Raw genomic sequence first — 57,671 nt, forward strand, 5'->3', positions numbered from 1 at the left:
AAGATGAGATTTCCCATGATGTTAAATCAGTAAGACCCCTTATAGATGATGAGGTTGATAGGTCTGAGGTGGAAGCGTGGTAACACGTGAAGCTGACAGATACTAATCGGTCGAGGACTTAACCAAATTACAACATGTCTTATATTCGCTACTGGTTTTGAAGGTTCAATCTTCAACTAAATAAAGGTTTGTCGTTAATAACAAACCAATAGTCTGGTAGCAATGGCGAAGAGGTCACACCCGTTCCCATCCCGAACACGGTCGTTAAGCTCTTCAGCGCCGATGGTAATTGGGGGCTTCCCCCTGTGAGAGTAGGACGTTGCCAGGCACATTTTTTAAAGAGACAGGTATTGATGCCTGTCTTTTTTTTTTGTGTTTAAAAATATTAAATACACCCTTTAAATAATATTTAAACAGCCAATATAAAGTTTAAACAAAAAAGACTTTAGTGATATTGCACAAATAATTGTTCAACTTAATCAAAAATTTGTTGAATTTTGAATTAATTGATGATATGCTTTTGGTGTTATGACTGTTTGGAGGTGTTGTATAATAATGAAAAAAGGACTTAGTGATGCTGTTTTTATCCCGGAATGGGGTACTCAAAAGTTCCTTTCTGAAGCAAAGAATGCAGGATTTAATGGTGTTGAGCTCAATATTCGGGAATCAGAAGGGGATCTTACGCTTAATACCATACCGTCTGAAGCAAGACAGGTGGCTCAGATGGCTGAAGAATTTGGTTTGAAAGTCTATTCTCTTACAACAGGATTGCTTAATCATTATGCGCTCTCCTCGGAAGACAGCAAGCTTCGTGAACAGGGGGAAGAGATAGCCTTACATATGATTGAAGTGGCGGCTGAGATGGGAACTGAAGTCATACAGCTTGTTCCCGGTACAGTCACTCCGGAGACAAGTTATGAGAAGTCATACAGCTTGGCTCAGGAATCCTTAAGCCGTTTGGCTCAAAAAGCATCGTCGTATAATGTTATAATAGCTATTGAAAATGTTTGCAATAAGTTTTTGCCAAGTGCTTTTGAGTTTACCCGGTTTATTGATGAAATTGGCCATCCTTCCCTTAAGGCATATTTTGATAATGGCAATGCTTTGGTAACGGGATATTCTGAACAATTTATTTCTTTGTTGGGAGACCGTATTGTCGCAATGCATTTAAAGGATTACCGGATAAAGGCAGGCGATTTTGTTCCTATTCTTGAAGGAGATACGAATTGGCCGGTTTTGATAAAGGCCATTAACGATATTCCTTATACAGGCCATATCATAGCAACTCCTCAATATCCGTATGCATGCCAAGGTTATTTGGAGCACTTAGCCAAAAACACATCAGCAAGTTTAACAGCGGTTTTTGAATTAACAGAAAACGAAATTTACAGATAACCAGGAAAGGAGATTTTTAAAAGTGTCCGCAGAAAAATTTGAATCATCGAACGATATAGAAATAAAAGCTCATATGACGTCTGAATATGCAGAAATTTTAACGCCAGAGGCTCTTAATTTTATAAAAAAACTTCATAGGAATTTCAATGACAGGCGCAAAGAACTTTTACAAAGAAGACAATTGCGCCAAAAAGAAATTGATAATGGCAAGCTTCCTGATTTTCTGCCTGAAACGGAAGACATTCGTAACGGTTCTTGGACAATAGCGCCGCTTCCTGAAGATTTACAAGACCGTCGTGTTGAAATCACAGGACCGGTGGATAGAAAAATGGTTATTAATGCCTTGAACTCAGGGGCGAAGTTGTTTATGGCAGATTTTGAGGATGCGACATCGCCGACTTGGGATAATATCATTGGCGGGCAAGTTAACTTACGTGATGCTATTAATAAAAATATTTCATTTACTGATTCTAAAAGCGGCAAAAAATATCAGTTAAATGATAAAACGGCAACATTAATTCCCCGCCCGCGCGGATGGCATATGGAAGAAAAGCATATTCTTATTGATGGTGAGCCGGTATCAGGATCGTTGCTTGACTTTGGATTGTATTTCTTTCACAATGCAAAAACACTGATTAATAAGGGATCGGGACCATACTTTTACTTTCCAAAAATGGAAAGCCATCTTGAAGCAAGATTGTTGAATGATGTATTTGTATTTGCACAAGATGAATTAGGCATTCCTCAAGGTACAATTAAAGTAACGGTTCTCATTGAAACGCTGCCGGCTGCGTTTGAGATGGATGAAATTTTGTACGAGTTACGGGAACATTCCGCTGGTTTAAATTGCGGACGATGGGATTATATTTTCAACTATCTTAAACGTCTTCGCAATGTGCCTGACTTGATTTTGCCTGACCGCGGGCAAGTAACAATGACTGTCCCTTTTATGAATGCTTATGCGTTATTGACGGTTAAAACGTGTCATCGCCGCAATGCGCCGGCGATGGGCGGTATGGCAGCACAAATTCCAGTTAAAAATAACCCGGAGCTCAATGAAGAAGCGTTTAACAAAGTGATTGAAGATAAAACACGGGAAGCCAAGAATGGCCACGATGGTTCATGGGTTGCACATCCGGGCCTTGTCCCTGTTGTTATGGAAGTATTTAATAAAATCATGCCGCAGCCTAACCAGATTGGTAAAAAACGTGAAGATGTCCGTGTCACCGCGAAAGACCTTCTTCAAAAACCGGAGGGAACGATCACAGAGGAAGGTATCCGTACAAACGTCAGCGTAGGTATTCAATATATTGCTTCTTGGTTCCGCGGAAATGGCGCCGCTCCGATCAACCATCTGATGGAGGATGCGGCGACTGCCGAGATATCCCGTGCCCAAATATGGCAATGGATTCGTCATCCAAAAGGTGTACTTAATGATGGAAGAAAGATCACTTTTAATTTGTATGAACAAATTCGGGATGAAGAATTACAAAAAATTAAAGATGCGCTCGGAGAGGATACGTTTAACAGCGGTAAGTTTAAAGAGGCGAGTGAGTTGTTCACTAGATTAACGAAGGATGACGAATTTGCTGAATTCCTTACAACGCCCGGTTATGATTATCTTGATTAATCATTGACAGGAAATAAATCCTTGGTAAAGTGCAAGAAAGTAAATATTTAAGGAGCCCCGTAAAATAGGGCTCCTTTTCTATGTACTATCAGAAAGTATATCTTGGAAACATGGATGCAGATCCGGCGTAGCCGCCAAGATAAGGTTGATAGTATAAGTGCAATTGTCTGCGCCTTAAGGCTTGTCACCAGCCAAGTTTTCTTTAAAACTAACACCATTCATAAAAGCGACATAATCAAAAGGGCTACCCGGATGCGTAAAGTATCTTCAGGATCCTGGAGCGAACAGTCCATCATTGATTCACATTTATTAATCCGGTATTTAACCGTATTACGGTGAATAAACATTTTTCTTGCTGTCTCAGATATTTCTCCCTGAACATTAAGAAAAATTTCCAGCGTCTTTAATAGTTCAAAATCCTCTTTTGATTTTGGAAAGGCAAGCTCACGAAGCGTATTTTCGCAAAACTCCTTTAAATGTTTATTAGGGATCATCAGCAAGAGCTCTTTCATTTCTTTTATTTTATAATGTTGAATAAACAGACCTTTATTTATCTCATAGCCATGTTTAATGGTATCAATAGCTTCGGTGTAGGCTGTCGGTATATTATTAACCGATTGGACATGGCTGCTGACACCAAATGACAGCGGATTGTCCAATGAGTTTTCCTGCACACGTTTTAAGAAGGCTGATATTCTGTTTTTTGCTTCTGAATGATTTTTTGGAAATTGAAGAAGCATGACATAATATTTTTCCTTTGTAAATAAAATGCCATTTATCTCAGTTTGAGCAAGTTCATCTTCAAGAAAATCATAAACAGCATTATGAAGCTTGCTTCTTTCATCTTCTTGTATGGCATAGCCGTTTATATCATTTTCTGCATCTAATTGGCAGGCAACGCAAAAATAATGCCTGTCTTTTTCCAGCCCGTAATAACCTCCGACACTCGAAATCTCCTCTTCTGAAGTTATTCTTCCATCAATCAAATCAGCAAAAAAGTTATTTTTAAATTGTTTGGCATTTTCCTGGATCGCCTGTTCTTTAATTAATGTAAAAGAAATAACATTTGAAGCTTGCTCAATAGCCAATTTTGAGGCCGGATAAGGCAGTTTAGCAGCATCAACAATGACCAAAATGCTGGCAGTTTGGTGTTTGGTAACTACAGGAAAAGTTGTAATCGATCGTTCGGGCTGATTTTTTACAATAAAGGGTTCAAATGAGGTACCGCTGCGTGCTTCTTCTAAATGATCACCGACTTTATTTAAAATCATTTCCTTAAGTTCCTTCATTGAATCCCTTCTGAAGTCTTGAGAGAGAGCTAAAGGCTCGCCGCGATGATTCAACAGCATAGACGGCCTGTCCAAAAAATAACCAAGCTGTTCTACGAGTGAACTGACACTATATTCCTTCATCATCATTTCTGAGAATTTTTGATGAACATGAATCGCGTAAAACAGCTCTTCGGCTTTATCATTATTTAAGTAATTTAATATTTGCTGAGAAACCTCACCTAAGGTAAAATCCAACGGTAATTCAATGATCGGCAAGGATAAATCATCCGCAAGCAATTTGACGTCCTCAGGCAATTCATTATGGAAACGCTTCAGTTTGATAATAATGCCTGCACACGATTTATTGTTCATTTCTTCAATTAATTGGCAAAATCGTTTGCTGTTATCTTTAAATCCGTAACCAGTCGTTAAAAGCAAATGATGCTTTTCTAAAAAAAGGTTAACATCCGGTGTGTCAGAAATATTAACAAATGTAACTGTTCTATCTAAACCCTGATGGCCGGCAAGGATTTTACAAGCCTTCAACGTGTCTAATATAAACAAATCATTAACGGTTTTCATGTAAAAACTCCTCAAATCATCCTTTTCTGCTTTTCTATCCTTATTTTATGTCTATCATGCATAAAAGGCAAAATTAATTTTATCTATATTAAACAATGACTTTAAGATCATGAACAATTAGACTTATAGTTAATAATCAATTGTACAGAAAAGTGTAAATAAGGGAAACCCTTTGATCAGTAATTAACCTTACATTTTAAGAGATGAGAATCTCTATTATATATACAAGAAGTAAATGATGCCGGATGACTGAGAACTTTTTCGGTGATATAAGGTCCATAATATCGCAGATGGTATAAGGGGAAGTGCATGCCGTCTGAAAAGCTGAACATAAAAGCTGAATTTCAAACAATTTACTATAAATTTCGCTATTAAACATCTAATAAGAAGTGAGAGGAGCAGCTGAATGAATACTGAAGTTTACACCAACTTGGAAGAAGAAACTGTAAAAACACTTAAATGGCTTGGCGGATTCGGCAGTGATCCCGATGGCGGAGTATCAAGGCTTTTATATAGTCAGGAATGGGTCGATGCCCAAGAATCACTTGCACAATTGTTTAAGGACGAGGGATTAATCGTTCAGAAGGACGAAGTCGGGAATTTATTCGGAAGACTTGAAGGATCGACTTTTAAAGATGAAACAATTCTTACCGGTTCTCATGTCGATACAGTTAAGAACGGCGGTTTGTACGATGGACAATATGGTATCGTCGCCGGTTTTATTGCCATTAAATATTTGAAAGCAAAGTATGGTCAGCCCCTCCGCAATATTGAGGTCGTTTCAATGGCTGAAGAGGAAGGCAGCCGATTTCCTTATACTTTCTGGGGTTCAAATAATATTGTCGGAAAAGTGGAAAAGGATGATGTCAAAGACCTGAGAGATTTTGACGGCATTCTTTTTGAAGAAGCCATGCACCAGGCCGGGTGTGATTATAAGAAAAACCCGGGGAAAATTCGTGATGATTTAAAAGCCTTTATTGAGCTGCATGTTGAACAGGGCAATGTCTTGGAAACAGAAGGAATTCCAATTGGCATAGTCCAGCATATCGCCGGTCAAAAGCGTTTTACCATTGAAATAAACGGTCAAGCGAATCATGCCGGTACAACGCCAATGGGCTACCGTAAAGATGCCATGAATGCAGCATGCCGGATGATACATGAAATGAATGATTTGGCGTTATCATACGGCGATCCATTAGTGGCAACTGTCGGCAAGATGATTCTTGAACCCAATACAGTTAATGTTGTCCCGGGAAAGGCTGTTTTTACAGTGGATATTAGACACACGAGAAGGTCGGTCCTAACGAAATTTTCCGAAGAAATGACCGCAAAAATGCGGGATATTGCAAGTTCTCTTGGTGTCGGCATTGATATTGACATGTGGATGGACGCCGATCCTGTACCGATGGATCAAAAGGTCGTTAATATCATTAAAGAACAGTGTATTGAAAACAAATTGAATTACAAATTAATGCACAGCGGTGCAGGCCACGATGCGCAAAATTTTGCTCAAGTGGTACCGACAGCGATGATTTTCGTACCAAGCCATAACGGTATAAGTCATAATCCGGATGAATATACAGAACCTCGGGATCTGGCTGAGGGAGTTAAGGCACTGATTGGCGCATTATACAAATTAGGTTATTCCAAGGAGGGGATATAAGTGGGTTATACTGATTTGAATGCACCTTTGAGAACAATTATGACACCTGGACCGGTTGAAGTAGACCCGCGTGTTCTAAGAGCAATGACGACACCGATTCTTGGACAATTCGATCCCAGATTCTTAGAACTTATGAATGAAACAATGGATTTACTAAAATATGTTTTTCAAACGGAGAATAAATGGGCCTTTCCAGTTGACGGTACATCCAGGGCCGGTTTGGAAGCTGTATTATGCAGTGTCATTGAACCGGGTGATAAAGTGCTTATTCCCATCTTTGGCCGTTTTGGCTACTTGCTTCAGGAAATCGCAAGCCGCTGCGGTGCCGAAGTCTGCACAGTGGAAAAAGAGTGGGGGCAGATTTTTGAACCGGAAGAAGTCATTAACGAAATCAAAAAGGTTAATCCAAAGCTGGTTGTTATTGTCCATGGCGAAACATCCACAGGCCGTTTGCAGCCTCTTGAAGAAATAGGCCGCTTTTGCCGCGAAAATGATGTGCTGATTGCCGTTGATGCCGTAGCGACACTGGCGGGTGTGGACGTCAGAACCGATGAGTGGTGGCTGGATGCCGTCATTGCCGGAACGCAAAAAAGTATAGGCGTTCCATCGGGTATGGCGCCGCTAACCTACAATGACCGGATTGAAAAAATTTTGTTGGCGCGGAAAAAAGTTGAACGGGGTCTTTCTGGAGGATCTTCAAATAACAGCAGAAGAATTCAGAGCAACTACCTTGATTTAAGTCAAATTCAAGATTATTGGGGACCGGATCATCTCAATCATCATACTGAAGCAACAACAATGCTTTATGGGCTTCGTGAAGGTCTGCGGATCATCAAAGAGGAAGGGCTGGAAGCACGTCTTAAGCGGCATCAATTACACGAAAAGGCCCTCGTTGACGGTTTAGAAGCAATGGGCGTTGAGTTATACGGTGATAAAGCGCATAAGATGACCAACGTTACGTGTATCAAAGTTCCTGAGGGCATTAAGGATGAGGCGATACGCGGCACTTTAATCAACGATTTCGGTGTTGAAATCGCGACGACTTTTGGACCGCTAAAAGGGCAAATTTTGAGAATTGGTTCAATGGGTTACAGCTGCCGCAAAGAAAATATCCTTAAAGTTCTTGGGGCGCTGGAGGCAGCATTAATTAAATACGGCGCTAAGGTTAACCGGGGAGAAGCTTTACAAACAGCATTAAGAGTCTATGAAAATAGCAGTGAACCAGTCTTAATCTAGTGACAAAGTACTCTGCCGGCAAGACTTTCTTTCCGGCAGGGTTTGAAATAACTTAGCAGTGTTGCCGAAAAACAAAGTATTAAAAGAATTTAAGGACGCCTAAAAATAGATTTGGGAGTGAAAAAATGTGCTTTATACAGTGGTCAAAAAAAACATGTACCAGGACTCCGTTAACCTGATGCTATTAACGAATCACTTGTCACAAGCAGAGGGTGTCAATCAAGTATCAGTTATGATGGGCACGCCTGCCAATAAGGATATTTTTAAAAATTCAGGGCTTTATACCAGCGAATTAGAAGATGCCAGTCCTAATGATCTTTGCATTGTTGTTGATACCGGCGACGAAAGTGTTGTCGAAAATGTTGTGAAAGGTGTTGACGAGTTCATCAATAACCAATCGACGCAATCACAACAAAGTGCCATCCCGGTCACCCGTACGTGGGAAATGTCTCAAAACAAAATGCCGAATGCTAATTTAGCGGTTATTTCAATTGCCGGAGAACATGCGGCTTCTGAAACGAACAAAGCGCTTGACCGCGATCTTAATGTCTTTTTGTTCAGCGACAACGTCAGTCTGGAAGACGAAGTGCAATTAAAACTAAAAGCCCAGGCGAAGGGGCTTATCGTCATGGGTCCTGACTGCGGTACAGGCATTCTTCATGAAGTACCAATTGCCTTTGCCAACGTGATTGAGAAAGGCAATATTGGGATTGTCGGCGCTTCGGGGACAGGTATTCAAGAAATTACATCGATCATTTCAAGACGGGGCGGGGGTATCTCGCATGCAATCGGCACCGGCGGCCGCGACCTGTCAGCTGATGTTGGAGCGATAACGGCCATTCGCGGTTTGGAGGCGCTTGCCTCAGACCCCGAAACAGATGTCATAGCGTTTGTTTCTAAGCCGCCAGCGCCTGAAGTTCGCGATAAAGTTGTCGGAGTATTTAAAAATCTGGGGAAGCCGGTGGTTGCGGTTTTTATGGGAGAAAAGCCGCATGAAGATCATGATAACGTCCATTATGCCTGGACACTCGAAGATACAGCTTTAAAAGCCCTTGAATTAGCCGAAAACAGCGGCCTTAATCGGATCATTCATCATGATGATGTCAAGAAAATAAAATTCAACCCTGAGCAGCGTTATATTAAAGGGTATTACTGCGGAGGGACGCTGGCTCTAGAAGCAGCGATGATTGTTGAAGAAGCCTTTCATATTGATCCGGCTGCCGATCATCCGGAAGGCATCATGTTAAAACATGAAGGCACCGAAATTATCGATTTAGGCGATGATGCTTATACACAAGGACGCGCTCACCCGATGATAGATCCGTCATTGCGTGTCGATATTGTTAAAGAAGCCGCGGCCAACCCGGAAACAGCTGTCATTCTGCTTGATAATGTTGTCGGCTACGGCGGTCACGAAGATATGGCGGGGGTTTTTGCACCGGTTATAAAGGAAGCTAAAGAACGAGCTGAAGCCAATAATAAAGCACTCATCTTCATCGCTTCTGTTACAGGTACACAAGGCGACCCTCAAGTCTATGAGAACCAGGTTAAAACGCTTGAAGAAGCAGGTGCGATTGTTGCTAAAAGCAACGCTCAAGCGACACGTCTTGCGGTTGATATTATAAAATATCTGAATGCTTCCGACAGTACAGCAAAAGCATACACTGAAATCGCTGCAACGTCTGAATCTGATGCTGTTAAGGAACTTATTTCAGGTAAACCGCGTGTCATTAATGTCGGCTTAAAAGGCTTCGCTGAAACAATTCAGGAAAACGGCGGGCAGGTCGTTCAATATCAATGGGCGCCAATTGCCGGCGGTAATAAACGATTAGCTAGAATTCTTGAGAAGTTAAAATAACGCAAGAGGGAATAAGGAGGCGTATTTTATGAATTACCAATCCATAGATGAAGCAAATAAAGCAGTGGTACAAAAGGTTATTGAAGCACAGCCCTTTTTGTTGGATGTTGTTCCGGCAAAAGATGTGATACCTGAGCTCGACGGAAAAGTTTTATTACATGCGGGACCGCCTTTAAAATGGGAAAATATGACCGATCCAATGCAAGGTTCATGTATCGGTGCGGCGCTGTTTGAAGGTTGGGCAGCCGGCGAGGATGAGGCAAAAAGAATGCTTGAAAGCGGAGAAGTAAAATTTATGCCTTGCCACTCGGTCAATGCTGTCGGTCCTATGGGCGGTATCACCTCAGCCAGCATGCCCGTTCTTATTGTCGAAAACAAAGTTGATGGGAAACGCGCCTATTGCAATCTGAATGAAGGTATTGGAAAGGTTCTGCGATTTGGCGCATACGGAGAGGAAGTCATTCATCGTCTCAAATGGATGAGAGATGTTTTGGGGCCGGCTCTCTCGAAAGCGCTTAAGCAAATTGACGGCGGGCTTAATATTAATGTTATCGTTGCCAAAGCAATCACAATGGGCGATGAATTTCATCAACGGAACATTGCAGCATCAGCGCTTTTTTTAAAGGATATCGTGCCTTATCTGCTTACGGCAAATCTCCCGGAGCAACAATTGCAGGAAGTAACGAAGTTTTTGGCTGACACGGATCAATTTTTCTTAAACATTATGATGGCCACCGCTAAAGTGACAATGGATTCCGCGAGAACCATTGAGGAAGGAAGCATTGTTACAGCCCTTTCTAGAAACGGATATGAGTTTGGCATTAAAGTCAGCGGCTTGGGCGACCAATGGTTTACAGCGCCTGTTAATACACCGGACGGCCTATACTTCAGCGGCTACAGCGCAAATGAGGCTAACCCTGACATGGGCGACAGCGCGATTACGGAAACATACGGCGTCGGCGGTATGGCAATGATTGCGGCCCCAGGTGTCACGCGTTTTGTCGGCACAGGCGGATTTGGCGATGCGCTTAGTATCAGTGACGAAATGCGGGAAATCTGCATTGATAATAACCCGAACCTTTCAATACCGACCTGGGATTTCCAAGGCGCTTGCCTCGGAATTGATATTCGAAAAGTTGTTGAAACAGGTATTACACCAGTGATTAATACCGGTATTGCCCATAAAACAGCAGGTATTGGCCAAATTGGCGCTGGTACGGTTCGTGTCCCTCTTGCTTGTTTTGAAAAAGCATTGGAGGCCCTTGCTGAAAAATACGGTGTCACCGCAGAGTAAAAATGAATAAAAAAGCCCTTTTTTCAAGCCGAGACGTCTCTTGTGTATTAAGCGAACATCCTGACGGAACGGTGCACAGCGTTTTCGATCATAGTTTTAATGTCCGGTTTAACAATCGTTTGGTTCATATCGGCAGCGCCTCTAATGGACGAGTGCCCTATGGCATCGGGCTGAGCAAATATGATCTCATGTCATTGCTTGAAACGATTAGAGTAACGAATGAAGTTCATTGGCAAAGAGATCAAATGCAGCTTATTTTTCCAGGAACGGGTGAATCCGTTTCACTTTATGAATCTAAAAAATTTGATCCTTTTCTTCCAGCTTGTGTTTTTGATAAAGCCATTTTAAAAAGAAACATAAGCACAGCTGTTGCCATAATGCTGGAGGAAGAATGGGAAGCGGGTTTCGAAGAGGATACTGACGCGTTAGTTGAAGCTGTTTTTTCCTTTTCCCCATGGATGGCGGCCAGTCCTGTCCTGAAAACTTTAAATGATTTAAAGGCTTTTTTATCCGGATATTCAGATGTTAAGGGCGAAACGCTTATAACGTTTTGGCTGGGCAGGGGAAAGGGACTGACACCAAGCGGAGATGATTTGCTTGTCGGTGCACTGGCTATGTTAACCGCTTCAGGGAGATGTCCTGAAGCGTTCAAGAATACATTATATGATTATTTAAAATTGTACGGGTTAGAGAGAACAACACAAATCAGTTTTGAATATTTGTGGTATGCCGTACAGCAAAAATTTGCTTCACATGTGACAAATGTCTGCCAGTCTCTTTTAAGAGATGATCAAGATGACATCTATCAATCAGTCAGAGAATTAAAGAAAGTGGGGCATACCTCAAGTACGGATACGATGATTGGGATTTTAATAGGATGTCAATGTATCATAGGGGGTAACAAATGAGTAAAACAGTTGTCGTCGCCTTAGGCGGAAATGCGATTCTGCAATCAAAGCAAGAAGGCACATATGAAAATCAATTAAATAATGTTAAAACGAGCTGTAAGTTTCTTGCTAAGCTGGTGACAGAAGGGTACAAACTTGTCATTACTCACGGCAATGGGCCGCAAGTCGGCAATATCCTTCGCCAAAATGAAGAGGCCGAGGAAGTTGTACCGCCGATGCCAATGGATGTTTTAAATGGCGAGTCACAAGGTTTTATTGGTTATATGATGGTCCAATCACTGTTAAATGAACTCAAACGGCTGGGTCATGAAACATCTGTCGTTAATCTATTAACAAGAGTACAAGTTTCAAAAGATGACGAGGATTTTAAAGATCCTTCTAAACCGATCGGCGCCTTCTATTCTGAGGAGGAAGCAAAAGCGCTTGCCGACGAAAGAAACTGGAATATGAAAGAAGACGCAAACCGCGGCTGGCGCAGGGTGGTACCATCGCCAAAACCGATTAAAATTCTCGAGGCGCAGGCTATCAAAGATCTTACTGAAGCGGGTCATATTGTCGTTTGCTGCGGCGGGGGCGGAATACCTGTCATCAGGAAAGAAGACGGCACTTATGAAGGCATCGAAGCTGTTATTGACAAAGACCGGAGCGGCTATAAATTGGCTGAGGAAGTTAACGCAGATATTTTTATGATCTTAACCGACGTTGACAATGTCTTTATCAACTTCGGCAAACCGGATCAAAAGTCTTTGGAAAAATTGACTGTTAAAGAGCTTGAAAGCTACATGAATGCCGGACACTTTTCTAAAGGCAGCATGGGCCCGAAAGTGGAATCTGCATTGAACTTTGCTAAGCGCGCCAGTTCCACCTCCATTATCTGTTCATTAGAGAAAGTGGATAAAGCGCTGCGCGGTGAGAGCGGAACGATTATTTCAGAAAACATGACCGGCGGCAAGCAACATACTGGAGGTATTAGGCTTCACGCTTAAAACGATCCTATATAAAATCCTCTATAGGCTGTTTTTTCAAGACACATCACAGATTCTTTTGCTATATTTTACTTGAGTAAAGTTATAGAGGGCGGTGATCGTATGAAGGAGTTATTGAAAGCAAGCAACTGGATATCAGGATTACAATGGCTTTTCTTTATTTTTGCCAATACGGTGGTTATACCGATTACCATTGGCGCAGCATTTCACCTGTCGCAAGGAAAAATCATTTTCCTTCTGCAATTTTCGTTTATTACTGTCGGGATTGCCTGTATGCTGCAAGCTGTGATCGGCCACAGACGAGCAATAATGGAAGGTCAGTCAGGTCTTTGGTGGGGTGTGATTTTAACCCTTTGTTCAACAGCTGCAGCACAAGGCATTTCCCTTGAAACATTAGGCGGCAGCTTAGCGGTTGGGATTATAATTTCCGGTATGTTGACAATCATCATTGGGTTAACTGGAACCGGGCAGTACTTGTCTAAATTCTTTAATCCCGCTGTCATGGGTGTTTTCATGTTTCTTTTTGGAGCGAATTTAATTCGTATTTTTTTAAAAGGGATGTTCGGACTTCCTTTTGGAAATCATGCCGGCAAGGCTGCGATGAATTTACCGGTGACGCTGTTGTCAATTGTTATTGCCATCATTGTTATGGTGATAAGTGTCAAGGCGCCTGGCTATATCGCGCGTTATGCGCTTTTGATCGGCATTATCGTCGGGTGGATCCTTTATACCATCATTTTTCATTCCAAGAGCTCATCGGGAGAAGCAGCGTTTCACATTCATTTTTTCCCGCTTGGCAAACCGGCCTGGAATATAGGGATTATTATTACGGCTGTTATTACCGGTCTGCTTAATTTAGCAAATACGTTTGGGGCATTAAAAGGGACAGAAGACATGTACCAAACAAAAACAACCAAGAAACAATATCGATTGTCATTGTCTATTTCCGGACTTTTTGTTGGTATCTCAGGCTTTTTTGGCCTCGTTCCTTTCGCACCTTATGTGTCGTCAATCGGGTTTTTAAATCAAACGCAAATCTTAAAAAGAATGCCGCTCATTATTGGCGGATTGATGTTTGTCATTATGGGGGTTATTCCGCCAATTGGACATTTTTTCTCGTTACTGCCTTTAAGCGTAGGAAGCGCCGTACTATTTGTTTCCTATTTACAACTGTTGAATTCATCATTTCAATTTTTTAAGCAGGTGAGGCTTAACACTGTTAATGTCTATCGGTCAGCCATTCCAATATTTGTAGGCATCATTATCATGACATTACCCGCTTCAACATTTGATACGCTTCCGAATATGATTCGGCCGATAATAAGCAATGGACTGCTCGTTGGAATTTTGCTCGCACTTATATTAGAAAACTTTTTTTCATGGGATCATTATGGCTTATCAAAAGAAAAACAGCAATCAGCGGAAGTTTATATGAAGAAGGATTCAAAAGCCAATTAAATATTAATGGATAGCAGTTCTTTAGAATAGGTTGTCTCACGTCTACGTTAAGGATAAGCATTGGCGTACAGAGTTGCAATTATGATATTCAGTCAAGAGATGGAATTTACGAGTAAGGAGTGTTAAGTTTGCGAATACAGAAAGAGGAGCTAAAAGAAATCATGAAGACCAAGCTGCATAAAGCCGGTCTGATTGAAAGGCATGCGGAAATGGTGGCGGATGTTCTCGTCCATGCTGATGCAAGGGGTATTCATTCCCATGGCGCGATGAGGGTGGAATATTACGCCGAACGGATTGCAAAGGGCGGAATAAATACAAAGCCTAACTTTAAATTTGAGAAAACAGGACCATGTACGGCTACATTCGACGGAGATAACGGAGCGGGTCATGTAGCGGCAAAGTTAGCAATGGATGAAGCCATTAAAATAGCCAAAGAAAATGGCATTGCAGCGGTTGGTGTCAGAAGAATCAGTCATAGCGGAGCGCTTTCTTATTTTGTTCAACAAGCAGCAAGTGAGAAACTTGTCGGCATCTCAGTCTGTCAATCGGATCCGATGGTTGTTCCATATGGCGGTGCTGAACCTTACTATGGCACAAACCCGATTGCTTTCGCTGCGCCAGGCAACGATGATAAATTCATACAATTTGATATGGCAACAACTGTACAGGCTTGGGGAAAAATCCTTCATGCCAGATCGAAGAATGAAAAGATACCGGATACTTGGGCTGTTGATGAAAATGGAGAACCGACAACAGACCCATTCGATGTTAAAGCGCTGCTGCCAATTGCCGGACCTAAAGGATACGGGCTCATGATGATGGTTGACATTTTATCAGGGATTCTCCTGGGATTGCCCTTTGGCAGCAAAGTTTCTTCGATGTATCACGATCTTTCGGAATACCGAAATCTGGGCCAGCTTCACATAGTCATCAACCCGGCATTCTTTACGGGTTTAAGCGGATTTATGAGTGGTATCTCCCAAACAATGGAGGACTTAAATAATATCAAGCCGGCACCGGGATTTGATAAAGTTTCTTATCCGGGCCAACGAAGTGCTGAAAGAGAGAAGGAGTATCAAGAGAACGGCATTGAAATCGTTGATGACGTCTATGAATACCTTATTTCAGATACTATTCACAATAATGCCTACGACCAAAAAGATCCTTTTGCAGTATAGAGGGATCATAAGGCCGGACAATATTGTATGAAAGTATAAGATAAAAAAACAATAAAAAGGAGAGATAGTTTATGGGCTATCCGCAAGATTTGCTGTCAAACCGTTCAATTATCCAACATGGAAAATTTGCACTGATTACACCGGAAGGCTTAGTCAAAAATGTCATTCCTGGCTTTGAAAATTGTGATATAACTATTTTAGGTTCCCCTAAATTAGGAGCAAGCTTCGTCGATTATATCGTGACCATGCATAAAGGCGGAATGAATACTCAAGGATTCGGCTATGAAGGCGTAGAAACCTTTGTGTATTGCTTGGAAGGCCAAATAAAGGCTTCAACAGATAGTGAATCTTTTAATCTTACAGAAGGCGGCTATTTATATTGCCCGCCAGGTGAAAAAATGTATTTGGAAAACTTAGCGGACGGCGATTCAAGATGTTTCCTTTATAAACAAAAATATCGTCCGCTTGAAGGGCACAAGCCGTATATTGTATCAGGCAACACGAATGACATAGAAGGACAAATCTATGACGATATGGAAAATGTTAATCTAAAAGACCTTTTGCCGACTGATGATTTAGGTTTCGATATGAATTTTCATATTTTGACTTTTGATCCTGCCGCATGCCATCCATTTATTGAAACTCATGTGCAAGAACACGGCGCTTACCTATTGTCGGGTGAAGGGATGTACAATTTGGACAACAAGTGGATTCCAGTGAAAAAAGGTGATTATATTTATATGGGTCCGTATTGTCTGCAAGCTTGCTATGCTGTCGGCAGGGAAAAATTGTCTTATGTATACTCCAAAGACTGCAACCGCGATGCAGTATTGTAGATAAGGGCCAGCAGTGATCTTAAGGAATTAATCTTTAAATGGATTTATACAAACATAGAATATTATAAAACTATGGGACAATTGCTTATCCAAAAGCAATTGTTTTTTTTATCTTCTAAATTTATAATCAATATTATCAGAACTTTTGAAATACGTTAGCCTTTTGAAAACGTTAATATATGTCACTTTTCCACGGTATATTTATCCCGGAGCAATCGTCCGTAAAACTCCCGCCTAAAAAACTTGAGTTTAAACGCTGAAGTTTAGGCGGGAGTTAACGGAGGTGCTCCTGCGCGATGATATTTCAAAGAAGTTATAGCAAAGCTCGTCGCAAATTACAAGGGGGTTATTCAAGCAGTGGCTTCGCTAACACCCCGATTTGTTCAACTAACCATTAGTGGGATGAACAAAACTCCCACTAATGGAAGTTTCACTTTATTCTTTTGGTCCCAATAGATCCTATAAAGGAGATGCAGCGCTATGTTACACTTTGATCCGGATTACCAGCCGTATACGTCGAAGAGAATGCCAGTTTTTGGCCATAAGGGTATGGTTGCAACCTCGCAAACACTTGCAGCGCAGGCGGGGCTCGGCATTTTAAAAAAAGGCGGGAACGCTGTTGATGCAGCTATTGCCGCTGCGGCATGCTTAACTGTAGTCGAACCAACGTTTAATGGCATAGGCGGAGATGCTTTCGCGTTAATTTGGATGGACGGCAAACTGCATGGTTTAAATGGCAGCGGACCAGCCCCTCAATCTATATCTATTGAGGCGTTAAAAAAACGCGGATTTGATAAAATGCCTTTATTTGGCGTTGAACCGATAACGGTGCCGGGCGCGCCGGCTGCTTGGGGGGAATGTTCAAGACGATTTGGGCGGTTGCCATTGAAAGATGTCCTGCAGCCAGCTATCGGCTATGCTGAAGACGGCTTTCCTGTTTCCCCCGTCACCGCGCGATTCTGGAAAATATCATACGATAAATTTAAAAAGAATTTAGATCACGATCTGGCTAAGCCGTGGTTTGATACGTTTACCGTAAATGGCCATCCGCCAGAAGCAGGTGAAATGTGGTCCTCTCCCGGTCATGCCGAAACATTAAGAGCGATTGCCGAAACTGACGGCGAAGCTTTTTATAGAGGAGAACTTGCCAAGACGATATGTGACTTTATAGAGAAACATCACGGATTTTTACGCCCGGAAGACTTAGCCGATTATCATCCGGAATGGGTGGATCCGGTTTCAGTCAACTACCGCGGCTATGATGTCTGGGAAATTCCCCCTAACGCACAAGGCATCGTCGCATTAATGGCTCTTAATATTCTTAAAGGCTATGAATTTACCGAAAAAGAAAGCATAGACACTTACCATAAACAAATTGAAGCTATTAAACTTGCTTTCGCTGATGGTAAGAAGTATATTGCTGAGCAAAAGCATATGAAACATACAGTCCAATCGCTTTTATCCGAATCCTATGCCGAAGAAAGAAGAAAACTGATTAATGATAAAGCATTGGATCCGGTACACGGTCAGCCCCCTAAAGGCGGCACCGTTTACTTAGCAACCGCCGATGGCGAGGGAAACATGGTTTCCTTTATCCAAAGCAATTATATGCGGTTTGGCTCCGGCGTTGTTATTCCAGGTACCGGAATAGCGTTGCAAAACAGGGGATGTAATTTCTCCCTCGATCCCAGACATGATAATTGCCTTGCTCCAGGGAAGAAACCGTATAACACGATTATCCCGGGGTTTTTAACTAAAGATGGCACCCCGATTGGTCCGTTCGGCGTCATGGGAGGATTTATGCAGCCACAAGGACATTTGCAAATGATAATGAACACAATAGACTTCAACCTACATCCGCAAGCGGCATTGGATGCACCGCGATGGCAATGGATGGAAGGAAAGACCGTCAAGATTGAATCGACATTTCCCCATCATATTGCCCAGGCATTAGCGGCAAAAGGACACAATATTCAATATGCCCTGGAACCGAACACCTTTGGAAAAGGACAAATAATCTGGAGAAACCCGGAAACCGGCGTACTAACAGGCGGTTCAGAATCACGAACAGACGGCAATGTAGCTGCGTGGTAATAACCGATACTCAAAAAACCCTTTGAAAAGGGTTTTTTGAGTGAAAAGTCGCACATAAAAGCGGAAAAGTCGCACATAAAAGGAGAAAGCCTGCATTCCAATGGCTGGTCGCATGAAAAAAGATCCTTCCAGCAATTATTTTCTATTGTAACTTAATTAAGTTTGACGAAGGGACATTTTCCGTAAGATAATTATAATATTGGATTGAATATTTCCAATATGTATAAAATTAGAGCTTTTAAAAGGGATTTGATTAAATGGGAGAGGTAGTCAATCTTTCACTCGCTTCTTTTCGGGTCGGGATGCTTGGTTTTGGAGGGGGACCTTCATCTATACCTTTGGTTCAAAAGGAAGTTGTTGAAAAATATAAATGGATGGATGACGATGAATTTGGGGATATTCTCGCCTTAGCGAATACATTGCCCGGGCCGATTTTAACTAAAATGTGCGGTTATGTCGGATGGCGCGTTGCCAAATGGCCGGGAATGATCGCTGCAATTATCGCCTCGGTTATACCGACGGCTTTTCTTATGATCGTTCTTCTGGCTTTTTTATCAACATTTCAGAACAAACCATGGGTGCAAGGCATGACAAAGGCCGTTATTCCGATTGTCGGCGTTATGCTGCTGACACTGACATTGCAGTTTTTCCAAAAAGCAAAAGACGGCTTAGGCTGGCTGGCAAGTATTATTTTAGCGGCTGTAAGCCTCGTACTTATGCAATTCATTCATATTCACCCGGCGATTATCATTGTCGCACTCATCCTCTATGTCCTTATCAAACCGTCCAGGAAATCGTCTGAAGAGAAAGAAAAGGGGAGGGGTACCGGTTGATATATCTTAAAATTTTCTGGGCCTTTTTTATAGCCAACATCATTGGCTACGGCGGCGGTCCCGCGACCATTCCCCTTATTGAAAATGAAGTTGTCAGCCGGTTTCATTGGTTAAATGTCGGAGAATTTAGTAAAGTGCTTGCCCTTGGCAACTCGCTTCCGGGGGCGATTTCAACAAAAATGGCCGGTTATATCGGTTATGACGTCGCCGGCGTCCTTGGCGCTCTTATAGGTATTACAGCAACGGTTGCGCCATCAATTATTCTTATGCTGATTTTATTTAAATTGCTTTATAAGTACAAAGATTCTCCGAAGGTCAAGCAGTTGACGCTGCTGATCAGGCCGACGATTGCTGTGCTGCTGGGCGTTATGGCATATGACTTTTTTGCAACGTCCTATCATCAAACTGGATGGCTCCAGTCGCTTGCCTTAGTTGTTATTGGCTATTTATTATTGGAAAAAATGAAAATTCACCCCGCCTTTGTGATTGTAGCAGCGTTAGGGTATGGTGCAATTTTCTTGGCGTAATAGGAAACAAAGGAGCTTATGACGGCTCCTTTTTTATATTTATGATTGTGATTTGACGTCATTTTTCACGTCACATTTTTTACATTAACCACATAAAATCTTCAATGACATCACGAGAAAATATCGATAAATTTAAAAAACTCCGCAAAAACCCTTGTCCTCCTTGACTTTTAGGCATATAACCTATAGCGCTTTAATAAAATGTTACAAAACCACAAAGAGGGGTTTGAGGTGAGCATGATGGGGTAGGGCCGCCATTGGATTGGTCCAGCGTGTGCCTTGACACCGTCACTCAATGTCTCATTTCGCATGTCTTATTATTTTTGGGAGGCGAGTGGTGTGCACGATTACATCAAAGAGCGAACAATCAAGATTGGCAAGCATATCGTGGAGACAAAAAAGACAGTGCGAGTGATCGCAAAGGAGTTCGGTGTCTCGAAAAGCACCGTGCATAAAGATTTAACTGAAAGGTTGCCGTTAATTAACCCGGAACTCGCAAATGAAGTCAAGGATGTTCTCGATTATCATAAGTCCATACGGCATCTTCGCGGCGGGGAAGCCACGCGTCTCAAGTATCGCAAAGATACCGAACAAGATGGTGTGAAAATTTAATAAGAAATCAGGAAATACCGGCCCTAAATCATTCGAAATTCATCACAAAAAGATGGTTATTTCAGCTGTAATAAATTCCATATTTTTAAAGAAAACACTCCCTGTTTGAAAATTTCTATGTTAAAATATAGAGATGGTTAAAATCGAAAAAACACGAATCATGTTGAAGTTTGAAACAGGGAGGATAATGCATGTTTTCTAGGGATATAGGAATAGACCTTGGAACGGCTAATGTTCTAATTTATGTAAAAGGACAAGGAATTGTCCTTAATGAACCCTCGGTCGTAGCTATAGATACTAATACAAAAAGGGCTTTAGCTGTTGGTGAAGAGGCTAGGCAAATGGTAGGGCGTACACCCGGCAACATTGTTGCAATCAGGCCGCTTCGTGAAGGCGTCATTGCGGATTTTGATATTACGGAAATGATGCTCAGCCATTTTCTTGATAAAATTAACGTCAAAGGATATCTGTCCAAACCAAGAATTCTTATTTGTACACCAACGAATATTACATCCGTTGAGCAAAAGGCGATACGAGAAGCAGCCGAAAAAAGCGGCGGCAAACAAATCTTCTTGGAAGAAGAACCGAAAGTCGCCGCTGTCGGCGCAGGGATGGACATTTTTCAACCAAGCGGCAACATGGTTATTGACATTGGCGGTGGTACAACTGATATTGCTGTATTGTCCATGGGTGATATCGTCACCGCCACGTCCATCAAAATTGCCGGAGATAATTTTGACCATGAAATCCTTAATTATATTAAAAAAACGTACAAGCTGTTAATAGGCGAAAGAACAGCTGAGGAAATAAAGAAAAGTATTGCCACCGTCTACCCAGGCTCCCGAAATGAAGAAATCACGATTCGCGGAAGAGACATGATTTACGGCTTGCCGAAATCGCTAACGGTACAAACAGATGAAATCCAAAAAGCGCTGGAAGAGCCGATTTCAAACATTACTCGAGCGGCTAGAGGCGTTTTGGAAAGAACACCGCCTGAGCTTGCTGCGGACATCATTGACCGCGGTGTTATCTTAACAGGCGGCGGTGCCCTGTTGCATGGCATAGATCAGTTGATGGCAGATGAATTAAAAGTTCCTGTTGTTGTTGCGGAAGAGCCGATGTCCTGCGTTGCTAAAGGTACAGGTCTCATGCTTGAGCACTTAGACAAACTGTCAAAACGCCGCAGGCTGGGCTAGAAACTTATATAAATCAGGATAAAAGATAAGATTGACTTTAATGGTCATCTTATCTTTTTCCACTACAATGATCAATTGGCAACGATGATGCAGATTCGTTGGAGAGACCAATTTTATATACATAAGCAATGCCAATCAAAGAATGTAACCAAAGCTCGTCGCAAAGTTGCTAAGACATTTTTCAAGCGACAGCATATTTTCAGTTGCCTTTACCAATAGGCTTGGTACCGGCCAGGCTTTCTTTAAAAAAGGGGGAATCGCCATGCTTAGGGGATTTTATACTGCGGCTGCCGGAATGATCGCCCAAAACCGCCGCCAGCAAATGATCACGAACAATATCGCGAATGCCAATACGCCCGGTTATAAAACGGACCAAGCGTCACTAAAAAGTTTTCCTAATATGCTGTTGAGCCGTCTTGGCGGTGACCCATCCGCCGGCAATCAGGTCGGTGCATTATCAACGGGTGTCTACATGCAAGAAGCGATACCAAACTTTGCTCAAGGGCCGATTAAAGAAACTGATAAAAAAACAGATATTGCATTCGTTGGGTCTAACGTTCCTGTCAATCCTTATACCGGACGTAAAGGCGCATTATTCTTCCCTGTTGAAACATCCAACAGCGTCAAATATACACGTAACGGTCATTTTTCACTTAATGGACAAGGCTATCTCGTCACAGATGACGGTGCATACGCCCTTGATCCTAATGGAAAAAGAATTAAGCTTGCAACTGACAACTTTCAAATGTTGGACGATGGGCGCATCCTTATTAACAGCCGCCCAGTTGCACAATTAGGCGTATCCTATGCGGCTGACCCTAACCGTCTCGTTAAAGAGGGGGCGTCCCTGTTCCGAACAGAAAATGGCAAAGCGCTGCCATCAGCTAATAACAATCCAAATATTCAATTTAAGTTAAAGCAAGGCGCTCTCGAACGTTCAAATGTCCCTATTGAACAAGAAATGACAGACTTAATGTCAACATACCGCTCGTTTGAAGCCAATCAAAAAGTGCTGCAGGCCTATGACCGCAGTATGGACAAGGCTGTTAACGAGGTTGGAAGATTAGGTTAGATCTAACAATGAATCTTACCATTGAAGAATGAATCAGCCGCCAGTTGTGGCGGCTAATTTAATAAAGTAAGGCAAAAATTAACCCTTTAATTTACCCTCAAGCCCCAATAATTCCCGCATAATAAAAACTGATCATAATAGTGGTTGATATATTCTTAGAAGCCGGATATAATTGCTTAGTAAGTTGTTTAAATTTTCCGGAAAGATAAATGGAGGGGATTCTGTTAATGTCAAATGCATTGTTAAGTACGGCTAAATATGTTCGCCAAATGGTTATTCAGCAGGTTCAATCGATTCCTGAGGAGTTGTTTGACGTTCAACCCGATCAATTCAACAATACGATTAGATGGAATGTCGGTCATATTGCCGCTTCAAATGATTATTTTGTTTCATTAGGTTTACCGGTTGAATCAAATCTTCCGGAAAGCTACGCACGATTATTTAAACCGGGAACCAAACCATCCGATTGGAATGACATACCTCCGACCAAAGAAGAACTTATTCAAATCTTATCTAGACAGCTTTCTGATTTTTCCGATATACCTTCCAGCGCATTCGATAAACAAATGGATCCGCCTCTTGAACTGGGACCGCTGAAATTCGAAACATTTGGAGAGGTATTTAACTTTGCGACCGTCCATGAAACAATGCACTTCACTACCATTTCAAACTTTTTGAAAGTACTGCAATACCAAAAAGCCTAGGGAATAAACAATTTTCCATACTACTTTAAATCGATGATGATTCACCTTTATGGTTTGATCGAATTTTAATATAAATAACCCTCCAGCATTGGAGGGTTATTAAATGTAAACTTTGGTAAGTATTATTAACTGGACAAGGTTAATAAATTATGAGGAGGCACTATCATTCTATGAAACCGCGGATGACAGTCTTGACGTTAGGTGTAGATGATTTGGCAAGGTCGTTAGAATTTTACCGTGACGGATTGGGTCTTCCGACTGAAGGTATCATTGGCAAAGAATTTGAGCATGGTGCCGTAGCCTTTTTCGACCTGCAAGCCGGCTTAAAACTTGCCATTTGGAATCGCAAAGATATCGCTCATGAGGCAAAGGTTCCTCTAGCCGCATCAAGTTCTACCGAATTTACTATTGGACACAATGTGAGCGGTAAAGAAGAGGTTGATATGGTAATGGAACAGGCAAAATAGGCCGGAGCTATAATCACTGATCCGGCGCACGACACTTTTTGGGGCGGATACTCTGGCCATTTCCAAGATCCAGATGGTCATTTGTGGGAAGTCGTTTGGAATCCGCAGTGGGAGATCGAGGATTAATTCAAATTTGTAGCCATTTCTCATAAAAAAAGGAGACCTGATATTATAAGTACCAGGTCCCTTACATCATGAAAGGAACTTTTCTAGCTGATAATCATTGAGAGAGATGATAGAAAAGTTTATTTTGGCGATGTTATTAATATTATTCGTGAGACTGTCTGGATTAATGTGAATCGTTATTTTACAGTCTTTTAACATTAGCCTTACTATTTTTAATAATAATGTTAGATAATTAACCTTAATGTATAGCAAATCAATTAAAAGATTAAGAAAAATCTGCAACTAATCCCAAATTTCATTTGCAATGTCAACAACAAGCCCTAGCTTCTTCCATTGATCTTGATCAGTAATTGTATTTCCCTCTTCAGTAGACGCGAATCCGCATTGCGGGCTTAAACAAAGCTGTTCGATATTCACATATTTTTCCGCTTCAGCTACACGCTTTTTAATCTCTTCTTTGTCTTCTAGTTCAGCAGTCTTGGAAGTAATCAATCCTAAAACAACCTTTTGATCCTTTATGAACCGTAATGGTGTAAAATCTCCTGCATTTTCGCTGTCAAACTCTAAGAAGAAAGCATCGACATTAACACGGGAAAACAATTCCTCCGCTATAGGCTCGTATCCGCCTTGATACAACCAAGAAGATTTGAAGTTTCCCCGGCAAATATGAAGGGTAACGGCCATGTCTTCCGGTTTATTGGCAACAGCTTCAATGGTTATATCTGCGAATTTTTTGATCAATTCGTCAGGGTCAAACCCTTTTGTTTTGATTTTTTCTCTAAAATCATCACTGAATAACGCGCCCCAACTCGTATCATCTAGTTGTAAATAACGGCAACCGGCATCATAAAAGGCTTGAATGGCATCCTGATAGACTTTGACGATATCTTGTGCAGCCTCATCAAGTGATGCATATGGCGGGTTGTCCCAATATTGTTGGCTATTGACTATGCCCGAATAAAAAATCATATTAGGTCCAGGAATCGTAAATTTGGCAAGATGTTCTCCAGCGACGCTTTTTAGATATTTAAAATCCTCTAAAAACGGGTGGCCTTCAGGGAACTTTAATTTAGAATCAACCGTATAGGCCGTTGCCTTTTTCATGGCGCCTTGGAATAACCCGGATGCATCAAATTCATAAACGCGAATCCCTTCTAAATCTTTAATAAAATCTAAGTGCCACCATTTTCTGCGGAATTCACCATCTGTCACTGCGCTAAGGCCGACTTCTTTTTGCTTCTCAACAGCCTTTACGATTTCTCTATCTTCAATTGAACGCAGTTCCTGTTTAGAAATTTTGCCTTGCTGATATTGTTCTCTTGCATCCTTTAAAACCTGTGGACGAAGAAGGCTGCCTACATGATCCGCGCGAAATGGAGCAGCATTTGTTTTCGCTGTATCTATATTCATCCGACTTAAGCACCTCTCTTTTCATCTTTCAATAAAAGTTTGAAATATCTATCTACTATTATACAATAGCAAATTTACAGCTAAATGTCTGCCTAGCATTTATATTGTGAAATTTCCAATCACCTCTGATTCAAAAATCAGCGTTTATAAATGAAGAACTTATCGTAGTCCAATAGCCTCATTCATTCTAGGCGGAAAATAATAGTATAATTGTTATGGATAATTTTAGCTGCAGGCGGTGATCGTTTGTTTGACTTTATTGAAAAAGAAAAGCTGCTGGCTCAAGCAGAGGTTGTTGAATGGTATATTGGAAAAGTGCAGGAGGCTATGGAATCATTTTGCAGTACAGCTCATCGTAAGGATTCCCGGTTACCTTCTCTTGCACAAGATTGGGAAAGCAAAAGTAAACATTCTTATAACAGTATCATGAATGAATCATCTATAAGTCAGTTTACGGCACAAAACTTAGGACAAGAACTCATCGACCAGCTCCACCAAGAGGCAAGAAGGCTGCGCCAAAAAGCTCATGACATTGAAAAGCGGGAGAAAGCCCATGAGTCACATTAAAGTTGATCCCGATAAATTAGAGTCTTTGGCTTCCGAACTTGGACAACTGAAAGATGAGTGCGATCATGTCTTAAGAACATTAAAATGGAATTACAGCGCTGTTGAGATGACACACCCGGGGATAAACAGTACCTATAGCGGTTCCCTCTATCACAGTCTAGTACAAAAAATAGAACACTTTCAAAGCCAAATGGACGATGCTCAAGGCATAGTTAAAAGAACAGAAGCCAAATTCAGGAACGCTGATGAGGGATCTTTAGGAAAATTCGGCGGTTTTCTAAAAGAAGTTGTCGGCGTTAATGACCTTGTTCGAACTTACTCTGAGTATGACCCGGTAACCGGTGAAAAACTGAGTGCTTGGGATCACATGAAAGCACTTGGATGGACAGCCCTTAATTTCACTCCCGCAAAGGTTGTTGGAGTAGGGGCTAAGGTCGTTATAAAAGGTTCAAAAGCATTAAAAGTCAGCGATCAAACGATTAAAGGCTTTAAAGGCATGGTTAATGCGGCACATCCAAGAGTTGTCGGGAATATGTTTAAGAGCTCGTACAATGTTGTGAAAAATGCTCCATTAGCACTGACAAATAGATTTAAAGATGCTGCCGAGTCTATTAAAAATATGCCGTTGTTTCCGAAGGGTTTAGTGATTACTTCGACAGAACATAAGTTTATTGAGTTTGGTACTGCAAAAGACTTAAAGCAATTATTTTCTTTAAGGAATAAAGAAAATAATATGGGGAATATTTTATCTAATAAAAGGACGAGTCAAGAAAATCATTGGATTGGAAATAAAAGTATTGGAGAAAAGAAAAAGTGTGAAGTTGGTGAATCAAGTCCTCTATCTCCGGGAGGCGGACTAGCGGCTCATGAATCAAAAGGGGGACATTTACTAGAAAGACATGTAGGGAAAACAGATAAAGAACTATTAAACCGTTTAAAAAATAATCCTAGAATAAAAGGATCTTCATCTTTTACAAATCGATCTATTGCTGAAAAGGTAGTAAGCGAAACTTTAAATAATGAAAAAAATAAAAAGCTTATAGAAAACTGGATAAACTACTCTAAGACTCCAAAACTTATATTAAAATATTATGGTAAGAGTGTTATTGGCAGAACAGTAAAAAGAGATGGTAAAATTCTTGAAGATGCAACAAATGCAATTATTGTATTAAAAAAGTTAGATAATGATAAATTTGTGTTAACAGGATATCCAATCAAGTAAGGAGATTAGAGATGATTGAAGAAAATAATTTTCTTTATGAAACCGAAAACTTTCTAGGTGCAAACTTTCACCAAGATATCGAATCACCTGAAGAAGCGTTAGAGGAGTATATTTCTGAATGTAATAATGAAGCTCTTCAATTTACATTAGACTTTTTAACAGACTTTTTAAATGACAATCTAAGCAATAAGGAAAAAGAAGAATTTATTGAAGCGAATACGGAAATATATTTCCCAGCCATTGGATTAACCCCTCTGGAATGGTTAAAAAGTGTAGTAAATAAAATTAATGGAGCTTTATGTGAAAAATAGTTAAAGAGCATTCGTGTTTTAGAGGAACCACTTTTTGATTGTGGTTCCTTCTTAAAAGAAAACGCAAAGCTGACAACAATATATTGTATCACTTAGGAGGCAAAGCCATGGATCGGTCACTCATGACTTCCGCAGTAACTATGGGTCAATTACAGAATAAAATAGATTTAATATCCAATAATATGGCTAATGCCAGTACGACAGGTTATAAATCACAGGACGCTGAATTTACTGACTTGCTCGTCCAGCAGATCAATAACCTTTCAGGCCAAGACCGTAACGGCCGCTTAACGCCTGGTGGTATTCGTGTTGGTTCAGGTGCCAAGCTTGGGAACGTCGATTTGAATATGACACAAGGCGCAATGAAGCAAACAGGACGTGCCCTTGATTTAGCGCTGGAAAAACCTGAGCAATTCTTCAAAATCGGCGTCAAGAATAACCAAGGCGGGCAAACCGTCATGTATACGCGTAACGGCGCATTTTATTTGCAGCCTGGCCAGAATAATCAAATGAAGCTTGTAACTTCTGACGGCAATGATGTGCTTGGGCCTAACGATCAGCCGATTCGCGTACCGGCGGATATCCGCAACATTAAAATTGCTAAAAACGGCGCTATATATGGGTCGCATGCTAACGGCGGACGGTTCCAGGCGGGGACCATTGGGGTTGTTGATATCAAACACCCTCAGCTTTTACAAGCCAAAGGCGAAAGTTTATATGCTTTGCCGCCATTGAACGGATTAGGATATACTTTAAATGATGTGGTCAATCCGGTTGGACAAGCCGGTGCTGATATCAAGCAGGGGACGCTTGAAGCTTCGAATGTTGATCTATCAAAAGAAATGACTGACCTCGTTAACTTGGAACGGTCCTATCAAATGAACGCGAGAGCGATATCTATTTCTGATCAAATGATGGGATTGGTAAATAGCTTAAGGTAAACTAATACATATAAGATCTTGTCGCAAAGCTTCAAGGACATTTTCAGGTAGTTGCTTTGCACTGTATTACATAATATTAAAAATCAATTCGAAAGGTAGAGAAAGTATGTTAAATATTGACGAAATCAAAGATATTATCCCCCACCGTTATCCGTTTTTACTCATTGACCAGATCCTTGAGGTCGAGGAAGGCAAGAAGGCTGTCGGTTTGAAAAATGTGTCTGGCAATGAATCGTTTTTCAATGGGCATTTTCCTGACTACCCAGTAATGCCGGGTGTTTTGATCGTTGAAGCGTTGGCCCAGGTTGGCGCGGTAGCTATGCTTAAGAAAGAGGAAAACCGCGGCCGCCTCGCTTTCTTTGCGGGTATTGATAAATGCCGTTTCAAACGTCAAGTCAGGCCGGGTGACCAATTGAAGCTTGAAGTGGAAATGACCCGTGTTCGCGGCACAATGGGTAAAGGCAAAGGCATCGCGACAGTTAACGGAGAGATCGCCTGCGAAACAGAAATGATGTTTGCCCTTGGAGATAAAAAAGAGTAAACCTCACTCCCCATTATGACTATAAGTAACAATCCCAAAAAAAGACCAACCACAAAATAAAGTGGTTGGTTTCAATATTTTAGGAAGAATTAAAAGAAAAGGGTATCTAAGTTGGTCAATCAATGGTTATATTTTTTTATACCCGGAACTAAAATAAATGAAACAAAAATTAAGAAAAAAATTTGAAGAAATTATTGGTTAATAGTAAAAGATAAAGAAAACTTGGCTGGTGCCAAGCCTGAAAGGCGCAGGCAACTGCCTAGTACTCCAGAGCACAAGTCTCACTAACTCACTCCGTTCGCAGACTCGCTTTGTTGCGCTGATACTATCAACCTTATCTTGGCAGCTGCGTCGGGGTGCTCCTGCGCCGTTGCATATTAAGAGAAGTCTATCTCTTCTCGTCGCAAAGCAGCAAAGAAGTTTTTCATGTTGCAGCTTTGTTGCTAAGATATACTTTCTGATAGTATAAAAAAAGCACGCTTTAAAGGAGATTAAGTTATGCCACAACCGAAAATTACTGTTATCGGAAGCATCAATATGGATTTAGTGACTGAATCGGACAGAAGGCCGGAAGCGGGAGAAACGATTCTTGGCGACAGATTTTCGATGATACCCGGCGGAAAGGGTGCAAATCAAGCCGTCTCTGCTGCACGTCTCGGCGGTTCGGTTACGATGATTGGCTGTGTCGGCGATGATGTATTTGGCCGCGAACTAACAGACAACTTAAAAAAAGAAGGCATCAATACAAATAAAATCAAAACACTGTCAGATAAAGAAACAGGCATTGCCGCTATCACATTGGCAGAAGGAGACAACAGTATCATCGTCGTCCCAGGCGCCAACTATGCAATCACTGAAGCTTCAATACAGGAATACGAAGAGACAATTGCTGCAAGCGACGCTGTGCTGCTGCAACTTGAAATTCCAATGCCGACCGTTATTAAAGCGGCTGAAGTCGCTCATCATCACGGTGTTAAAGTTATCCTTAACCCGGCGCCGATTCAACAGCTGCCTGACGAATTGATCGATTATGCCGACGTCATAACGCCTAACGAACACGAATACGAGCAGCTGATGAAAGATTATTCCGGAGACCCGGAAGCTCTTAAGAAAAAACTCGTCGTCACAAAGGGCGGCGAAGGGACAGTCTTTTTTGAAAATGGAGAAGAAGTTCATGTTCCCGGCTACAAAGTGGACGTTATTGATACAACCGGAGCGGGCGATTCCTTTAATGGTGCATTAGCCGTCCAGCTCGCCAAAGGCGAATCACTGAAAGCATCATGCCGCTACGCCAATGCTGTCGGAGCGCTTGCCGTGACTAAGTTAGGCGCGCAGTCCGGGATGCCGACTGACGAAGAGGTTAACAAACTGTTAAATCAATCATAATGAGAAGGAGCCTATTTTTCTTGAATAGGTTCTTTTTATTTTGCTCACAGACATATGAGGAGTAAGAATTTTGGTCAACAAAAAAGTGGTTAAATTAAACATATTTTAATGATAGGTTGTTTCGGCTTATATAGCTGGGGAGAAAATAAACCTTATCATAAGTGATGAAAGACACTTTTTTCAATAATACTAAGGAAAATGTCCTTCACTAGCCGCATGAAAGCCAAAATTAAGATCAATGATTGTAAACTTGTCCTTCATCGACAATATGAAGGACAAAATTTATGTATTTATTTAAAACTTTGTCCATCATGTTATTTAATCCCCGCAAATAACATATTAAAAAGGGGTTAGACGAATAATGTAAAAATATATATAATGGAAAAGAACATTGAGCCAATTAAAAAATGTAAGGTTGTTCAAAACTTCAGCGGGGATGTTCCTATTTTTTGTCTTTTCAGTTTTCCAGTCTTTTTTAAACAATTATTTTTGGACAGGAGAAAAGATTGTAATCAAAAAGCCCATCACTTTATCCCGGTGCAACCATCCGTAAAACTCCCACCTCAAAACTTGAGTTTAAGCGATGAAGTTTAGGCGGGAGATAACGGACGATAACACCCCGATAAGTTGTGCTCCTGCGCCGTAGATTATTCACTTGAAGCATCCCCAACTTCTCGTCGCAAAGCACAAGAAGCTTATTCAGGAAGCAGCTTCACTAACCATGAGTGGGGGATGAACAAAACCCCCACTCATGGAAGTTTCACTTTATTATGCGCAAAAGACGATACATTTTTAAAGGGAGTTACCTTGAAATGAATAAGAAGATTTTAAAAAGGAAAATTAATTTTATTAAAGAACCAATCTTCAACTATTTAAGAAAAGAAAATCATAAAAGAAACAATAAATATGCAAGTTACTATGAAAAATTGGCTGTAGAAGATAAGACGATTCTTTATGAAAGCAGAGACGGCAAAAGCTTAACAGATAGCCCATATGCCATTTTCAAATATTTATTAAACAACCCTGAGTTCAGTGATTATAAGCATATTTGGTCAGTTCAAGATTTCTCCAGTTTAGAAAATGTGATTTCAAAATACAATGGGATGGAAAATGTCAGCTTCGTCAAACGAAACTCTGTCGCTTATTTAAAACATTTAGCAACAAGCAAATACCTGATTAACAATTCTACCTTTCAATCCTTCTTCATACCTAAAGAGGATCAAGTCTACATTAACACGTGGCACGGCACCCCGTTAAAAAGTATGGGATTTGATATCCCCGGCAATCCGGCGCACTCGCAAAACGTTGTCAGAAACTTTTTAAGCACAGATTATCTCATAAGCCCAAATGAGCATACAACAAGTATGTTCGTTGACAGTTACAAACTTAAGGGGATATATGGCGGAACGATTATTGAAGAAGGCTACCCGAGAATAGACATGACGCTCAATACAGATCCGGCTGCTTTTAAAAGCGATTTAAAAGGATTAGGCCTTAGTATTGATCATCATAAACAAACCATTTTATACGCGCCAACCTGGAAAGGAACGAATGTATCCAGGGTAAAAAATGACATGTTCCAAATCATTGCCGATATGAAATACTTAAGCAGTCAGGTTGGAAATACATATAACTTATTAATAAAAGTCCACCCATTTCTTTATGCCGAAGCGATAAAATTTGATGAACTAAAAGGCATTCTTGTCCCGGATTATATTGACACGAACGAATTATTAAGTGTTGTAGATATCCTTGTTACTGATTACTCCAGTATCTTTTTTGACTTTCTTGTAACAAATAAACCTATTTTATTCTATATGTGGGATGCAGATGACTACAGTGAACAAAGGGGCTATTACTTAAGCAATGATGAATTGCCGGGGCCTATTCTTTACAACATTAATGAGCTGGCATCTGCTATTGATCATGCAGACGAAATTACTCAACAGTTTAAGGGGAACTATCTCGAAGCAAAAGAACGATTCACAAAATATGAGGATGGCAAAGTTACCGAAAGAGTCGTTAATTATATTTTTAAAGGAAAAAAAGACCTGAACACAATAAATAACTTAAATGCGAATAAAGAGAAAATATTGATTTACCCCGGTGGCATGAAGAATAACGGTATTACCTCATCCTTTATCAACTTAATGGACAATATCGATTATGACAAATATGATGTCAGCTGCTTCATGCAGACGCCCAATTCGCAAGAGGTATTAAATAATATAAGTAAAGTAAATAAAAACGTAAGATTCCTGTTCCGAAATGGTCTTGCGGTATACAAATTATCTGAAGTTTATAAGGATAGATTAATTCATAACCGGGGAGCTTTGGGTAAATTAAAGAAACATTATCCTGAGAAAGCCTATGAAAGAGAGCATAGACGCTTCTTCGGCAACTCTGAGTTTGATTATGTCATTGACTTTAGCGGCTACAGTTTATTTTGGGCGAAATACTTGGTCAGCTGCAACGCAAAGAAAAAAGTTTGCTATATGCACAATGACCTTTTATCGGACAGTGAAAGAACAATCAATGGCCGCCGCCCGCATCGCATTAATCTCCGCGGTCTGTTTTCAATCTATGATAGATTTGATAAGCTTGTCAGCGTATCAAAAGGAACGATGGAATTAAATAAGAAAAATTTATCGAAGTATGCGGATGAATCAAAATTCGATTATATTATGAATTCCATTAATCCGGCGAAAATACTTCAGCAAAGCAAGACAAGTGACGAATTGGCTTTAGAAGAAAAACGAAACCAATTAGACACGGGCGACACAGATAACAAAAATGAAGCTGACCGGATTTTAAGCAATAAAAAGTTCAAGTCGAGGGCAATCATCCTCTACTCGGAAAATCATTTTATTTGGAACAAACCTGTTCTTGACAACAAAGTGAATCAGGTGGCTCAAGCCAAAGACTACCTGAATCAAGAGGTTACTATTTTAAGAGAAATTCAAACTGATAAGGCGGCCTTCTATAAATTTAGCATCAACGACAGTATTATAGGCTGGCTTGACAAGACTGCATTCGAACTATTGCCAGACAGTATTCTCTTTGAGAAACAAGTCAATAAGCTTGCCTTGCTTAATCATCCCAGAGGAAATGATATTTGGAGCAAACCATATAAAGTTGAAGACGCTAAGAAAGTATCGTCCAGCCATGATTACAAAGGCATTATGGTCGATGTAGATTTAGAAGCGAGAACCCAGCACAGCATATACAGCAGATTTTCCATCAATGGTATACAAATTGGCTGGATAGACAGCTCAGCGTTAAAAACGGTCAGGGAATATCATGAGTCATCAGCCGCAATAAACATTGAGAAAAATAGATTGAGAAGGCGGAACCACAAGAAATACAGATCATTTATAGATAGACTTAAGAACAGAACCTTAAAAGAACATGGCATAGACAAGATTGCCGTTATTCTGACCCTGAAGATCATACCATTTGGAGCAAAGCTTACCCGAATCACGGCTACAAAAAAGTGTCTAAAGCAGCCGGTTTTCTTAATAAAACTGCCACGGTTATTAAAAGCAATACAACTCGCAAGGGAACTTATTATTTATTCTCGGTTGACGGCAAGAAAATAGGCTGGCTCGATAAGCGGGCTTTTACGTTCATTGAGGAAACGAGTGTCATTTATGAAAGAACGGTAAAAAGAATTGCGGAAGTGAACTTAAAAGAGGACGATGGCATTTGGACAAAGCCTTGCGGGTTAGAAGGCGCAACAGAAATTGAACATCCAGAACGGTACAATGGTGAAAAAGTTATTATTAATAAAGAGATCAGAACCCAGCTCGGTACTTTCTGCCGATTTGCTTATAATAAGAGTCTGATTGGCTGGCTTGATAAAAGATCCTTTAACATTATTGAAACCGTTGGGATTGAAGTGGGCGGATCGATTATACCGGAGCCGTCGCGGAATCACTTTAATTTCTTGAACATGGGAAGACTGTCGCCGGAAAAAGGGCAGGATAATCTCATCAAAGCCTTTGCGAAATTTAACAAAACCCAGCCAAACAGCAGACTGTATATTTTAGGTGACGGTCCGTTGAAAAATGATCTTCAGGATTTAATCATAGAGCTTGATCTTCAAGGTGCCGTCTATTTAACAGGCCAGCAAGAAAATCCTTTCAGAATCCTTAAGAAATGTGACTGCTTCGTCCTGTCGTCTCATTATGAAGGCCAGCCTATGGTGTTGTTAGAGGCCATGACCCTTGGCATGAAAATTGTTGCGACTGATATTGTGGCAAACAGAACAGTATTGGAAAACGGTAAATACGGGATTTTAGTGGAAAACAGTATTGAAGGCCTTGAGAGCGGGTTATATATGGCCACAAATGATGAAACGGTTAATCAGATAGAGTCATTTGACTATGAAAAGTATAATCATAAGGCCATGGGTACTTTTTATAAAGTACTGGGTTAAATTATAAGAAATGCTGCGGCTGATCCCGCAGCATTTCTAATTTAGACCGGTTGCGTTAAAAGACGACGGCATTTAGTCCGTCGTTATTTTACGTTTCATTTACAATTCCCAAGAAAAAATGACAGTGATTTGCCAGTTTGATATATTAATAAAATAGTTTGATTTTATAATCAATCTTGCCTAATAGATATAGGGAAGATTTTTTGCCATGTAATTTTACTGGTGGTGTCACAATGGGGCGGGTAACTAAAAGTATAAGAATTCAAGCGCTGCAAAAAACATAACAACTGTAAGGGGATACTATGAAAAAAATCAAATTAGCGATTATTGGTACAGCCGCGTCAAGGGGTTGTTTTGAGCTTTCAGAAGAGGAAAAGCTGGAAAAAATCATTAACTGGGAGCTTTTGCAATATCAAAGTTCCGCTGTCAGCTATGCATCGGATAAATCGGTTGACATCGATTTGAATAAGCTGGAAGAAGTATCGGAGTTCAGCAGGAAAATCATTAAGCAAGAAATTGACAAAGATCTATTCAAGCGCCTTTCAGCATTCAATCCTGATTATATTATCTTTGACTTTTTGGCGGAAGTAAATTATGGTGTGTGTCAAATCAATGACTCATACATGACAAATAACAGCCGGCTGAAACATATTGCCGGGGAACAAGACCATATTGAAAAGTATTCTTTTAATAAAAATAATGAAGCTTTTGAAAGGCTGCTGAAAGATCACTTTGAAGCTACAGCCCGGTATCTTTCTGCTAACCTGCCAAATACAAAAGTCATCATCCATATACCGCAATTTGCGGGTGCTTACTATGATGATCATTTTATATTGAGAAGTTTGAACCGGAACGACATTTTAAATCGTACGAAACGAATCAACCATGTTTCAAAACAATTTGAAGAAATATCTCGCATGTATGATCTATCCGTTCATATCATTAATATGCAAGACAAAAAGTACTTTGCCAACTCGAAACATAAATGGGGAATAGGCTTTAATCATTACGAATCCAGTTATTATAACGATTTTCAGCAAAAATTATTAGCACATATTATTGAAGATTTGCTAGGTGTTTAGAAAGGAATTGGATATTAAGATGACTCGGAAAATAAAAGTAGGCGTTATCGGCTCTTGCGTATCAAGAGATGTATTTAACAGTAAATTTATAAATAACTATAAAGACATTTACGAGTGTGTCAGTACCGCTTGGCAATCTTCAATCATCAGCTTTGTATCTAACCCGGTGCCCGCGCTTCCCAACAACTTAAATCTTGAAGTGATAAAAACCAAACATAGACAAAATACGGTGCTAAGGGATTTAACCAAGCCTTATCGCGATGAAATGATCGACATGCAGCCGGATTATATCATTTTTGATTTTTATGCTGATATTAGATACGGAACGGTTAAGTATTTGGACAGCTGCTTTACAGATAATCCAAATGGACTGAGACACACCGATTTTTACAAAAATACTCATTTTGAAAAATTTAATTATAGAACGGATAAACACAGGCTTTTCGAAAAGATCCTGGCATCTTTAGATGATTTGCAAGAATGGCTTCGCAACAATTTGCCCCGGACGAAACTATTAATCAATCGATTTAGATATGCCGATGTCTATATTAATGAAGTAAATAAAATGGTTTTTTTCGATAAGAAAAAATACCATTTCCTTGATAAAGAAAATAAAATATATGAGGAACTCTATGAAATCATTGAACAAGAATATCCTGACATACGTTTTATCAGGCAAGATATCAATTTTTATACATCAGACGGCGCGCATGCTTTTGGCGTATCACCATGGCACTTTTCCAAAAAATATTATTTGGATTTCTACAGTCAATTAAATGAATTTGTTTTAAAAGATATCATAGAGAATCAATCAGTGTTATGAAGTTAAGATATGTTGTCATTTCTATCGCCATTATCATCATGATATATCTCATATACAGCTGGAACAGAATTGAAATCAAAACATTTTTCAATCATGGCGTCACCAGTGTCACTTGGTTTGATAACAACGATAATACGGCAGATAATATACAGGCAGCCTTAGATTATGCAAAAAGTAAAGGGAACGTTAAATTATACTTTCCTGCTGGGCAATATAAAGTGGATAAAACATTATCTATCTACAAAAACACCACGATGATTTTTAACAAGCACGCAACCCTGATTCGGACAGGCACGCAAACGGTTATGTTTATGAATGCCGGGAGGGACGAAGAGTATAAACAGCAAGGAAAATATAATGGTGAAGGCAATATCCATATCATCGGCGGGAACTTTGATTTTAATATCAAAGAGCAGCCTATGGATAAAAGCAATTTCTTTATTAATATAGACCATGCGAATCATGTTACGGTGAAAGACGCGAAGTTTTATAACTTTCAGGCAGGACATGCCATTCAAATTGCCAGTTCGGAAAATGTAGATATAGAAAATAACTGGTTCTATAATCAATTTATTAATTATCACAACTATCGTCTTCGCGATGAAACCATTCAAATCGAAGAAGCCAATAAAACGTCTTTTCCCTTCTATGGTGTCTATGACGATACGATATCAAAAAATATTACAATCCGGGGAAATCATTTTAAAAATGTGATCAGAGGCGTAGGCACACACGGGGTAGCCACAGACAAAAACGGAAATATATTAAAATCCAAAAATATCACGATAGAAGATAATTTCTTTGAAGATATAAAGGATACAGCAATCAATCTTTCCGGATACGATAACGTGATTGTCAAGAATAATCATATCTATAAAAACAGAAATGATTCAATCAGTATGAACTATATTGACGATTCCAGGATTTTAAATAATAAAATCACAGCGTCAGGAAAAAGAGCCATTTACATGGTGGATTCAAACTTTAATATGATTAGAAACAATCATCTTGAAAACGGCAATCACTCTATTTACCAGAAAAATAGTCATTTAAATGTTATTACGGAAAATACGCGTATCACGAGAGAACCGGCATCCTATTTATTGCCGGCTTCCAGCGGGATAAAGTTTTATGATATGCCTGACCGTAATATTAGCCGATTGTAGAGATTTTTGTTATTGGTTTTCAAGGTAACGTTACATTGCGAAAAGAGAAAATAAAAATAAAGAAAGTCATAACTTACGGCACTTATGATTTGCACTATTTGGGCCATTACAAATTATTCATCCGTGATGTTTGACTATACGATTATTAATTATTAATTAGGCGGGATTTAACGTGAATTGTTGAATCCCGTATTTTTATTTGGAACAATGACACTTTAAATGAAAATTGTTTCGACAGATTTTGTTGCTATTTAGTAGTTTGTCGAATGGTAAGTACGGGAATTTAGTGGAAACTAGTATTAATGGGTTTTAACTCGGATTTATATGGCAGCAAATGATGAAACGGTTAATCAAATAGAGTCATTTGACTATTAAAAATAAAATAATAAGGACACGGATGCTTTTTATAAAGTATTGGGTTGAATGTAAAAATGCTGGGGTATTAAAGCCTCGGCATTTTTTTATGGATATTTGAAATGAGGAATTCTTTTACTGATATTTGAATTTTTAGAGCTACAATTTATGACCGTTGACATAATCTTTTTGTAGAAATTTAACAAACTTTATTGAAGGTAGGAAAAAAGTTGGATATCATAGAGAGGTGTAACATTTAATTTGGGGAAACGTAGTCTTATGTCTACTTATAGGGGAGGGAAAAGATGAACGCTGTTGAAGCTTCTGATCAAATATATCTATTTTTAGAAGACAATCTACAAATAAAAGAAGGATATAGTGACTTTAGTGGTAAAAGAAGTTTGCATAATAAAAAGAATAACAAAAAGTATTACCTTTATTCTAATCATGGCGAAACAGTTGTAAAGACTGTTAAATATAAACCAATGGAAATTATAGAAGTAGTTCCCAGCGGTAATGAGCAGATTATTTTTTATTCTGATTCTAACTGTAATATTTCTTTTGTTAAAAGCAAAATCCATAGTGTGCTAACTCCAGATCAAATTGCTGATAAGGTTGAAAAGCACCCTATGTTAAGATCGTTTGTCTTTATGTTATTCTCATCATTGATTATTTTTGGGATTCTAAGATTTAGGGAGTATAACTTTATCAATATTAACCTATCATTGGGATACAAAAAAACATGTAACTACAAAGTGAATTTTTTGTTTCCTAAAAAAATACGTAATAAGTTTTCTATGAAAACTAATAAGCTATCATTGTTAGTTCATGCTTATTGGGTAAGAATACCGCTGAGAGATATTTATGAGCATTATTTAAATACCAGTGACATAAATGTGCCGATTTTTGTAAAAGTCCTAAATAATGGTATAAATTATTATTACAATTTCAAAGAGCGGACAAAAGATAAGTATTCCAAAAAACATTTTATTTTTAATACTAGATCAATCCGGGTATTTAAATCGGATGTAGAGATGTATGTAAGGAAATCAATAACTGGTCAATATGTAATAGTAGTTTCAAGTATTATGAGTAAAGTTATTGTCCTGAAAGAAAAATTGGCATACTTTTTAACTTTATTTAAACCAAAAAGGGAAATTTATGATATCTATTTTGAGAAATTTGCTCAAGGTGCTTCTGAATCAGGATTTGAGTTATTCAAATATGCAATAAAGAGTAATCGAAATAGTATTTATATCTTAGACAAAGACAACGAGAATTTTTATCAATTAAAAAGGAAATACCCTAAAAACTTATTTGCGAAAAATAGCGTTTCAGCTTTTTATTATATATTTTTGGCAAGAAGCTTTATTTCTTCTGACTTAGTGAGCCATTTACAGAGACGCTTATATGACAATGATAAATTATTTAAGAAAAAGATCTTATCAATAAATAAAAAAGTCTTTTTACAACATGGACCTTCTTTAGCTACCAATATTTTTGAAAGAGGATATTTTAATAGAAAAGTACCAATTGCTCCTGATTATATTATTGTCAATTCGAAATTTGAAAGGGACTTATTTATTAATAATACTTCCTATAATTCCAGGCAATTATTAATGACTGGAATTCCGAATATGGATTTATATGCAAATGAAAGAGACTCCAAAAAAGAAGAAATTACTTTTATGCTGACATGGAGACCATGGGATTTAACAGGAAAAATTGAAGAAGGAAGTTATTTAGGAAGGTACTTTCAATTTTTTAACATGATTGAGAATGAGGAGTTTTATAAAGATAAGAAAATCACAATTATCTTACATCCTAAATCAAAGATCATTTTACAAGAACAATTCCCTGATATATATAATGAGAAAAAACATTTGTTTTATGAAGGCGATATAAAGGATAAGCTGCTTGAATCAAAAATACTTATTACAGATTACTCCTCTGTATGCTATTACGGTTTTTGTGGCGGAGCTAATATCATCTTCTATTGGGAAGATAAAGAGCTTGGAGAAAGAGAGTATGGGGCGCCAAATATTTTACAAGAAAATATTGCATTTGGTGACATTGTAAATAAATTTAAAGACCTTAATAAAGCAATTCAAAAGAATTTTTATTCCAATCAGCTTGATAAGTATAAAGAGAAGTTTAACAACCTCATTGAATTTCACGAAGGGGGCAATACTAGAAATACCTATAATTATTTGAATGAACTTGTTTTAAATAAAAGGGGGAAATGAGTTTGAAATATACATTGGTTACTGGAGGGGCTGGGTTTATTGGGTCTCATTTAGTTAAGAGATTACTTGAAGATGGAGAAAAAGTTGTAATATTAGATAACTTATCAATGGGTAAGTTATCCAATATTCCACTTGAAAATAAAAATGTAATTTTTGTTAACGGTGATGTAAGTGATCGTAAAACAGTAAATGAACTCTTTGGAAAATATAATTTTGATAAAATTTTCCACTTGGCTGCTGTGGCTAGTGTAGCAGCATCAATTAAAGATCCGGAAAAGACACACCAAACTAATTTCAATGGGACAATATATTTATTAGAAGAAGCAAAAAAACAAAAAGATTTAAGAAGATTTGTTTTTGCATCTTCAGCTGCTGTATATGGTAACTCATTAGAACTCCCCAAAAAGGAAAATTCAGAAATAAGCCCTTTAACCCCATATGCAATTGACAAATATGCTAGTGAACGATATGTTCTTACTTATAATAGTTTGTATAAATTACCGACATCTGCTGTGAGATTTTTTAATGTTTATGGTTCAGGTCAAAATCCAAATTCACCATATTCAGGGGTTATATCAATACTAACTGATCGTTTAAAAGCTAACAAAATGGGTAATTATAATCCATTTATACTCTATGGTGACGGTAAACAGACTCGTGATTTTATATTTGTAGATGATGTAATAAGTGCTCTTTTATTAGTGTCGGAATCTAATGAATCCTTAGGAAGAGTTTTTAATGTAGGCACTGGAAAACAAATTTCGCTAAATGAAATGATTAGTATATATGAGGAGATATCTGGCGTTAATCTACCAATAATTAATCACAAATTTCGTGATGGAGATATTCGTGAATCATATGCTGATATATCATTACTTAATAATATAGGTTTTAAACCAAAGTATAAATTAAACGAAGGTTTATTAAACTATTGGAATGATGAAATACGAAATCTTAAACAACAGCATGATATTAAAGAGCCGATCAGTATTTAAATAAAAGAAAAGACCTTATCGTAAAATAGTAGGATGGACCTTGTTGTTGTATACTTTAAACCTTTCGACAGGTAAAATACTAGATTTTGAAAAAATAGGAATGAGTCATAGTATTCAAGCCTATTTTTTTGTTTTACTTTAAGATATCGTCCGAAAAATAGCAGATATATGTCGAATTGTATGCTACTATAAATTGTAGTCTTTTACTTTTAATTAAATTTATTGGAGAGAAATTATGTCTCAATCAGTAATCTTTGAAAATGTAACAAAAAAATACAAAATGCATTACAGCAATACAGATAGAATCAAGGATATCTTATTGCCAAATGGTTATGGGGAAGACTTCTACGCCTTGCAAAATATTAATTTTACTGCGGAGAAGGGCGATGTCATTGGGGTTATCGGTGTCAACGGTGCCGGGAAGTCGACCTTATCAAACTTAATCGCAGGTATTGTGCCTCCGACTTCAGGGAAAATTGAAGTAAAGGGACAATCCTCTCTAATAGCAATTGCCGCCGGGTTAAATAATCAGCTGACTGGGCGGGAAAATATTGAATTGAAATGTCTAATGCTCGGGTTTAATAAAAAGGAAATTCGAGCGTTAATGCCGGAGATTATAGAATTTGCCGATATTGGGAAGTTTATTGACCAGCCGGTGAAAAAGTATTCGAGCGGGATGAAATCAAGGTTAGGATTTGCAATATCAGTTAATATTGATCCGGATGTGTTGGTCATTGATGAGGCTTTATCAGTTGGTGACCAAACGTTTACGGATAAATGTTTGGATAAGATGAATGAGTTCAAAGAAAAAGGAAAAACGATCTTCTTTATCAGCCACTCCATTGGCCAAGTGAAAAAGTTTTGTCATAAGGCGCTTTGGCTGGAAGCGGGAGAGGTTCGTGCTTTTGGAACAATTGAAGAGATCGTTCCGCAATATGAAAAGTTCCTCAAAGAATTTAAAAAGATGTCTAAAGAAGAACAAAAGAATTTCAAACAGCTTGTGTTAGAAAAGCGAAGCAAATTACAGGAGCAAGAGAGTCAAACAGCTGAAGAAAATACACCTAAGACAAAAGGTGTACCTGATGATAAGGTTGCCCAGCTTCGCCAAGATCGAAAAGAGCGTCGTAAGAAAAATGCTTATGCACGGATTGCTAAGCGAACGATTTTGGTCCTTGCCTTATTGGTTGTCGTTTTAGGTGGTGCGGGCTTTGCGGTAAAATCAGGCGGGCTGTTTGACGGTAAAACTGATAACACGAAAACAGCGGAGCCATCACAAGCGCACGTTCAACATCAAAAGAAAAATAAGGCTGCTAATGTCAAAGATGATCATATCCGTTATATCAAAGTACCAAGTGCGTATATTCATGCCAAGCCGAACATGGATAGTGAACCTGTCGGAATGGCATATTTTGGCCAAGCCTATAAGGTACAGAAGTCCCAGCATGATAAATCAGAAGGTCTTGATTGGTTAAAAGTGACCGATAAGAAAAGCCGCGAAGGCTGGGTCAGCAGTAAGACTGTTGCATATCCAAAAGAATTGAAGGATGATAAAGTTGCTAAAAAGCTTGATAAGCTCATTGGCTTTTCACCGTCATTAAAAGAGGCAATTCCGATGATTGGTAAACAAAAAGGGGAAAAAAAGCCTTTTGACTACACAAATTATTCTTTTAAAGATGGTCATGTTAATGGGTTCACGATTAATTTAAGGGAGTCATCCATATCTGACGTCAAGAAGGTGTTGGGTAAACCGCAATTGAAACAAAAGGATAAATTCATATATCATGGTGAAAAATATGAATTTATCCTAACAACATTTAAGGATGGTACGATTAATCAGCTAACAGTTAAGAAACGGCCGAGCCTATAGCAAGGAAAATAAGAATGGCAGCCTGAAAACTCTAAGAATCTCATTTAAGGGTAACAGGTTAAATAAAGGTAAGATACGCTTAATATTGCCACCGTCCTATAACTTTTAAAATTCTATATCTAATAGAAGAGTTCTCTTTATAAAGAGGCTCTTTTTTTGTATAATTGTCGGATTTTAAATAAGGTGCTAATCGGTAAATTTTAAATTGTTTTTTTAAAAATTGATTTTTGTCTTTTGGCCGGACTAACTCAATATGGACAAAACGTTTGTTAGCAACGGGATCTACAACATAGGCAATATAGTTTGTATTAGCAACTTGGATAATCCCAATTGACCGGCTTTTTAATGGTTTCTTTAAGGCAGCAACATTCCACAAACGCTATCCGTTAGTTCAAAGAAAGAGCTGTTTAAACAGCTCTCGGTCCTCAACAAACGTTACCTTTTTGAAGAAAAAGTGGATTGCTCTTCTCTTGCCTAGTTAACATTTTCAGAATACCAATAAAAAGCATAATCAGTCATAACTGAAGAATCACCCAACTGATGTAACATAGCTGAAATATTCCCTCTATGATAGGTTCCATGATTCACAACGTGTAAGACCATTTCAGATATACTTGTTTCTCTTAATCCTGCCCATGGATTATCCAACATTATTCTCTTTTCAATATCTTCCTGTCTGTTCAAAAAGGATTTAAACCGAGATGTTAAAGTGTGAAATTCCGTTTCTAAGTCTTCAATGGACAGTTTCTCAATCTTTTCTTGGATTTGAAATGAAGATTGCATTGCTTCATTCATACTCTGACCCTCGAGGGTATTAAGCCAACCATATTCCACTAAATAGAGATGAGATAAAACCTTTGAAACAGAAGAAAAGACACTCTTTATTTCCTTTTGATATTTCTCAGGAGAAAGTGTCTTAAGATGATCAATAATCCGTTGATTTGCCCATACATGATAGTTATATAGATTTTCTACATGATTAGCCATATAATCGCCTCCTTATCATCATATTTTTTAATATTCTTTATCTGAGTGAATTATTCCTTTAAATATTTTTATCTATCTGATAATTCCTTCAATATTACTCCCCGTTAGTTAAACATCTATTCAAGAAATTTATACAGTATAAGGTTACATAAATCTTTTGAATTGCTCCTCATGCTCCACTCAGATTTCTGGAATTTACATTGTTTGCATGTATATAGGAACTTGCATGAGATGTTCCTAGTTTAATTTTGCTTACACCAGTACCGACAACACTTTCGAAGATAATTAAAATCGAGGTCAATACTGGTTATGACCATTTGTTTCGCAATTCGTCGGCCAGTATAGGTTAGAAATGTACCTTTATATTCAGCTTTTTAAAAATCCTCCCGAAAACTTAATGATTCTTAAAGGTAAAACAGCTTGTAAAATAATTGGGTACTTTCAAATAAAATTTAAAATTTCAGAATTAGGGAGACAATTATCTGCCAATTTGGTATATTAATAGAAATAGACTACATACGACTAAAAATGGAGAGAAGCTATGAGTCGATCTGTTGTATTTGAAAATGTAACAAAAAAATATAATAAGAATATGGAAAGAATACAGGATCACGATTTGTCTAATGGAGACGGGGAAGACATTTATGCTTTGAAAAATATTAGTTTTACTGCCGATAAAGGCGATGTGATTGGTATTATTGGCATTGATGGCGCGGGGAAGTCAACCTTATCGAATTTGATTGCGGGTATTGAGTCGCCGACTTCCGGAAGTATTGAAATTGAAGGGAAAACTTATTTAAATGCCATTTCCGCAGGGCTGAATAATCATTTAACCGGGCGTGAATATATAGAATCGGAATTGTTAATGCACGGATTTAATAAGAATGAGATTCAAGCGTTAATGCCGGATATTATTTATTTTGCGGATATTGGAAAACTTATTGATCAGCCAATGGAAAATTACTCAAATGAAATGATGGTTCGATTAGGATTTGCAATATCGGTTAATATTGACCCGGAGGTATTGGTCATTGATGGGGCGCTGACGGTTAGCGACCAGATCTTTACTGATAAATATTTGAATAAGATGATTGCTTTCAAGCAAAGAGGGAAAACAATCTTCTTTATCAGCCACTCCATTGGTCAATTGAAGAAGATTTGTCATAAAGCGTTATGGCTTGAGGCAGGCAAGATTCGTGCTTTTGGTCCAATCGATGAAGTTATACCGCAATATGAGAAGTTCCTTCAAGAATTTAAAACAATGTCAAAAGAGGAACAAAAGGATTTCAAACAGCAAGTTCAAAAAAGGCGCAGTCAAGTGCGGGAAGGGCAAGTGAAAAAAGGAGATATATCCCAGAACCAGGAAGTGCCTATTGATAAGATTGCTCAACTTCGTCAGGAACGAAAGATACGTCATAAGAGAAGAAGTCATGCACGTTTTGTAAGACGGACGATCGCTCTTCTTGTCATATTTATTGTTGTTTTAGGCGGTGCGGGTTATGCAATGAAATTCGGATTGCCTAAATGGCCATTTGGGGGTAAAGCTAATGAGGCTAAAACAGCTGTTTCACCAAAAGCACACGTCCAAAAGAATGTCCAACATCATAAGGATACAAAAGCTCCTAAAAAACAAAATGATATTAAGTTACCGGCAGCTATAAAACAAGATGATATTCGTTATATTAAGGTACCTGGTGCATATATCCATGCTAAGCCGGACATGGACAGTGTTGCCGTCGGTATGGCCTATTTTGGCCAAGCCTATAAGGTCCAGAAAGCCCATCAAAGTCACGGAAAAGGCGGCGATTGGTTAAAAATTACCGGTCAGAATAATGTAGAGGGTTGGATTAACAGTAAGACTGTCACCGATCCAAAAGAATTGAATGATGATAAAGTCGCTAAAAGTCTTGATAAGCAAATTAAATTTACCCCTTCATTAAAAGAAACGATGCCTATGATAGGCAAACAAAAAGGAGAAGAAAAACCTTTTGGCTATACAAAATATATGTATAAAGAAGATCGTGTTGTTGGGTTTACCATCAATATAAAAGATTCATCAATATCGGAAATTAAGAAGGTGCTTGGTGAGCCGCAATTAGAGAAAAATGATACCTTTATATACCATGGCAGGAAATATGATTTTATTCTAACGACATTAAAGGATGGCGAGATTAATCAATTAACTGTAAAGAAACGAGAACAATTATAGAGCGAAAAAGGCTTTGAAAATAAGAACAAATGATAAAGGAGCTAGTCAGAAGGAATTACTCAATTACGAATTATATAATAATAAAGCGATGATACTTTTTAATAAAGTATTGGGTTAGTATGGAGAAATGTTGCGGCTTTGTACCGCAGCATTTTTTATCGTATTGAAAGGATGAGGACTATTTTACTAAAATAATTGTTCTATTTTAAAAGTGGCATAAATAAATTTTAAAAGGCTTGAGATTTTATAACAGTCTAAAAAGAAAGATTCAATGATAACAATAACTTTTTTGAGATTTCCGTGAATAGGTTAATCGTCAAAATTACTGCATATTGTGAAAGAGGAATGCAGAGGTTCAACCCCAAGTTCCATTTGATTACCAATACAAGAGCAATTTGGCATTTGTAATTTGTTACAAAAATATTGCAAGAATTAAAGAAAAAAGAGTAATATATTAAAGCGAAATTAAAAAAACCATAGACGAAATATGTAAAAAATTATATAATACAGGAGGACGTCATGGGTAAATATACCTTCTTTTTAGAATATGATGGAAAAAAATCAAGTTCTTCGGCCTATCAACATCCAGAAGATATCATTGTTGCAGATCAAATCACTGAAGCGATTAATAAGTTTTGCAGTAAAAATAAACTAGCCTTGAATCATTATGATCCGTTAATGGATGAAGGGTATCGGATCTATTTAAAAGAAAAAAAGCTAGGTAAAAGAAGAGAAAAAATTTATTATGTTGAAGTATCCTTGTAAAAGGGTACTAAATCGTCTTGCGTTTTACCAATTGTACAAAAAAACAAACATTGGAAAAATTATTTTTTTATTTGTTGAAAAACCCACTTTTATGGAATTTTTTGTGCTATAATTGCTTAATGAATTTAGCAGTAATATTTTACATGTTAATTGGAGGCAACAATGGAAGAAACAATTAGTTTAAAAGAGATATTTCAGACGTTGCGTAAAAGGATTACTATGATCCTTGTAATTACTATACTAGCAACGGCAGTTAGTGCATTTGTTACATACTTTTTCATAACTCCAAAGTACGATGCCTCAACGCAAATTCTAGTTAATCAGTCAAAGGATAAGCAGTCAGTCTATGATCAGAACGCGGTGCAAACGAACGTTCAGCTTGTTAATACATACAGTGTCATTATCAAAAGCCCAAAGATTCTAAAAGAAGTAATCGATCGTTTGCATTTAAATATGACGCCGGACGATTTAAAGAGGAATCTTAATGTAAACAGTGAGGAAAATTCACAAGTCTTTACAGTAATGGTTGAGGATAAAAGTCCAAATCAGTCCGAAAAAATCGCTAATACTATCTCAACTGTATTCAAACAACAAATTCCCAATATTATGAAAGTTGATAATGTTAGCATTTTATCAAAAGCGCAGCTTGCAAGTGATGGAAATCCTGTTAAACCAAAACCAACGTTAAATATCGGAATAGGTTTTATTGTTGGGTTAATGATATCAATTGGTTTAGCATTCTTACTTGAGTATCTTGACAACACAGTTAAAAACGAGCAAGAGATGGAAGAGTTATTGGAATTACCAGTATTAGGTGTTATTACGGAAATGGAATTATCAGGCCGTAAAAAGTCAAAAAAGGAAGCTTTGAAAAGTACGGTAAGGGGTGAAAGGTTTGAAGCGTAATAATAAAGAAATGATTGGGAATAAGCAGCGAAGTCTGATCACTTATCGTAATCCAAAGTCACCAATTTCCGAGCAATTCCGAACAATTCGAACAAACATTGAATTCTCTTCAGTTGATAAAGAAATGAGAACCGTTATGGTAACCTCGTCAAGTCCTGGGGAAGGAAAGTCAACAACGGTTGCCAATCTGGCAGTAACGATTGCACAGCAAGGGAAGAAAGTGTTACTAGTAGATACGGATTTACGAAAACCAACCGTACACTATACTTTTAGACAAGCTAATACACAAGGATTAACAAGTCTCTTAACAAAGCAAACAACATTTGAATCAATAGTTAAAAAGACAGAAGTTGAAAATTTATATGTTCTGCCAAGCGGCCCGATACCTCCAAATCCAGCAGAACTGCTAGCATCTACAGCGATGAAATCTTTTATCAAACATGCATTAACTATGTACGATATGATCGTCTTTGATACACCGCCAGTCCTAGCCGTAACAGATGCACAAGTGATGACTAACCTTTGTGATGGTACAGTGCTGGTTATCCAAAGCGGCGAGACAGAAAAAGAAGCTGCATTAAAGGCAAAAGAACTTTTATTACAAGCTAAAGGAACAATAGTGGGCACAGTCTTAAATCGCAAGCCGCAAAAGAAAAGCAATTATTACTATTATTATGCACAAAGTTAATTTTTTGGAAAAGATGTATTTCTGTGCATCTTTTATGATACAATTGTCATAGTCCGATAGATTGGTAAAAGAAAGAAGGATTTACTGTGATTGATATACACAGTCATATTTTACCGAATGTTGATGATGGCGCCGCGAATGAAGCTGAATCTATTAAAATGGCTAAAGAAGCAGTCAAAGAAGGTATTACCCATATTATTGCTACACCGCACCATCGAAACAGAAACTGGAAAAATAATAGAACAAAAATTCTAAATGATGTAGATCAATTAAATCAATTGCTTGTTGCAGAAAATATTACGTTAAAAGTGTTACCAGGTCAAGAAACGCGTATTTATGGTGACATGGTTGAAGGGATCCTATCAGGCGAGCTGCTAACTCAAAATGATGGAAGGAAGTATATCTTTGTCGAATTTCCATCTAACCATGTCCCGCGTTTTACAAAACAGTTGTTCTTTGACATGCAGCAGCAAGACATTATCCCGATTATTGTTCACCCAGAGCGTAACAGTGAAATTGCACAAAACTCAGACATACTCTATCAATTAGTTAAAGGCGGTGCCCTAACTCAAGTGACTGCCGCATGTCTTTGTGGGAAATTTGGTAAGAAGATTAAAAAGCTATCATTACAAATGATAGAAAATAATCTTACTCATTTTATAGCTTCTGATGCTCATAACACAACAATGAGAAACTTCTATATGCAAGAAGCATTTGAAATAATAGACAAAGAATTCGGCTCTGAATATCGATATTTATTTCTCGAAAATGCACAACTGTTAGTTAATGGAGAAATGGTATACAAGGAAGAGCCTATTGAAATTATTCAGAAAAAGTTTCTGGGATTATTTTAAACTAATCTTAGTACATAATTCGGTTACATCATTCATTATTTGGGGGGATTTTTTTGAAAAAGGTAAAAAAGGCTATCATCCCAGCTGCAGGCTTAGGGACTCGGTTCTTACCCGCAACAAAGGCAATGCCTAAAGAAATGCTGCCGATTGTTGATAAGCCAACGATTCAATACATAGTAGAAGAAGCCGTTGATGCTGGTATTGAAGATATCATTATTGTTACTGGTAAAGGTAAGCGGGCAATTGAAGATCACTTTGATAATGCTTTTGAATTAGAAGATAACCTTATTCGGAAGGAAAAATATGAATTATTAGAAAAGGTCCGCGAATCATCTAAGGTTGATATTCATTATATTCGTCAGAAAGAGCCAAAAGGTCTTGGACATGCTGTTTGGTGTGCTAGAAAGTTTATTGGCAATGAACCTTTTGCTGTGCTATTAGGTGATGATATCGTACAATCCGAGATACCTTGTATTAAACAGTTAATAAATCAATATGAGAAAACTGGTTCATCCGTTATTGGAGTTCAAGAGGTACCTGAAAATGAAACACATCGGTATGGCATTATTGACCCTAATAAGCAAGATGGGCGATTATATCAAGTCAATAGGTTTGTTGAAAAGCCGAAAGAAAATGCTCCTTCTAATCTAGCGATCATGGGTCGTTATGTGTTAACACCTGAAATTTTTGAGTTTCTAGATCGGCAAGAGATCGGTGCTGGTGGGGAAGTACAATTAACTGATGCAATCCAAAAGTTGAATGAGTTTCAAGGGGTGTTTTCATATAACTTTGATGGTAATCGTTATGATGTTGGAGAAAAGGTAGGATTTGTATTAACAACAATTAAAATGGCTTTAAGAAATCCGACTATTAAAGGTAAAGTAATTATAGGGTTAGAGGAAATTTTAGCCGAAGAGAAAATCAGCTTTATTTAAGGGAGTGGAAAAATGGCCCTTACTAAAACACAAGAGAATATAAAAAGTGAGAACTCTGTAGAAAGTGAAGTATTGGAAAGTCAAAAAGGATATATGTTTGTTAAAAGAACTTTTGATATTTTTGGGTCGCTATTTGGTCTTGTTATTCTATCCCCCCTTTTTTTACTTATTACCCTTTTGTACTTATTTGGTGAACAAAAAGGACCAGTTTTTTTTAAACAAAGACGACTTGGTAAGGGGGGGGAAATATTCCACATTTATAAGTTTAGATCAATGATTGTAAATGCTGATCAAAAACTAAAAGAAAATAAATTATTATATAAAAAGTATCTTGAAAATAATTATAAATTGGAACCGTCTGAAGATCCGAGGATAACAAATATTGGGAGGTTTTTAAGAAAAACAAGTCTTGATGAACTACCACAATTGCTAAATGTTTTGAAAGGTGAAATGAGCTTAGTTGGTCCTAGACCAATTGTAATTGAAGAATTAGAGGAATATAGTGAAAAGAAGCATATTTTCCTTTCAGTTAAACCGGGAGTGACTGGCTATTGGCAAATATCGGGGAGAAGTGATGTAGGTTACCCTGAAAGGGTTGATTTAGAACTTTATTATATTTACAATAAAAATTTTAAATTTGATATAAAAATTTTAATAAAAACTGTAGTAGACATTTTAAGAAGTAAAGGTGCCTATTAATCCTATTATAAAAAAATATAAGAGGATTATCATATCTTTAATATGATCATATAGTTTGAAAATATGGATTTTTTATTTGGTAGTAAAACTTAAAGATGTATTTACGAAGATCTCGGTTTTAGTATTATAAATAAGATTTACTATGGAGAAACGAAAATGAATAGAAGTTTATTTAATATTGTAAGACGTAGATTTTTAAAGCTAATTATTCAAGTTATCTTACTGCCAATATATTTATTAGGAAAGTTAATTCCGAAACGGAGAGACTTAGTAATATTTGGTTCATCAAGAGGAGAGTATTACTCAGATAACTCCAAATACCTTTACGAATTTATTTTAAAAAATGATGTTGGGTTTTGTTACTATTGGTTAACTAAGAATAAAAATCTTGCTCTAAATTTTAAGGGGAAAAATTTTGTATATATTTATTCATTAAAAGGGTTATGCTTAATGTTAAGAGCTAACATCGCCATCATAACTCATCAACTAAATGATTTATTCCCACCTTTACTTGGAGGTACAAAAATTATTCAATTATGGCATGGGACACCATTAAAAGAAATTGGATTTCTTTCTGACGGTTGGAAGGAAAGGAAGAGGTGGGAAAATAAAATGATTCTCATTTTATTTAAATTATTCCCATATCTACAATATAATAAATGTGATTATTTAATAACTTCTACAAGTAGTATTAAAGACATTATGGCTAACTCTTTTAAAATTGAACCTAAAAGAATTAAGGTACTAGGTCAACCACGTAATGATATTTTTTTTTCAAATAATAAAATTAATAGCTCGTACTTTTTAAAATTTAAAAACAAAAAAATTTACTCATGGTTGCCTACTCATAGAGCCAGAACAAATATTAAAATAATAAATTTACTTAAAGATTATAATTTTAATATTAAAGAATATGACAATTTTTTAAATAAAAATAACTGTATTCTGATAATTAAGCCGCACTTTACAGAAATAGTAGATTTATCAGTTACTTTAAAAGGTACAAAAAATATTTTTATTTATGAAGAAGCAGATCCATATCCACTATTAGTTGAAACCGATGTACTAATAACTGACTACTCCAGTGTTTATTTCGACTACTTATTATTAAATAGGCCAATTATATTTACACCTTTTGATATAGAACTCTATCAATCAAAAATAACTGGATTTAATTTTAATTATTATGAAGTAACCCCTGGACCAAAATGTACTGATTGGATTGAGGTACTAAAGCAATTAAAAGAAATACAGTTTTATGATAATTACTTTGAAGATAGATTAAGAGTATCAAAGGTATTTAATAACTATTTTGATAATAACAATTCTAAAAGAATAATAGATTTTATATTAACTATTAAGAAGTAAAGGAGGCATACAAATGATCAAAAACACTTGGTTTATGCTTATTACTATGGGTACTCAATATGCTTCCACAACATTGATTTTTTTTCTATTAGCGAGAATTTGGGATGTTAATATCTTTGGTGATTTTATGTTTGGTTTTGTAACTTCAAATTTATTAATTCTTTTCGTTGATTATGGATTTTCCTTACGGTTAATTAAAGAGCTCAGTAAATCAGACTATAATAAACAAAATAGTTTAATTAGTAATGCCTTAGTTGCTAAATTAATACTTTCACTATTAATTTCTATATTGGTTTTAATAATAACAATAATTTTAAATTTTAATAATACTAAATTGGTAATATTTATGTTGCTATATGTTGCAGCTGTGTTTTTTTCATTAACTCAATTTTTTCTACTGCCTTTAAGGGTAATAAATAAATTTAATATAGAGTCTAAAGTTAATATAATAGTAAACTTGGTATTTTTAATAACTATAATTATATTAATTCTTTTTAAATGTAGTCCGATAATGATAGCTATAGGATTTGTCATTACAAGACTTATAGGGTTGATTTTATCCTATAGAACATGTTTTTCATTTTTTTCCTTCAAGAAAAGCTATGTATCCTTTAATCAGATAAAGCGGGTATTAATAATTAATTTTCCTTATGCCATTCAATTAATAGTAAGTGCTTTATACTTCCAAATAGATGTTGTATTTATAGAGTGGTATATGGATTCCTATAATGTTGGAATTCAACAAGCTGCTATGAAAATAATATCAGGTCTGTTAATACTGACAACTATTTTTTCAAATGTATATTTACCGTATATTTCAAAGATGGATGACTATAAGGAAATTCATAAGGTTAATAAAAAATTTACATTTATTATGAGTTCAACAGGTGTATTAATAACAATATTTGTCCTGATTTTTGCTAGGCTTATTATTAATTTCTTATATGGGAAAGCTTACAATGAGGCTATTAATTTGTTAAGATTATTATCCTTTTTACTCTTTATAAGATATTCCGGCGTTACATATGGAGTAATATTAACAGTTCTTAATAAACAGATGCAAAGAGCCTTCGCTGTCATATGTGCTTTAGTATTTAATGTTATACTGAATTTTGTTTTAGTTCCTACATTTGGCTTAAAAGGTGCGGCTATTTCAGCATTATCGACGGGAATTCTACTAAATATTATATATTTTTCAATGGTTAAAACAAATAAAAGACATGAACTATTAAGAAAAGTGGTGTAAAAAATTAGATTTTTAGCGTTTACTTCTTTCATAATCTCTATTATTTTAATCCCGTATGATCGGTTACCTTATTTTAACTTTTCAATTTATAGGCCAATTAGTATGTTTACGTTCTTTTTAACATTTTGCATAATTTTATTATTAAGTATCAAATTAAAGAGAAGTGACATTTTTTTGATATTATTTGCTTTTTATAGTAGTTTACATTCACTTTTTACTGTATTCCAAAACGGTGAAGTTGCTAATACTATTGCACATGTAGCAACTCTTGTAATAGGTTTATGTGTATATTTTAGTTCGACATATTATGGTGAGCTATTTCAGGAACTGAAATATTACCGAACTTTTTTAATATCTCTAATCCTTGCCTTTGTACCTTTAATTATTTTAGGAGATTTACAGTTAATTAATCAATTTTCGGGAAAGTTAAGTTTTGTTAATAATATTACAAGTTTCTTTGCTCAGAATGTATATGATAAGAGAATTCAAGGAGTTTCTGGAGAGCCCTCTTGGGCAATGCTTCATATACTAACGGGGTTAGTACTTTTTTTGTTTTTTTTACGGGGAAAAAAGAGTCTTTTTATTTTAACAGTAATTATAAATTTAATTATTTTGTTTGTGTGTTCCTTTTCATTCTATGGATATTTAGTGCTAGGATTTTCGTTAATTTTATATATGATATTTACAAAAAAAGTTAAGAATCTTTTTTTGGGTGTATTAATATTATTAGTCTTGTTTATTGGATTAAAACTAATTTTATTAGATAGTGGAATTAGTAACTATTCAATAAATCGCTTTTCAAAACTATCAAATATTACATCATTTAAAGATGTTCTATTTTTAGACGGGTCTTTTTTTGTAAGAATTACATTCCCATTAATAGGTTTTATCGAGTTTATTAGACATCCGATATTTGGATTAGGAGGAGGAAACTCTTATTTGGAGTTTAAGCAAATTTTACTCTCATATTTTCCAGAAGGTATAAAGTATCCTGAGGTTTACTTTAATGCTTTTATAAATAATAAGGTTTTTACACCTAGGAATCTCTTTTCGAAGATATTAGCTGAAGAAGGTATTATTGGGATTACTTTATTCCTTGGATTCCTAATAACTTTTTATAAAAAATTTTGTAAAGGTAATATTAGTGTGTTTACCTTTTTTCTTGTAATAGCCATATTTTTGAACTTTGATTCTTATGCAACTATAGATTGCTGGCTTTTACTTGGCTTAATTAAAAGTGGTTTTTTTGACAGGGGGCTAAACGTTGAAAGAAAAAATTCTATTTATCAGCACAATTTTCCCGTATCCAACGGATAACGGAAAAAAAGTTGTTTTAGGTGGGTTATTAGAATATCTTATAAACAATTATAATGTATCTTATGTTGTAATTGACTCGAGTGAATTTATTCAATACAAAGACATTAATATGTATAGCATAGAGAAACCAAGCAATTTAAATAAGCTCTATAATCTATTTTACTTTACTGTTTTAAAAAGAAAAAAAACTATTCAAGAATCAATGTTATATTCAAAAAGAATACTAAAAGAATTAAATCGAATTATAAAAAGTATAAGACCTGATACAATTATCTTTGATACATTAAGAACTGGTCAATACAAGTTGGAATTGGAAATTGATTTTAATATAAAAAATATTTTATATTTAGATGATTTATTTTCTATAAGATATGAAAAAATGCTAGAAGTAATGGATCAAAAGAATGTTGAACTAGAGGCAATTGGGAATTTCAAACGATTTATACCACCTCTTTTTCATTCTATTTTAAAAGTAGATTTCGTACAAAGAAAGGCTTTAAGTATGGAGAGGAAATTAATAACTAAAAGGGAAAACAACCTTGTGAATTATTTCAATTCAAATTTGTTAATAAATCCGGATGAAGTGAAACTACTAAAAAAACGTAGTAGGAGAGATAACATTTATGAAATAAAGCCAAATTTAAGAAAGGTCCAAACAATATGTAGGGAATTTAATGGTGATCCAAAGTTTTTATTTTTAGGTTCACTAAATATTCCACATAATAAAGTATCGCTACTGTACTTTTTAAATTCACAATTAGAAAAGATACTAAAAATAATACCAGACTTTAAGTTAGTTATAATAGGGAAACATCCAAGTGAGGAACTGATAGACCTTTCCGAAAAATATAATCAAAACATAGAGATTAAGGGCTTTGTCGAAAACTTGGGAGAGGTGTTTCATGATGCATGTGCACTTTTAATACCCTTACTATTTGGCAGTGGTGTCAAACTTAAAACTATTGAGGCTTTGAATTTTGGCATTCCTATTATTTCCACTTCATATGGTACAGAAGGTATAAACTTGAAAAATGGAGTTCAGGCAATTATTGAAGATGATTTAAACAAATATCCCGAATTAATGAAACGATTATGTGATAAATCGCTTAATCAAAAACTCTCTTTAGAATCTAAGGAGTTTTTTAAAAATAATTATTCAAGAAATATAATAGAACAACATTATTATGATCTTCTAAATAAATAAGGAGGGTATGTTATATGCAACTTATCCTACTTTCAGGAGGCTCAGGAAAACGCCTTTGGCCTCTTTCAAATGATTCGCGTTCAAAACAGTTCTTAAGGGTGTTAGATGATAATTATGGACAGCTGTCTTCGATGGTTCAGAGAGTATGGGGACAGTTATCCTCGTTAAATTTACATAACTCTACAGTTATTGCAACAAGTAAAAGCCAAGTGGATATGATTCAATCACAAATTGGGCAAGATGTTCCACTAGTTATAGAACCCGAACGGCGGGATACGTTTCCAGCAATCGCTCTAGCGGCTGTTTATCTTTACTCTATTAAAGGTGTAAGCTTAAATGAAGTGATTAGTGTGCTTCCAGTTGACCCATATGTTGATAAAAAGTTTTTTAATAGAGTAAAAGACTTGGGGGATGCATTATTAAATACAGATTCTGATTTAGCATTATTAGGTGTTAAACCAACTTTCCCTTCATCAAAATACGGCTACATTGTTCCGAAAACTGTAAATAACGATATGATCCAAGTGTGTCATTTTAAGGAAAAACCAACTGAAGAAAGAGCTAAACAACTAATAAATCAATCTGCACTATGGAATTGTGGTGTATTTTCCTTTAAATTAAATTATATTATTTCAATGTTAGAAGAAAAGGGTCTACCGATTCAATTTGATGAATTAGTAAAATTGTATGATAAGCTGCCAAAAAATAGCTTTGATTATGAAGTACTTGAAAAAACAAAGAGTATTGTAGCTTTATCTTATGATGGTTATTGGAAAGACTTGGGGACGTGGAATACACTAACTGAAGAAATGGCAACTTGCCAGATAGGTAAGGGTAAGGTTAGTAAAGACTCACAAAATACCCATCTAATTAATGAGTTAGATATACCTATAATGGTTTTAGGAGTTAGTAATGTAGTAGTTGCGGCAAGTCCAGATGGTATTCTTGTTTCTGATAAGAATGCAAGTCCTAGAATAAAAGAGATGTTAAAGGATACTGATCCTAGGCCTATGTATGAAGAAAGACGATGGGGATGGTATCGGGTTCTTGATTATACAAAATATAAAGAAACTGGTAAAGAAGTGTTAACAAAAAGAATTAAAGTTAAAAAGGGCCAAAACATTAGCTACCAAAAACATGAATTAAGGCAAGAGGTATGGACTATTGTAAATGGTCAAGGGCAAGCTGTTATAAATGGCGAGTTTAAATCAGTAAACC

At 37.4% G+C, this 57,671-nt stretch carries 47 protein-coding genes, 2 rRNA genes and 1 pseudogene (1 of these 50 running past the window's edge); 47 read left to right on the plus strand and 3 right to left on the minus strand.

Annotation, left to right across the window (positions count from 1 at the left end):
- From ACFQRG_RS08190 to aceB, 4 genes are all read left to right on the plus strand, one after another.
- A 23S ribosomal RNA gene (locus ACFQRG_RS08190) occupies positions 1-126 on the plus strand; the annotation flags it as partial.
- An 86-nt stretch (positions 127-212) separates the two neighbouring features.
- Positions 213-328, plus strand: a 5S ribosomal RNA gene (gene rrf / locus ACFQRG_RS08195).
- A gap of 227 nt (positions 329-555) precedes the next feature.
- A complete protein-coding gene (locus ACFQRG_RS08200) occupies positions 556-1,395 on the plus strand; it encodes a sugar phosphate isomerase/epimerase family protein (protein ID WP_380965395.1) in 840 nt (279 codons plus the stop codon).
- Between the two features lie 73 nt (positions 1,396-1,468).
- The gene (gene aceB / locus ACFQRG_RS08205; protein WP_380965517.1) at positions 1,469-3,025 is read left to right on the plus strand and encodes a malate synthase A; all 1,557 of its coding nucleotides are present in this window, start codon (positions 1,469-1,471) and stop codon (positions 3,023-3,025) included.
- Positions 3,026-3,243: 218 nt separating this feature from the next.
- On the opposite strand, the gene ACFQRG_RS08210 is transcribed toward aceB, so the two are convergent.
- Positions 3,244-4,878: a PucR family transcriptional regulator gene (locus ACFQRG_RS08210; RefSeq protein WP_380965396.1), complete on the minus strand. Its 1,635-nt coding sequence runs from the start codon at positions 4,876-4,878 to the stop codon at positions 3,244-3,246.
- A 406-nt stretch (positions 4,879-5,284) separates the two neighbouring features.
- On the opposite strand from ACFQRG_RS08210, the gene allC reads away from it, so the two are divergent.
- The 17 genes and pseudogenes from allC to ACFQRG_RS08295 all read left to right on the plus strand — a co-directional run bounded on the left by allC (position 5,285) and on the right by ACFQRG_RS08295 (position 23,926).
- Complete coding sequence (gene allC / locus ACFQRG_RS08215) at positions 5,285-6,541, plus strand: allantoate deiminase (protein ID WP_380965397.1); 1,257 nt, start codon at positions 5,285-5,287, stop codon at positions 6,539-6,541.
- Positions 6,542-7,777: a pyridoxal-phosphate-dependent aminotransferase family protein gene (locus ACFQRG_RS08220; RefSeq protein WP_380965398.1), complete on the plus strand. Its 1,236-nt coding sequence runs from the start codon at positions 6,542-6,544 to the stop codon at positions 7,775-7,777.
- A 127-nt stretch (positions 7,778-7,904) separates the two neighbouring features.
- The gene (gene fdrA, locus ACFQRG_RS08225) at positions 7,905-9,635 is read left to right on the plus strand and encodes an acyl-CoA synthetase FdrA (RefSeq protein WP_380965399.1); all 1,731 of its coding nucleotides are present in this window, start codon (positions 7,905-7,907) and stop codon (positions 9,633-9,635) included.
- Between the two features lie 28 nt (positions 9,636-9,663).
- Positions 9,664-10,929 carry a YlbE family protein gene (locus ACFQRG_RS08230; protein WP_380965401.1) on the plus strand — a complete coding sequence of 422 codons (1,266 nt, stop codon included), beginning with the start codon at positions 9,664-9,666 and terminating at the stop codon, positions 10,927-10,929.
- 2 nt (positions 10,930-10,931) lie between these two features.
- The gene (locus tag ACFQRG_RS08235; RefSeq protein ID WP_380965402.1) at positions 10,932-11,837 is read left to right on the plus strand and encodes an oxamate carbamoyltransferase subunit AllH family protein; all 906 of its coding nucleotides are present in this window, start codon (positions 10,932-10,934) and stop codon (positions 11,835-11,837) included.
- Positions 11,834-12,823, plus strand: a complete 990-nt coding sequence (arcC, locus tag ACFQRG_RS08240) for a carbamate kinase (RefSeq protein ID WP_380965403.1) — start codon at positions 11,834-11,836, stop codon at positions 12,821-12,823. The genes ACFQRG_RS08235 and arcC overlap by 4 nt, the downstream gene beginning before the upstream one ends.
- Before the next feature lie 102 nt (positions 12,824-12,925).
- Complete coding sequence (locus ACFQRG_RS08245; RefSeq protein ID WP_380965404.1) at positions 12,926-14,281, plus strand: uracil/xanthine transporter; 1,356 nt, start codon at positions 12,926-12,928, stop codon at positions 14,279-14,281.
- Positions 14,282-14,409: 128 nt separating this feature from the next.
- Entirely contained in the window at positions 14,410-15,459 is a 1,050-nt protein-coding gene (gene allD, locus ACFQRG_RS08250; protein ID WP_380965405.1) for an ureidoglycolate dehydrogenase, read from the plus strand.
- Positions 15,460-15,530: 71 nt separating this feature from the next.
- Positions 15,531-16,295, plus strand: a complete 765-nt coding sequence (gene allE, locus ACFQRG_RS08255; protein ID WP_380965407.1) for a (S)-ureidoglycine aminohydrolase — start codon at positions 15,531-15,533, stop codon at positions 16,293-16,295.
- Between the two features lie 480 nt (positions 16,296-16,775).
- Positions 16,776-18,389, plus strand: coding sequence for a gamma-glutamyltransferase family protein (locus ACFQRG_RS08260; protein WP_380965409.1), 1,614 nt, complete (start codon positions 16,776-16,778; stop codon positions 18,387-18,389).
- A gap of 257 nt (positions 18,390-18,646) precedes the next feature.
- On the plus strand, positions 18,647-19,222 hold the full coding sequence (locus ACFQRG_RS08265; RefSeq protein ID WP_380965410.1) for a chromate transporter: 576 nt from the start codon (positions 18,647-18,649) through the stop codon (positions 19,220-19,222).
- Positions 19,219-19,749 carry a chromate transporter gene (locus ACFQRG_RS08270; RefSeq protein WP_380965412.1) on the plus strand — a complete coding sequence of 177 codons (531 nt, stop codon included), beginning with the start codon at positions 19,219-19,221 and terminating at the stop codon, positions 19,747-19,749. The genes ACFQRG_RS08265 and ACFQRG_RS08270 overlap by 4 nt, the downstream gene beginning before the upstream one ends.
- Before the next feature lie 339 nt (positions 19,750-20,088).
- On the plus strand, positions 20,089-20,361 hold the full coding sequence (gene spoIIID, locus ACFQRG_RS08275; RefSeq protein ID WP_380965413.1) for a sporulation transcriptional regulator SpoIIID: 273 nt from the start codon (positions 20,089-20,091) through the stop codon (positions 20,359-20,361).
- A gap of 191 nt (positions 20,362-20,552) precedes the next feature.
- Positions 20,553-21,557, plus strand: coding sequence for a rod shape-determining protein (mreB, locus tag ACFQRG_RS08280; protein ID WP_380965414.1), 1,005 nt, complete (start codon positions 20,553-20,555; stop codon positions 21,555-21,557).
- 262 nt (positions 21,558-21,819) lie between these two features.
- The gene (locus ACFQRG_RS08285) at positions 21,820-22,629 is read left to right on the plus strand and encodes a flagellar hook-basal body protein (RefSeq protein ID WP_380965415.1); all 810 of its coding nucleotides are present in this window, start codon (positions 21,820-21,822) and stop codon (positions 22,627-22,629) included.
- A 227-nt stretch (positions 22,630-22,856) separates the two neighbouring features.
- A complete protein-coding gene (locus tag ACFQRG_RS08290; RefSeq protein ID WP_380965416.1) occupies positions 22,857-23,333 on the plus strand; it encodes a DinB family protein in 477 nt (158 codons plus the stop codon).
- Positions 23,334-23,503: 170 nt separating this feature from the next.
- A pseudogene (locus ACFQRG_RS08295) lies at positions 23,504-23,926 on the plus strand (VOC family protein).
- 282 nt (positions 23,927-24,208) lie between these two features.
- Here the strand turns inward: ACFQRG_RS08295 and ACFQRG_RS08300 are convergent.
- A complete protein-coding gene (locus ACFQRG_RS08300; protein ID WP_380965417.1) occupies positions 24,209-25,336 on the minus strand; it encodes a 5-methyltetrahydropteroyltriglutamate--homocysteine S-methyltransferase in 1,128 nt (375 codons plus the stop codon).
- A 210-nt stretch (positions 25,337-25,546) separates the two neighbouring features.
- On the opposite strand from ACFQRG_RS08300, the gene ACFQRG_RS08305 reads away from it, so the two are divergent.
- From ACFQRG_RS08305 to tagH, 14 genes are all read left to right on the plus strand, one after another.
- The gene (locus ACFQRG_RS08305; protein ID WP_380965418.1) at positions 25,547-25,903 is read left to right on the plus strand and encodes a hypothetical protein; all 357 of its coding nucleotides are present in this window, start codon (positions 25,547-25,549) and stop codon (positions 25,901-25,903) included.
- Entirely contained in the window at positions 25,890-27,125 is a 1,236-nt protein-coding gene (locus ACFQRG_RS08310) for an RNase A-like domain-containing protein (protein WP_380965419.1), read from the plus strand. The genes ACFQRG_RS08305 and ACFQRG_RS08310 overlap by 14 nt, the downstream gene beginning before the upstream one ends.
- Positions 27,126-27,136: 11 nt before the next feature.
- Positions 27,137-27,436 (plus strand): contact-dependent growth inhibition system immunity protein, encoded by a 300-nt coding sequence (locus ACFQRG_RS08315; protein ID WP_380965420.1) that lies wholly within the window; start codon positions 27,137-27,139, stop codon positions 27,434-27,436.
- Positions 27,437-27,543: 107 nt separating this feature from the next.
- Entirely contained in the window at positions 27,544-28,377 is an 834-nt protein-coding gene (locus ACFQRG_RS08320) for a flagellar hook-basal body protein (protein ID WP_380965421.1), read from the plus strand.
- A 106-nt stretch (positions 28,378-28,483) separates the two neighbouring features.
- Positions 28,484-28,918: a 3-hydroxyacyl-ACP dehydratase FabZ gene (gene fabZ / locus ACFQRG_RS08325; protein ID WP_380965422.1), complete on the plus strand. Its 435-nt coding sequence runs from the start codon at positions 28,484-28,486 to the stop codon at positions 28,916-28,918.
- Positions 28,919-29,416: 498 nt separating this feature from the next.
- Positions 29,417-30,304: a ribokinase gene (rbsK, locus tag ACFQRG_RS08330; RefSeq protein ID WP_380965423.1), complete on the plus strand. Its 888-nt coding sequence runs from the start codon at positions 29,417-29,419 to the stop codon at positions 30,302-30,304.
- An 812-nt stretch (positions 30,305-31,116) separates the two neighbouring features.
- The gene (locus tag ACFQRG_RS08335; protein ID WP_380965425.1) at positions 31,117-33,903 is read left to right on the plus strand and encodes a CDP-glycerol glycerophosphotransferase family protein; all 2,787 of its coding nucleotides are present in this window, start codon (positions 31,117-31,119) and stop codon (positions 33,901-33,903) included.
- Complete coding sequence (locus ACFQRG_RS08340; protein WP_380965426.1) at positions 33,798-34,742, plus strand: glycosyltransferase; 945 nt, start codon at positions 33,798-33,800, stop codon at positions 34,740-34,742. The genes ACFQRG_RS08335 and ACFQRG_RS08340 overlap by 106 nt, the downstream gene beginning before the upstream one ends.
- A 302-nt stretch (positions 34,743-35,044) precedes the next feature.
- Entirely contained in the window at positions 35,045-35,824 is a 780-nt protein-coding gene (locus ACFQRG_RS08345) for a DUF6270 domain-containing protein (protein WP_380965427.1), read from the plus strand.
- Between the two features lie 19 nt (positions 35,825-35,843).
- Positions 35,844-36,647 (plus strand): DUF6270 domain-containing protein, encoded by an 804-nt coding sequence (locus ACFQRG_RS08350; RefSeq protein WP_380965428.1) that lies wholly within the window; start codon positions 35,844-35,846, stop codon positions 36,645-36,647.
- A complete protein-coding gene (locus ACFQRG_RS08355) occupies positions 36,644-37,813 on the plus strand; it encodes a NosD domain-containing protein (protein WP_380965429.1) in 1,170 nt (389 codons plus the stop codon). The genes ACFQRG_RS08350 and ACFQRG_RS08355 overlap by 4 nt, the downstream gene beginning before the upstream one ends.
- 659 nt (positions 37,814-38,472) lie before the next feature.
- Entirely contained in the window at positions 38,473-40,413 is a 1,941-nt protein-coding gene (locus ACFQRG_RS08360; protein WP_380965430.1) for a CDP-glycerol glycerophosphotransferase family protein, read from the plus strand.
- A 2-nt stretch (positions 40,414-40,415) separates the two neighbouring features.
- Complete coding sequence (locus ACFQRG_RS08365; protein ID WP_380965431.1) at positions 40,416-41,408, plus strand: SDR family NAD(P)-dependent oxidoreductase; 993 nt, start codon at positions 40,416-40,418, stop codon at positions 41,406-41,408.
- Between the two features lie 235 nt (positions 41,409-41,643).
- Positions 41,644-43,275 (plus strand): teichoic acids export ABC transporter ATP-binding subunit TagH, encoded by a 1,632-nt coding sequence (gene tagH, locus ACFQRG_RS08370; RefSeq protein WP_380965432.1) that lies wholly within the window; start codon positions 41,644-41,646, stop codon positions 43,273-43,275.
- A gap of 474 nt (positions 43,276-43,749) precedes the next feature.
- Here the strand turns inward: tagH and ACFQRG_RS08375 are convergent, their stop codons facing one another.
- Positions 43,750-44,262 carry a DinB family protein gene (locus tag ACFQRG_RS08375; protein WP_380965433.1) on the minus strand — a complete coding sequence of 171 codons (513 nt, stop codon included), beginning with the start codon at positions 44,260-44,262 and terminating at the stop codon, positions 43,750-43,752.
- Between the two features lie 541 nt (positions 44,263-44,803).
- On the opposite strand from ACFQRG_RS08375, the gene ACFQRG_RS08380 reads away from it, so the two are divergent.
- The 12 genes from ACFQRG_RS08380 to ACFQRG_RS08435 all read left to right on the plus strand — a co-directional run.
- Positions 44,804-46,471: an ATP-binding cassette domain-containing protein gene (locus tag ACFQRG_RS08380; RefSeq protein WP_380965434.1), complete on the plus strand. Its 1,668-nt coding sequence runs from the start codon at positions 44,804-44,806 to the stop codon at positions 46,469-46,471.
- A 519-nt stretch (positions 46,472-46,990) separates the two neighbouring features.
- Positions 46,991-47,236, plus strand: a complete 246-nt coding sequence (locus tag ACFQRG_RS08385; protein WP_380965435.1) for a hypothetical protein — start codon at positions 46,991-46,993, stop codon at positions 47,234-47,236.
- Positions 47,237-47,398: 162 nt separating this feature from the next.
- Positions 47,399-48,142, plus strand: coding sequence for a YveK family protein (locus tag ACFQRG_RS08390; protein WP_380965436.1), 744 nt, complete (start codon positions 47,399-47,401; stop codon positions 48,140-48,142).
- 10 nt (positions 48,143-48,152) lie between these two features.
- Complete coding sequence (locus ACFQRG_RS08395; RefSeq protein ID WP_380965518.1) at positions 48,153-48,830, plus strand: CpsD/CapB family tyrosine-protein kinase; 678 nt, start codon at positions 48,153-48,155, stop codon at positions 48,828-48,830.
- A gap of 86 nt (positions 48,831-48,916) precedes the next feature.
- Positions 48,917-49,684, plus strand: coding sequence for a tyrosine-protein phosphatase (locus tag ACFQRG_RS08400; RefSeq protein WP_380965437.1), 768 nt, complete (start codon positions 48,917-48,919; stop codon positions 49,682-49,684).
- A gap of 53 nt (positions 49,685-49,737) precedes the next feature.
- On the plus strand, positions 49,738-50,619 hold the full coding sequence (gene galU, locus ACFQRG_RS08405) for a UTP--glucose-1-phosphate uridylyltransferase GalU (protein ID WP_380965439.1): 882 nt from the start codon (positions 49,738-49,740) through the stop codon (positions 50,617-50,619).
- Positions 50,620-50,631: 12 nt separating this feature from the next.
- Positions 50,632-51,318, plus strand: coding sequence for a sugar transferase (locus tag ACFQRG_RS08410; protein WP_380965440.1), 687 nt, complete (start codon positions 50,632-50,634; stop codon positions 51,316-51,318).
- A gap of 156 nt (positions 51,319-51,474) precedes the next feature.
- The gene (locus ACFQRG_RS08415) at positions 51,475-52,686 is read left to right on the plus strand and encodes a CDP-glycerol glycerophosphotransferase family protein (RefSeq protein ID WP_380965441.1); all 1,212 of its coding nucleotides are present in this window, start codon (positions 51,475-51,477) and stop codon (positions 52,684-52,686) included.
- A 13-nt stretch (positions 52,687-52,699) separates the two neighbouring features.
- Positions 52,700-53,932 carry an oligosaccharide flippase family protein gene (locus ACFQRG_RS08420; RefSeq protein ID WP_380965442.1) on the plus strand — a complete coding sequence of 411 codons (1,233 nt, stop codon included), beginning with the start codon at positions 52,700-52,702 and terminating at the stop codon, positions 53,930-53,932.
- A 174-nt stretch (positions 53,933-54,106) separates the two neighbouring features.
- On the plus strand, positions 54,107-55,249 hold the full coding sequence (locus ACFQRG_RS08425) for an O-antigen ligase family protein (protein ID WP_380965443.1): 1,143 nt from the start codon (positions 54,107-54,109) through the stop codon (positions 55,247-55,249).
- The gene (locus ACFQRG_RS08430; protein WP_380965444.1) at positions 55,197-56,453 is read left to right on the plus strand and encodes a glycosyltransferase; all 1,257 of its coding nucleotides are present in this window, start codon (positions 55,197-55,199) and stop codon (positions 56,451-56,453) included. The genes ACFQRG_RS08425 and ACFQRG_RS08430 overlap by 53 nt, the downstream gene beginning before the upstream one ends.
- A 14-nt stretch (positions 56,454-56,467) precedes the next feature.
- A protein-coding gene (locus ACFQRG_RS08435) for a sugar phosphate nucleotidyltransferase (RefSeq protein ID WP_380965446.1) crosses the window boundary here: on the plus strand, positions 56,468-57,671 show its 5' portion. Its footprint extends 167 nt past the window's final position; only the first 1,204 of its 1,371 coding nucleotides appear in the window; it begins with the start codon at positions 56,468-56,470; the stop codon falls past the right edge of the window.

The organism is Scopulibacillus cellulosilyticus, assembly GCF_042665295.1.
GTDB classification, from domain to species: domain Bacteria; phylum Bacillota; class Bacilli; order Bacillales; family Sporolactobacillaceae; genus Scopulibacillus_A; species Scopulibacillus_A cellulosilyticus.

Coding starts and splice junctions, on each gene's coding strand:
- ACFQRG_RS08200 (WP_380965395.1), top strand. CDS start 556: ATGAAAAAAGGACTTAGTGATGCTGTTTTTATCCCGGAATGGGGTACT.
- aceB (WP_380965517.1), top strand. CDS start 1,469: ATGACGTCTGAATATGCAGAAATTTTAACGCCAGAGGCTCTTAATTTT.
- ACFQRG_RS08210 (WP_380965396.1), bottom strand. CDS start 4,878: ATGAAAACCGTTAATGATTTGTTTATATTAGACACGTTGAAGGCTTGT.
- allC (WP_380965397.1), top strand. CDS start 5,285: ATGAATACTGAAGTTTACACCAACTTGGAAGAAGAAACTGTAAAAACA.
- ACFQRG_RS08230 (WP_380965401.1), top strand. CDS start 9,664: ATGAATTACCAATCCATAGATGAAGCAAATAAAGCAGTGGTACAAAAG.
- ACFQRG_RS08235 (WP_380965402.1), top strand. CDS start 10,932: ATGAATAAAAAAGCCCTTTTTTCAAGCCGAGACGTCTCTTGTGTATTA.
- arcC (WP_380965403.1), top strand. CDS start 11,834: ATGAGTAAAACAGTTGTCGTCGCCTTAGGCGGAAATGCGATTCTGCAA.
- ACFQRG_RS08245 (WP_380965404.1), top strand. CDS start 12,926: ATGAAGGAGTTATTGAAAGCAAGCAACTGGATATCAGGATTACAATGG.
- allE (WP_380965407.1), top strand. CDS start 15,531: ATGGGCTATCCGCAAGATTTGCTGTCAAACCGTTCAATTATCCAACAT.
- ACFQRG_RS08260 (WP_380965409.1), top strand. CDS start 16,776: ATGTTACACTTTGATCCGGATTACCAGCCGTATACGTCGAAGAGAATG.
- ACFQRG_RS08265 (WP_380965410.1), top strand. CDS start 18,647: ATGGGAGAGGTAGTCAATCTTTCACTCGCTTCTTTTCGGGTCGGGATG.
- mreB (WP_380965414.1), top strand. CDS start 20,553: ATGTTTTCTAGGGATATAGGAATAGACCTTGGAACGGCTAATGTTCTA.
- ACFQRG_RS08285 (WP_380965415.1), top strand. CDS start 21,820: ATGCTTAGGGGATTTTATACTGCGGCTGCCGGAATGATCGCCCAAAAC.
- ACFQRG_RS08290 (WP_380965416.1), top strand. CDS start 22,857: ATGTCAAATGCATTGTTAAGTACGGCTAAATATGTTCGCCAAATGGTT.
- ACFQRG_RS08300 (WP_380965417.1), bottom strand. CDS start 25,336: ATGAATATAGATACAGCGAAAACAAATGCTGCTCCATTTCGCGCGGAT.
- ACFQRG_RS08310 (WP_380965419.1), top strand. CDS start 25,890: ATGAGTCACATTAAAGTTGATCCCGATAAATTAGAGTCTTTGGCTTCC.
- ACFQRG_RS08315 (WP_380965420.1), top strand. CDS start 27,137: ATGATTGAAGAAAATAATTTTCTTTATGAAACCGAAAACTTTCTAGGT.
- ACFQRG_RS08320 (WP_380965421.1), top strand. CDS start 27,544: ATGGATCGGTCACTCATGACTTCCGCAGTAACTATGGGTCAATTACAG.
- fabZ (WP_380965422.1), top strand. CDS start 28,484: ATGTTAAATATTGACGAAATCAAAGATATTATCCCCCACCGTTATCCG.
- rbsK (WP_380965423.1), top strand. CDS start 29,417: ATGCCACAACCGAAAATTACTGTTATCGGAAGCATCAATATGGATTTA.
- ACFQRG_RS08335 (WP_380965425.1), top strand. CDS start 31,117: ATGAATAAGAAGATTTTAAAAAGGAAAATTAATTTTATTAAAGAACCA.
- ACFQRG_RS08345 (WP_380965427.1), top strand. CDS start 35,045: ATGAAAAAAATCAAATTAGCGATTATTGGTACAGCCGCGTCAAGGGGT.
- ACFQRG_RS08350 (WP_380965428.1), top strand. CDS start 35,844: ATGACTCGGAAAATAAAAGTAGGCGTTATCGGCTCTTGCGTATCAAGA.
- ACFQRG_RS08355 (WP_380965429.1), top strand. CDS start 36,644: ATGAAGTTAAGATATGTTGTCATTTCTATCGCCATTATCATCATGATA.
- ACFQRG_RS08360 (WP_380965430.1), top strand. CDS start 38,473: ATGAACGCTGTTGAAGCTTCTGATCAAATATATCTATTTTTAGAAGAC.
- tagH (WP_380965432.1), top strand. CDS start 41,644: ATGTCTCAATCAGTAATCTTTGAAAATGTAACAAAAAAATACAAAATG.
- ACFQRG_RS08375 (WP_380965433.1), bottom strand. CDS start 44,262: ATGGCTAATCATGTAGAAAATCTATATAACTATCATGTATGGGCAAAT.
- ACFQRG_RS08380 (WP_380965434.1), top strand. CDS start 44,804: ATGAGTCGATCTGTTGTATTTGAAAATGTAACAAAAAAATATAATAAG.
- ACFQRG_RS08385 (WP_380965435.1), top strand. CDS start 46,991: ATGGGTAAATATACCTTCTTTTTAGAATATGATGGAAAAAAATCAAGT.
- ACFQRG_RS08390 (WP_380965436.1), top strand. CDS start 47,399: ATGGAAGAAACAATTAGTTTAAAAGAGATATTTCAGACGTTGCGTAAA.
- ACFQRG_RS08395 (WP_380965518.1), top strand. CDS start 48,153: ATGATTGGGAATAAGCAGCGAAGTCTGATCACTTATCGTAATCCAAAG.
- ACFQRG_RS08410 (WP_380965440.1), top strand. CDS start 50,632: ATGGCCCTTACTAAAACACAAGAGAATATAAAAAGTGAGAACTCTGTA.
- ACFQRG_RS08415 (WP_380965441.1), top strand. CDS start 51,475: ATGAATAGAAGTTTATTTAATATTGTAAGACGTAGATTTTTAAAGCTA.
- ACFQRG_RS08420 (WP_380965442.1), top strand. CDS start 52,700: ATGATCAAAAACACTTGGTTTATGCTTATTACTATGGGTACTCAATAT.